We start from the raw sequence: 57671 nt of genomic DNA on the forward strand, positions 1-57671 counted from the left end.
CTTTTGATAATGTTGTCGAATTTGGCTATTTACCAGGAAGCCATTTTTATTGTGATTTGGAATCATCTAGCTATAAGCCTAGGGGTGCTCATAGATGGACGGTAGATATTACGGTTATGATGCATCCTTTTCGCTATGTTAAAGCTGATCCAATTATTTTGACACAAAGCAGTACCATCAAAAATATAGGGACAGTATACTCAGAACCTGTTATTGTTGTCGAAGGGAATGGTCTTGTCACTTTGACAATTGGGGAACAGCTGATGGAATTAACACTTGATACAAAGGCAACTATTGATTGTCGTCATAAAAAACAAAATATCTATGACAAAAGCGGTGCAATTAAAAATACCATTCGCAAGCGTGGTCCGTTTTTTGAAATCCCTGTAGGGACTAGTGGTGTTTCTGTGACAGGAAATGTGTCAAAGGTAATCATTAATGGAAATTGGAGGTATAAAGTGTGATTTACTTAAAAGAGGGGAACCTCCCTCTTAATTTAGCTTTTGATGATGAGATTATCCAAGAAGCTAACAGTACCTATCAACTCTCCTTTAAATTCCCTGTAATTGATAATAAGTGGGAGCTACTCAAAAAAGAAACATTTCTTTTGGCAGATGATTTGCATGGAGAGCAAGAATTTATCATCATAGAAACTAAAAAGAAACATGGTTATATACAGATTTATGCCAACCAAGTGGCAACTCTACTAAACTACTATTCGATTGATACCATTTCGGTATCTCGTGTTGCTGGACAAACTGTAATGTCTAGTTTAGCAGGAAGCATTAAGCGTACAAATCACCCGTTTAGCTTTTTTAGTGACATCATGGATCGCCATACGTTCAATATGTCTGATATATCTGTGATGGATGCCTTGACCAAAGATAAGCATTCGATTGTTGGTCAATGGGGTGGCGATTTAGTTCGTGATAAGTATCAAATCAAATTATTAAAAAATGGAGGCTCAGAAAATGAGTCTCTCTTTATGTATAAAAAGAATTTGAGTGGATATGAAGAGTCAGGAAGTCTTAAGTCGTTAAGAACACGAATCCATTTCAAAAAGGTGGTAAAAGCAACATCAGAAAGTGAAGAGGATAAAGTTTTTGCTGTAACAGTAGATAGTCCTCTTATCAATCAATATAGCCAAATTTACGAAGGAAATATTGAGGTAAATGACCAGGATGTTACTGATCAGGAAAGCTTAGCTGAATATGGTAGACAATATTTTTCTAGAACATTATGTGATGTTGTTGAAGATAGCATCACATTAGATGTTAAGGGGCAGAGCGATGTCCCTGTTAAGATATTCGATGTCGTTTCTGTTTATCACGAACGATTTAACGTGGATATGCGTTTGAAAATATCAAAATACTGTTTTACCCCCATGGCCAAACGATTAAAATCAATAGGTTTTGGGAAAGTAAATCAAAGTTTTGGAGGAGCAATAAATAACGCTATAAACAGCGCTGTTAGCAATCTTAACGATAAGATTCTAGACAATATCGAACTGAAACTTCAAACCGAAATCGAGAACGCTAATCGTCATTTTGACGCAGAGTTTGACAAGCACAAGCAGCAGATTGATGACAACATCGAGAAGGCCAAAGCTGATGCTGAGGTTTATGCGGACACAATCCGTCAAGGCATCTCGCAAGAATTTGACACTTTTGAACGCGAGTATCAAGCTAACAAAGCAGTACAAGAGCAACAAGTCTCTGACATCCGTGCGCAAGCGACAGACGCAAAGACGCTAGCTCAGCAAGCGCAACAAATTGGCACGCAAGCTAAATCGGACGCAGCTAATGCCTTGACTAAAGCTTTGCAGTACAAGTCTGAGGCAATAGCAGAGGCGAAACGCTTAGATATAGCTGAGAGACAGGCGACAGAAGGTAAACTGGCCACAGCTAAAAGTCAAGCAATAGCAGAGGCGAAACGCTTAGATATAGCTGAGAGACAGGCGACAGAAGGTAAACTGGCCACAGCTAAAAGTCAAGCAGTGGCAGAGGCTAACAGGTTAATCGAGTTGACCAAAAGTCTCTTAGCAGGTCAGATTGATGGGGTATCAACAGAGCTTACGCAGACAAAGGAAAACATCAAGCTACTAGCTACAAGGGACACTGTAGACGCTCTGACAGGCCGTGTCTCGTCGGCAGAGGCTAGCCTACAAGTCCAAGCAGGGGAAATTGCAAGTCGTGTCAAAACAAGTGATTTTGACCAAGCAAAACAACGCTTGACGACTGCTGAAAGCTCAATTACTCAGTTAGGTAATCGTATCACGACTGAGATTAGCGAGACAAAAGGCTTAATACCAAAGGAATTTGGTGGAGTTAACTTATTGCTTAATAGCTCGTTTGAGCAGACAGCAACAACTACTGCGTTTGTTGTTGGCGGTCAGGCTTACGATAAAAGCGCAAAAAACTGGAATACATACAATGGTGGTATCTCTAATCCTGCAACAAGCTATCATGCTTATGTTGGAGATGGAGCAGAGCGACAATCTGTAGGAGTTTTCAATGAAAGTAATGGCCAACGAAATTGGAAAGGTTTTTCTCAGAATATAACTAGTCGAATACCTCAAACGACTGATAATTTTATGTTTTCGGTCGATGTTTTTGCAACTGGTGCAGGCACAAAAATCTTCGGTGGATTATACTACTATGACAAATCAGGAACAAGAAAATTCCACGCAGGGCAATTTAATCTAATTGTAGACTCGTTTAACAAATGGCAACGTGTTAATGTTAAAGTACCATTTGATAAATTTACATGCGACTTTGGCAAAAGTGTCCTTTTTTATGTTTATGGATACAATTTCACGACAAACAGTATCTTGTATATTGATAAATTAAAGCTGGAAATAGGAGAGATTGCCACAGCGCACAGCGTAGCGCCAGAAGAGCTACAGGACGAACTGATAAATGCTAAGACGCTCATCACCCAAACCGCTCAAGGTCAAGAGCAATTATCAACACAGCTGACACAGGCTCAAGGTAAAATCACAAAAGCCGAGACTGAGATTAGACAGTTGATTGGTGATGTGTCTAGTAAGGTCTCACAGACTGAGTATGACAGTTTGAGCGGTAGAGTTACAAGCCAACAAACACTGATTGAGCAAAATGCCAGTGAAATTAACAAGCGCTTGACCAGTACACAGGTTGAACAGGCCATTACTGGAAAGGGCTATCAGACTAAAGCTCAGGTTGATAGCAACATCACAGGCCGTGGCTACATTACTAATAGCGCCTTGCAACCTTATGCGACGACTACGACAATGCAAAATCTCGTTAGAGAGACATCAGGCAGTTTCGAGAGGCAAATTACCGAGACCAAGGCATTAATACCGACAGAGATTGGTGGGAGGAACTACTTTTTAAACTCAGACATTGAGATAACATCTGGCTATCACAATGTGAAAATCCATCCAGATTTTGCCGAGCACGTCAAAGGCAAATCGTTTGTCGTCAGCATTGAAGTTGAGGGAACTAACATCACTAGCTCAGATCGTAATCGATGGGGCATTAGTCTTTCAGCCCGCCGTGGAGACACTAACGACAGATCGTGGTTAGAGGTCTGGGAGACCAAACTTGGAGACACTCCTAAAAAGAGAATCTACCAGGCATTTAAACACCAAGCTGATTTCAACGATTACATCGCTAATATGTATATCCAAATCGGTGGTAATGCTAAAGCTGGACGACCTAAGCTGGAGATCAGCACGCTACCAACCGACTGGTCACCAGCACCTGAAGATACAATGTCCGAAATTGAATCAGTCAAGACGACTATCACCCAAACCGCTCAAGGTCAAGAGCAATTATCAACACAGCTGACACAGGCTCAAGGTAAAATCACAAAAGCCGAGACTGAGATTAGACAGTTGATTGGTGATGTGTCTAGTAAGGTCTCACAGACTGAGTATGACAGTTTGAGCGGTAGAGTTACAAGACAACAAACACTGATTGAGCAAAATGCCAGTGAAATTAACAAGCGCTTGACCAGTACACAGGTTGAACAGGCCATTACTGGAAAGGGCTATCAGACTAAAGCTCAGGTTGATAGCAACATCACAGGCCGTGGCTACATTACTAATAGCGCCTTGCAACCTTATGCGACGACTACGACAATGCAAAATCTCGTTAGAGAGACATCAGGCAGTTTCGAGAGGCAAATTACCGAGACCAAGGCATTAATACCGACAGAGATTGGTGGGAGGAACTACTTTTTAAACTCAGACATTGAGATAACATCTGGCTATCACAATGTGAAAATCCATCCAGATTTTGCCGAGCACGTCAAAGGCAAATCGTTTGTCGTCAGCATTGAAGTTGAGGGAACTAACATCACTAGCTCAGATCGTAATCGATGGGGCATTAGTCTTTCAGCCCGCCGTGGAGACACTAACGACAGATCGTGGTTAGAGGTCTGGGAGACCAAACTTGGAGACACTCCTAAAAAGAGAATCTACCAGGCATTTAAACACCAAGCTGATTTCAACGATTACATCGCTAATATGTATATCCAAATCGGTGGTAATGCTAAAGCTGGACGACCTAAGCTGGAGATCAGCACGCTACCAACCGACTGGTCACCAGCACCTGAAGATACAATGTCCGAAATTGAATCAGTCAAGACGACTATCACCCAAACCGCTCAAGGTCAAGAGCAATTATCAACACAGCTGACACAGGCTCAAGGTAAAATCACAAAAGCCGAGACTGAGATTAGACAGTTGATTGGTGATGTGTCTAGTAAGGTCTCACAGACTGAGTATGACAGTTTGAGCGGTAGAGTTACAAGACAACAAACACTGATTGAGCAAAATGCCAGTGAAATTAACAAGCGCTTGACCAGTACACAGGTTGAACAGGCCATTACTGGAAAGGGCTATCAGACTAAAGCTCAGGTTGATAGCAACATCACAGGCCGTGGCTACATTACTAATAGCGCCTTGCAACCTTATGCGACGACTACGACAATGCAAAATCTCGTTAGAGAGACATCAGGCAGTTTCGAGAGGCAAATTACCGAGACCAAGGCATTAATACCGACAGAGATTGGTGGGAGGAACTACTTTTTAAACTCAGACATTGAGATAACATCTGGCTATCACAATGTGAAAATCCATCCAGATTTTGCCGAGCACGTCAAAGGCAAATCGTTTGTCGTCAGCATTGAAGTTGAGGGAACTAACATCACTAGCTCAGATCGTAATCGATGGGGCATTAGTCTTTCAGCCCGCCGTGGAGACACTAACGACAGATCGTGGTTAGAGGTCTGGGAGACCAAACTTGGAGACACTCCTAAAAAGAGAATCTACCAGGCATTTAAACACCAAGCTGATTTCAACGATTACATCGCTAATATGTATATCCAAATCGGTGGTAATGCTAAAGCTGGACGACCTAAGCTGGAGATCAGCACGCTACCAACCGACTGGTCACCAGCACCTGAAGATACAATGTCCGAAATTGAATCAGTCAAGACGACTATCACCCAAACCGCTCAAGGTCAAGAGCAATTATCAACACAGCTGACACAGGCTCAAGGTAAAATCACAAAAGCCGAGACTGAGATTAGACAGTTGATTGGTGATGTGTCTAGTAAGGTCTCACAGACTGAGTATGACAGTTTGAGCGGTAGAGTTACAAGCCAACAAACACTGATTGAGCAAAATGCCAGTGAAATTAACAAGCGCTTGACCAGTACACAGGTTGAACAGGCCATTACTGGAAAGGGCTATCAGACTAAAGCTCAGGTTGATAGCAACATCACAGGCCGTGGCTATATCACATCATCAGCGTTACAGCCTTATGTGACCTCAACAGTGCTTGAAAATAAGGTCACAGAGACAGCAGGCAGTTTTGAGCGCTCTATCACCGAGACAAAAGCACTGATACCAACGTCAACAAGCGTCAATCTCGTAGACGGGACAAAGGATTTTAGCGGGTCTCACTTTTGGATTGATGGCAATTGGCGACTAGACGGTCGTACTGTCGCAGGAGCGGATGTGTTGACTTGGCAAAGTGGTAACAAAGCATCACCGACGTTAACCTGGCAAGTCGAGGCTGGTAAAGAGTACATTTTTAGCGCGTATGTCGCCAAAGAGACAACAGGGACTGTTTACTTTTACCTCTATAATTTTGGTGGTGACGATATCACAAGTACAACTCGTCGTAACCACCATATTGATGATGTTGGTACTGATTTTAAACGGTTTACATTGCATTTTGTACCAACGCGCTCAGGCAAAATCAGAGCGAGATTTGCGATTCTGGCTAGTGACGTCGGAGGTTTTAGCGTTGCAGGTTATCAATTACTTGAGGGTCGTCTTGAGCAACCTTGGAGCCCATCGGTAAAAGAGCTATCGGTAGTCACTGCTTTTAACACAGTCAAAGACACCGTAGATGCTCACAAGCGTGTGATTGGTGATGGGAGTGCGATTTCACAGGCTATTCAGTCGGCTAGTAAGTTTGAGCGGTCGATTGTGGCTGGTGGTGACATTTATCAAGCGATTGAGACGGCCAAAGGCCTTGTAAGTCGTGTATCAAGTCTGTCAGACGGTCAAAATTTAGTTTACGACCCGACAAATTTTTCGAAATATAAAGCTAGAACATCTAATTCAACTCTTGCACTAACAGGTACAAGCAGTTATAAACTCTTGCGTATTACGCAGACAGGTTTGTCTTCGCCAAAATGGAAAGGATTCCAGGTACCGCTACACACCCAAAGCTTTACAGCAGGCGAAAAATTAAGTTATCGAGTTAATCTTTGGGTGGACGTTTTACCAGACGACATCGTGGGAATTGAGATAAAAAACGGTACTGATAAGATTGCAGTTTTTCCTATCAGGTTGACCCAAACAGGGTCATCGCAAATATTTACTGGTACTGTTACTGTCTCTAAAACAACCACAACGACAGACGACTATGGCTTGCACGTTTGGATACGTAAAAACGGGACAGTAGCTATTGGTCAAATATCTATCGTAAGAGGCGACGTGCCACCGACTAGTTTTGTGGACAGCACGTCTGCCATGCAGTTAGCGGCGGAAACCCAAATGAGCCAACTTGCAGGCTCTTGGGCGGTTAAAAATCTGACTAGCGCTGGTACTGTGCTTAATCAGCTAAATCTCAATAAAGATGGCTCAGTCAAGATTGACGGTAAACTAGTGCAAATCACTGGTACGACGTACATACAAGACGGTGTTATCACCTCTGCTAAGATTGCTAGCTTAGATGCTGCTAAGATTACAGCAGGTACGCTTGATGCAAGCAGAGTCAATGTTATCAATCTTAACGCAAGCAAGATTGTCGGTTTAGACGCAAACTTTATTAAAGCAAAAATTGAGACTGCGATGATCGATTGGATGAAAGGTAAAGTGATTACTGCTAAAAACGAAGCGATGCAAATCAATCTTAATGAAGCTAATATAACTTTCAAAGCAAATGCGTCTATCGCTTTTAATTCTGTTTATAATACAATTCATCGTACAAGAGGTGCAAATACTGGATTTTTAAAAATCGAAGACTCTACAGGTGGCGGTGTCAATGTAATAGTAGGTGCGACGTCTGGAAATGCATCGCAAACAATTGATACTGCTAGATTTGCTGGTATAGTTGCTAATCGAGATAATGACATGTCAGATTATGTCGAGATTTATGGAGATTATATCTATTTTAAACACGCAAAAAACTCCAAAAAAATGGTATTCCAAGCAGCTGCTATGACGAGAGATTATAACCTTTTAGGGATACTTGACAAACTTATCCACAACATGAATAAACTGCACAGAGCAGGAGCATTCGGCAGAGAAACTCACTTTACTGATGATGTTTCTGGAGTAGGCTTTTTTGATTAAGGAGACACTATGGACGAACAAATTAAATCAAACTTAGCGCTTGAGATAGCGCAATTAAGCTTGGATAAAGCGACGTTAACAGCGCAACTAGCGCAACAACAGCAAGTCAATCAAGAGCTTGCTCAGAAAGCCGCAGAGTTGGAAGCTCTGCTTGACCAACAAACACAACCAACTGAAACAGAAAAAGGAGAATAATCATGACAAAAGAAATCAAACAAATCGGAACAACTGAAGAAACTCTACTAGACCTCAAAGAAATCACTGAACCTTTTGACTTAGCAACGGCTTTGCAATATATGAAAGAAAATGGCGAGTTTATCCGCTGCAAAAACGCCAACAATGACTTTTACATGTATCGTGATGTGCAGAAACGTCCAGCAGTTGTTAAAGGTAAACGTCAACTGGTGGAAGTTGAAACTGTTTGGGCATTTAATCCTTGGGGCGGTACAACGACTACTATCAACGTGGCAGGCCTCTTTAACGAGGAATTTTACATCATGAAGTTTGACGAAAATGGAAATCCAGATTGGACTGATCCAACCGTAAAAGTACAAGAGTAATGCGAGGTAGATAATGCCACAACAAGTTTTAGACATGGTAGGGGCGCTTGCTCCTACCATTGGTGTTATCGCCACAGGTGCCTTTGGCTATATGGCTTCTCGCTCAAATAACCTCAGTAAGAGTCAGTTCAACGAAATCAAATCTGGATTAGACGAGCAACGTGAGAGTATCAATCAGCTTAATGCAACAGCAGATAGCAATAACGAAGCTCTAAAAAATGTGCAGTCTAAGCTAGACTTGCACGACGAAGCTCATCTATCAACGATGTATCTCAGACTTGAGCGAGACATCAAACACGCCTTAGAACGAGGGAATACATCAGCTGAAGAGTATAAGCTCATCGGTCGAATGCACAAAAATTACAAAGCTCTTGGCGGTAACGGATACATTGATAAGCTCATGGAGAAGTACGAACAATTACAGATGGAGGAATAACATGAAACTAACAAACGGACAGTATGATGTGGCTAAAAAAGTAGTTACAGTTGTGGTACCAGCTGGAATAACACTAATCACAGGGCTAGGTGCATTGTATAAAGTTGATACAACAGCTATCACAGGAACAATTGCACTTTTTGCAACGTTTGCTGGTACCGTACTTGGTATTTCAAGCAAAAATTATCAAGCAGAAAACAAGTAGCAGGAGGTAAGCATGAGAGCAGTGAGTAAATTTATCTTAATGCTGTTTCTTATTCCGTTAGTAATACCGTTTGGATTCATTGCAATCATGCTTGATCCATTTATTGAAATAATCTTAGAGGAGAAGAAAGATGACAACAGCAAATGAAATCGTACAATATACAATTAATCTTGCCAACTCTGGAATGGGAGTTGATAAAGATGGCATGTATGGTACCCAGTGCGCAGATTTGCCATGCTTTATCGCAAAAAACTGGTTTGGCGTAGATTTGTGGGGTAATGCAATTGATTTAATGGCCAGCGCAACAGCGGCAGGCTTTGAAGTGCATTATATGCCGACAGATGCTAACCCACGAGCTGGGGCAATTTTTGTCATGAATGCAGTAGCTTATGACGGCGTAAACTATGGTCACACAGGTGTGGTAATTGCTGATAGTGACGGTTACACTATGCAAACTGTCGAGCAGAATATTGACGGTAATTGGAATGCTTTAGAGGTAGGAGGCCCAGCCCGCTTTAATACCCGTGATTTCTCTGGTATCGTTGGTTGGTTTTATCCACCATATTCGGACAATACCCAGCCGGACATCGCTCTGACTCCAACAAGCGATGAAATTGAACTAATCCCAGAAGATGGAACTTTTACGGTCGGAGAAGCGCCTATTAATGTCCGTCGTGCGCCAAGCTTAAATGGTGAGATTGTGGCAGCGTACGAACCTGGTATGTCTGTCACATACGACAGCAAAGGCTCTGCCAATGGCTACCGCTGGATTTCGTACATCGGAGGCTCTGGTAATCGTAATTATATGGCGATTGGTCAGACAGACGAGGCAGGCAATCGTATCAGTCTTTGGGGAACAATCGAATAAAATAAGAAAGGACACCCTTTCAATAAGACACCAACCCTCAGCATTTGCTGGGGGTTTTTTCGCTAAAAAAGTTAGCTAACTTCTTGACAAGTCGGATATAAGTGTGAAATAATAATAACGAACAAGAACGGTAAAAAAATACCTCCTTTCTATGTTCCGACATTGCTTGTCGTTAAATTCCCAGCCGTTTGGCAATGAGGGGGCGGAGGGACGCGCTCGTTAACAGAAGTATCCCATTGGAAATGCTGTCCTGCCCCTCGCAGGACTTTTTTGTAGGAGTTGTTAGTGAAAAGTAAAAGGTTAAAAATTCAGCAAATCGACCTAACTTTATGTAAGGATTATGATATTGAACAAGCATTGGATTATAACTTTCAAACAAAGAAGCTCATGAACAAAGGTCGTGGGTTTGCTGTGCTTTTGGTAACTATCAAAGGCATTCATTTTGCTATACCTTTTAGAAGTTATATGCCAAATAAATATCAACTCAAATATAAGTTAAGAGCATCAAGTAAAAAGGGATTTGTTGAAGGTCTAGATATAGGAAAAACCTTAATTGTTGAAAACCCAAAATATTTAATTAATAAACCTTTTCGTCTCCGTCAAAAAGACGATGCTATTAAAATTCAAGATAATGAAATTGTTATAATCAATAAATTAATAAAAGCTATAACTGATTACAATAAAGCCGTCAAAAATGCTGATAGTAACAAATTGAACGATCCAATGAGGTTTAAATTTTCAACATTTAAAAATTATACAAAACGGTTGTCTCGAATAACTATATCAGATATGATTGTTTGATAGAATTTACCCTATTCTCAATCGAGCGAGTCACATAGAATTAGCCTCAGCATTTGCTGGGGGCTTTTTTGCTTGCTCTGAGAAAAAAATAAGGGAAGATTGAGAAAAGACAAATCTTTTACGAATAGTTAAGTAGGAGGTAAAAACATGCTACATTATGACGAATTGAAACAAGCAGTAGATGACGGCTATATCACAGGGGACAAGGTCAATGTGGTAAGAAAAGAGGGTAAGCTCTTTGATTTTGTCCTGCCAGGAGAGTTAGTGAGACCTTGGGAGGTGGTAATCTCTGAGAGCGTAGTAGACATATTGGACGAATTAAGACAACAAGAAGACCTCTGATTTTCCAGAGGGCTTTTTTTAATATTCTATTTAATATGAGGGTCTATAAATACCCGTCAAACACCCGTCAACTTGTTTTGGGTTTATGTGTTTTATTGTTGTTTTTGTAATGAAAACTTGTTAATATCAACATATCGGAAATACAAAGGGAGAGAAAAAAAGGCATTTTATCCCCTCCTCTCCTTATATCCCCTTGATTTATCAAGGTTTTGAGGGTGTTTGCCCACCATTTGCCAACGGATTTCAAATTTTATTGAAAATATCTTTGACCTTTAGGTCATTTTTTTGTTTTAATTTTTCAATTTAATGAGCTTATTCCTTGAATCTAGTGATAAGGTTGGGAGCTACTTTTTATACGTCAAAATTGAAGGTTGAAGTAGTTGGTTTATTGCTACACTTAGGATATGTTTTTATGAGACAAGCTCATTTTTCTAGTTGCTATTGATAGATGGCTGCTAATTAAGGTCCAATGGGATGAACAGTCCTTACTGGACGGTTTTGAATCATCTGTTGCATTAAATAGAGAAAATAAAATTGTGTGAGGTTTCGGAAGTCTCCCTGGCCTTATTTTTTTACTCTCATTCGCCACGACAAACGCATGAAATCTTCTATTTCCATTTTGCAAGTGTTGAAAGTTTTTTGCCCTAAAGCAATTGTTTTAAATACTTGTCAAAGGACAGACTTAGGGCATATTTCTTACGACGCAGACTCATCTTCTTTCCAAAATCTAACTGTTTTAATACCGCTAAACAGAATTTATCCATGACATTTAAATTAAATGCGAGTTGTTTATTCAAAGTCTTATTGGCATCTTCACGAAAAACAACATCTAGTAGCCAGTGCATACTCTCTATTTGCCAATGACCTCTCACATAGTCACACAACTCTTTAGCGCTAACCTGACAACTTAAAATAAAGTAGCGGGTTTCTTCGCTCTCTTGACCATTCTTTGTTATCTGAATACGCGCCCGTCCAATGCTTTGGATATGTCCCCAATCAGGATGCTCTTGACGTATCCACTCTGTATCAGTAATGACTTCATACTGTCTCAATTCAATCTGACCGTGCGCTTTCTCAAGCGTTTCATAGCTATCGTCAAAATTCTGAGAGAGTTCAAAATAGGGACGAATATCTTCTAGAAGGCTCTTTTGATTCTCTTTGACTGCTAGACAATAATCTGCTTTCTTCATGATAATCTTATCCGCAATAGCCTTTTGTGTGCCCATGGCGTCAATACTAATCATGCACCCTTTTACTGAAATCATGTCTAATAATCGTGGAATCGCTGTAATCTCATTGCTTTTTTCATCAGTCGCTACCTGGCCATACGAAATCCCTAAATCTGTCGCATAGGCTGAGACAATATGTAGGGCTTTTTGAGTTTGACTGCCATTACCACGGATAGTCTTCCCGTCAATGGCTACTAAACGTTTTGAAAGTTGTGGTAAGGTTTTAGATGATGAGTCACACGCTTCAAGAAGAGAAGTCCATATCTGTGTGAGTTCTACAAGAACTTGTGAATCTAAGGTCGCAAAAACACGTTGTAGAGTGTCATGAGAGGGAATGCCATTTTCTAATTTGAGAACGGTGCGTAAGGATTTCTCATAGGCAATACCAAACTCCTCTATCTCATCCCAGTGTTCTGCGCCTGATAAGCGAGCAAAGAAGATGAGAAGAACGATATCTGACAATAAGTGTTTAATTTTCCATGGGGAACGGTCGTCTCTAACAGTAATCAAGAAATTTAAAAGGTCTTCCATAACAAAATCCTCCACTTTTATTATAGCGAAGGATTTTGAATTCATCCATGAAAGTCTTTTCTGTAAGCCATATTTTCTTCATGCGTTTGTCGTGCTCATTCGCTTGGATTCTTGAATAAATTGCTAATTCATGGTAAAATGACATGATAAGTCTTTCGAAAGGAAACAGAATGGCAAATATGTTACGTACACTTATCGAAAATGATAAGGGTGAATTACGAAAATTAGATAAATTAGCAAAAAAAGTTGAGAGCTACGAAGCAGCAATGGCGGCTCTCTCAGATGAGGAGCTTCAAGCTAAGACTCCTGAATTTAAAGCGCGTTACCAAGCTGGTGAAACACTAGATGATTTGTTACCAGAAGCTTACGCAGTTGTTCGTGAAGGGGCAAAACGTGTTTTGGGGCTATTCCCATACCATGTCCAAATCATGGGGGGAATTGTTCTTCATCATGGTGATGTTCCTGAAATGCGTACTGGTGAAGGTAAAACCTTGACAGCAACGATGCCTGTTTACCTTAATGCTTTATCAGGTGAGGGAGTTCACGTTGTTACCGTCAATGAATACCTTTCTGAACGTGATGCGACAGAGATGGGTGAACTTTATAGTTGGCTCGGTCTTTCTGTTGGTATTAACTTAGCAGCTAAATCTTCAGCAGAAAAACGCGAAGCGTATAACTGTGATATTACTTATACTACCAACTCAGAGGTTGGATTTGACTATTTACGTGATAATATGGTTACTCGTAAAGAGGCTATGGTACAACGTCCGTTGAATTATGCCTTGGTCGATGAGGTAGACTCAGTTCTTATTGATGAAGCACGTACGCCATTGATTATCTCAGGTGCTCAAAGTAATGAGATTAGCAAGTTATATGATTTAGCTGATCACTGTGTTAAAGGGTTAACAGAGGAAGATTACATTATTGATGTACCAACAAAAACAATTGGTCTATCAGATGCAGGTATTGATAAGGTTGAAAGCTATTTCAAACTCGATAACCTTTATGATTTGGAAAATGTTGCTTTGACACACTTTATTGATAATGCTTTGCGTGCTAACTATATCATGACGTTAGATATTGATTATGTGGTTAGTCCAAATCAAGAAATCTTAATTGTAGACCAATTTACAGGTCGTACGATGGAAGGGCGTCGTTTCTCAGATGGTCTTCACCAGGCGATTGAGGCTAAGGAGCATGTGCCAATTCAAGATGAGTCTAAGACAAGCGCAAGTATTACATATCAAAACTTCTTCCGTATGTACAAGAAATTGGCTGGTATGACTGGTACGGCTAAGACTGAGGAAGAGGAATTCCGTGAAGTTTATAACATGCGCGTTATTCCAATTCCAACGAATCGTCCTATTCAACGTATTGACAACTCAGACTTACTTTCCCCTACTCTCCGTGCAAAATTTAAAGCTGTTGTTGAGGATGTTAAACATCGTCATGAAAAGGGGCAACCAGTGCTTGTTGGTACTGTTGCGGTTGAAACGTCAGATTTAATTTCTAAGCTTTTGGTTGAAGCTGGTGTACCGCATGAAGTTTTGAATGCGAAAAACCATGCTAAAGAGGCTCAAATTATCATGAATGCAGGTCAGCGTGGTGCCGTTACAATTGCGACAAACATGGCTGGTCGTGGTACGGATATCAAGTTAGGTGAAGGTGTTCGTGAACTTGGTGGTCTTTGTGTGATTGGTACGGAGCGCCATGAAAGCCGTCGTATTGATAATCAGCTTCGTGGACGTTCTGGACGTCAAGGTGATCCAGGTGAATCTCAATTTTACCTCTCATTTGAAGACGATTTGATGCGCCGTTTTGGTTCTGATCGTATTAAAGCTCTCTTTGAGAAAATGCGTCTAGATGAAGATGATACGGTTATTGAATCTAAGATGTTGACTCGTCAAGTTGAATCAGCTCAAAAACGTGTTGAAGGAAATAACTATGACACACGTAAGCAGGTCCTTCAATATGATGATGTCATGCGTGAGCAGCGTGAAATTATCTATGCTGAACGTTATGATGTTATCACTGCAGAGCGTGACCTTGGTCCTGAAATCAAGGCGATGATAAAACGCACGATTAATCGTACGGTAGACGCCCATGCGCGTGTTAATAATCGTCAAGAAGCTTTGGAGGCAATCCTTAATTTTGCACAGATGAGCCTTTTACCAGAAGAAGAGATTACTTTATCTGACTTAGAAGGTAAAAAAGATGCTGACATCAAAGCTCTGCTATTTGACAAAGCAATGGCACATTATGATAGTCAAATCAGTAAGCTCCGTGATGAAGAAGCTGTCAAAGAGTTCCAAAAAGTGTTGATTTTGATGGTGGTTGATAATCACTGGACTGAGCATATGAATGCCTTGGATCAATTGCGTAGCGCTGTTGGCTTGCGTGGTTATGCTCAGAATAACCCTGTTGTTGAGTACCAATCTGAAGGTTTCAAGATGTTCCAAGATATGATTGGTTCAATTGAGTTTGATGTCACTCGTACCATGATGAAGGCACAAATCCATGAGCAAAGACGCGAAGAAGCTCCAGCAGCTTCACACACATCTGCGACAGCTAATATTGCCGCTCAGACACCAGGTGCTATTGAAGAAGAAGCAACTCTTGATTTTTCTAATCTTGACCGCAACGATAAGTGCCCATGTGGTTCAGGTAAAAAATACAAGAACTGTCACATGCGTTAATGATGGATAATGTAAAAAGGCGTGAAATCCTTGTGATTTCAGCCTTTTTTCTTTCTCTTTTTCGTGGTATAATGAAAGATACTATAATTGATATTTAGGGAGTGGGTCTTATGACATTTTATAACCACAAAGAAATCGAGCCTAAGTGGCAAAAACACTGGGCGGACAACCATACTTTTAAGACAGGGACGGATGCGTCAAAGCCTAAGTTTTATGCGCTTGACATGTTCCCTTACCCATCTGGTGCTGGGCTTCACGTTGGTCACCCAGAAGGTTATACAGCGACTGATATTTTGAGTCGTTTCAAGCGTGCGCAGGGCTACAATGTCCTTCACCCAATGGGTTGGGATGCGTTTGGTCTTCCTGCGGAGCAATACGCGATGGATACTGGTAATGACCCAGCTGAATTTACAGCGGAAAACATTGCCAACTTCAAACGTCAAATCAATGCGCTTGGTTTCTCATACGATTGGGATCGTGAAATCAATACGACGGATCCAAACTACTACAAGTGGACCCAATGGATTTTCACAAAATTGTATGAAAAAGGCTTAGCCTATGAAGCAGAAGTGCCAGTAAACTGGGTAGAAGAGCTTGGTACTGCCATTGCCAATGAAGAAGTGTTGCCTGATGGAACGTCTGAACGTGGTGGCTACCCTGTTGTCCGCAAACCGATGCGTCAATGGATGCTGAAAATCACGGCTTACGCAGAGCGCCTTCTTGAAGATTTGGAAGAAGTCGATTGGCCAGAGTCTATTAAAGACATGCAACGCAACTGGATTGGCAAATCAACAGGTGCGAACGTAACGTTTAACGTTAAAGATACCGACAAAGACTTTACGGTATTTACAACACGTCCTGACACGCTTTTCGGTGCAACTTATGCGGTTTTAGCACCAGAACATGCTTTGGTAGATAGCATTACAACGGCAGAACAGAAAGAAGCAGTTGCTGAGTACAAACGCCAAGCCAGTCTCAAATCAGACCTTGCTCGCACAGACCTTGCCAAAGAAAAAACCGGTGTGTGGACGGGTGCTTATGCAGTTAACCCTGTTAACGGTAAAGAAATGCCAATCTGGATTGCAGACTATGTGCTTGCTAGCTACGGAACGGGTGCTATCATGGCGGTACCTGCTCATGATGAGCGTGACTGGGAGTTTGCAAAACAATTCAATCTTGAGATTATTCCAGTTCTTGAAGGTGGTAATGTTGAAGAAGCAGCTTATACAGAAGATGGCGCTCACATCAATTCAGACTTCCTAGATGGCTTGAACAAGGAAGAAGCTATTGCTAAGATGGTCGCTTGGTTAGAAGAAAATGAAGTGGGTAACGAAAAAGTGACTTACCGTCTTCGTGACTGGCTCTTTAGCCGTCAACGTTATTGGGGTGAGCCAATCCCAATTATTCATTGGGAAGATGGGACGTCAACGGCTGTGCCAGAAAATGAATTGCCACTTGTTCTTCCAGTAACAAAAGATATTCGCCCTTCTGGTACTGGTGAGTCACCGCTTGCTAACTTGACAGACTGGTTGGAAGTTGTTCGTGAGGACGGTGTCAAAGGTCGTCGTGAGACCAACACCATGCCACAATGGGCTGGTTCAAGCTGGTACTACCTTCGCTACATTGACCCGCACAACGATGAGAAATTGGCTGATGAAGAGCTTCTCAAACAATGGTTACCAGTTGACATTTACGTCGGTGGTGCAGAACACGCCGTGCTTCACTTGCTTTATGCACGCTTCTGGCACAAGGTGCTTTATGACCTCGGTGTCGTGCCAACCAAAGAGCCATTCCAAAAACTCTTTAACCAAGGGATGATTTTGGGAACTAGCTACCGTGACCACCGCGGTGCGCTTGTGGCGACTGACAAGGTTGAAAAACGTGATGGTAGCTTCTTCCACATCGAAACAGGTGAAGAGCTCGAACAAGCACCAGCTAAGATGTCTAAATCCCTTAAAAATGTCGTTAACCCAGATGATGTTGTGGAACAATTCGGTGCGGACACCCTTCGTGTCTATGAAATGTTCATGGGACCACTTGATGCCTCAATCGCTTGGAGCGAAGAAGGGCTTGAAGGGTCACGCAAGTTCCTTGACCGCGTTTACCGTTTGATTACGACTAAAGAGATTGTGGCGGAAAATAGCGGAGCGCTTGATAAGGTTTACCATGAGACGGTTAAAGCAGTCACTGAGCAAATTGAAGGCATGAAATTCAATACAGCCATTGCTCAGCTCATGATTTTTGTCAACGCGGCCAACAAAGAAGACAAGCTTTACGCAGAGTATGCCAAAGGCTTTGTGCAGTTGATTGCCCCATTTGCCCCACATTTGGGTGAAGAATTGTGGCAAGTCTTGACCGCAACAGGTGAGTCAATTTCACATGTGGCTTGGCCAACCTATGACGAAAGCAAGTTGGTTGAAAACGATGTGGAAATCGTTGTCCAAATCAAAGGAAAAGTCAAAGCAAAACTCGTGGTTGCTAAAGACCTTTCAAAAGATGAATTGGAAAAAGTAGCACTTTCTAACGACAAAGTTCAAGCTGAAATTGCAGGCAAGGAAGTCGTGAAAGTCATTGCGGTTCCAAACAAACTCGTTAATATTGTTATTAAGTAACTAGTTTTAGAAAATTTTATTATTTAGTAAAAGGTATCGAGTGACGTTTTAAAAATGTCATTCGATGCCTTTTTTCAGATAAGAACGGAGCCTTGATTTTCCCTAGCTTATTGCTTTGTTATGAAAAGAGTAACGAAACGTGTGAGGTGATGCTGTCAATGGTTGCTATTGTTGTGAGTAACATGTTGTGGAGTTGGTGTCAAATGGTAGCTAACTCTTTTATGACCTCATAGATTTTTTTGAGGGAGAAAACTGTGACAGTTTTTGGTGTTGTGGGGAAGGTTAGGGGAGCGAAATATTAAACGAACATTAGTATTCCATTAAGAAAATAACGGTATTAAAAAGCGAATCTTAAGTCTATAAAGATAGGATTAAGATAACCTTTTAATTACCTATAGATTTCAAAAATCCCTTGATTTTCAAATTTGATTTCTCTATAACTGGTTTAGTTTGAAATATAGGCCTTATTTTAAATCATTATTTAAAAAATGGAGGAAATTTTTATGGCTAAAACCAAAACAATGAAATCTTTAGTAGGCGCAGGACTTATGGCAGCAACAACTCCAGTGAGTGTAAAAGCGTCAGAAGAAGGAGCATTTTCAGTTACTTTCAATAGGGGTGATGGTTCTATATTGGATTATGATGTTAGTGGAAATGGGCAAGCGGGAAATTATAGAGTAACTAGACCAGAAACCGAATATTCATGGTGGAATCCTTATTCTTGGTTTGGTTATAAATATGGTGGAACTGTATCAACTGATGAATTAGGAAATGAATACTCATGGTGGAACCCATATTCTTGGAGATATCCTTCATCATGGTGGACTCCGTCATCTTTGTTCAATGGTTGGTTTTAATAATTTTTCCAACTAAAAACTAGATTTATTTCTTTTTAACCGACCGACTTAAATAACATTATTCAAAGATATTTTCTATTTTTTAGTGATAAACATTAATTTTGGCATAAGATTATTAAATGGTAATTAGGTTTATAAATTGATTGTTAAGATAACCTTTTAATTACCTATGGATTTCAAAAGTCTCTTGATTTTACAAGATTATTTCTCTATAATTGGTGATAATTCCAAATACTTAAAGTTTATTTTGAGTCGTTATTTCAAAAAAATGGAGAGGATTGTTATGACTAAAATGAAAACACTAAAAACGTTGTTGTGTGCTGGGGTTATGGTTACGATGCTTGGAGCGCCAGTAGTCACAAGATTCAGTTGAAGGCCTTGGTTCAGTAGGGGGCGATTATTTGATACTTGACATCAAATCATCTCAACCAGAAAAATCATGGTGGGATACTGTTTGGTTTGTCTTAGATTGGATTAAAGATACGATAGCGGATCCAATACTAGGCTTGATTTTGGGTTAACGATACCAACTACAATCTTAAATCTTTTGCATCAACCGACTTAAATTAGCATTATTAAACGAAAAGACTAATAGATATTTCTATTCATACTGACCATGATAACCTGCCTCCTATCTCCACGGGAGGCAGGTTGTTTTTTCAGGAAAGGCGTTGTTGAAGATATTTCTATTTAGCACACAAAGATGCAAAGAAATGGGTCTATTCTCCCAAAATTAAGGAACTTTCAAAAAGTTAGCATGAAATTTGCTGTCCAAGCTCTTATCTGATGATTGTAATAAGAAGCCTCAGCGGTTGCTGATGGGGAGAAAATTTCAACTAAATCCTTAACAGGTTCGTTAACTTTATGAAACAATATTTATTGAAGATACACGCTTATTCGTGTTATCTTGTTTAACTTTGGCAGTCTATGATGACAGAGACATGTATTCTGCATGCGACGTTGTGACTGTTATATCAATAGATGATTACTAAACAGAAATAGAGGATGTGTTATGTATCAGCATTACAAGAAACCAGAATATTTTAAATCTGTTATTTTAGGCATGACTTCTATGATTTTTCCGACGTTTTTTCAAGTTCAAGATATACCGAAAATCAATTTAGAAAAATTAACCTCAGGACAAAAGGTTCGGCTAGATTATTCTAAATCTGTAAAAGAGATTAAGAAAGAGGCTGTCGCATTTAGAAAAGCAAAATAATGACGTTCAAGAACTTGATATAGATGTGCTTGTTGATAGTGTTGAGAAATTACCAAAAGAAGAGAGACAAGTTGTTTTAGAGAGACTTGAAATATACCAAGGGGATTTACCTCATCCAGATTTTCTAAAAGGATATAATACTTTATATCCAAATGCAGCAAAATGAATAATAGAAAATGGAATTGCTGAATCAGAACATAAACGCAACATGGAGGAGCGGTATTTAAAAGGAAATGCCTTTTCTCACTATTTGGGACAAGTCTTAGGATTTATCGTAGCGTTAGTGATTATAACCAGTGGAACATTCTTGATTTATAGCGGGCACACGATTGCTGGTTCCCTGTTAGCTGGAACCACAGTATCGGTGTTATTGGATTATTCACAGGACAAAACAATAAAAACGGTGACTAAAAACCTCAAGCCCCCAGCATTGCTGGGGGTGTTGTTTTGATTGGGAAAAAGACACAAAAACTGAAAAATGGCTTAGGATACATCATCAAGAAGCGGTGATTTTAAGAGAACTATTATCTGGTTCCAATATAGCAATCTGATAGCATAATATCAAAAGAGGCTGATTGATTTCAACCTCTTTTTTGTTATGTGTGGGGGATAGTTTATCTACTATTTATTTTTTGTCAAATAATATGTGTTAAAGGGAATTCACCCCTAACTCTGCATGGTCGATTTTAATACAACGATTCATGACAATATGATGACGTCCTGCTGATCGCAGGAGGGTTTCGGCTTCTTGGTTTTCTAAGCCTAATTGTGCCCAGAAGATATCGGCGTCGGTGTTAAGAAAATCTTTGGCAACGTCAGGAAGAAACTCGCTACGTCTGAAAACGTCTACGATGTCGATGTGGACTGGGACGTCTTGTAGCGATGCGTACGCTTTTTCTCCTAAAACTGTTGCTCCTGCTAATTTGGGGTTGACTGGGATGATGGTATAGCCCGCCTTTTTGAGGTAGGCAGCAACGCGGTAGGCGGCGGTTTCTTCACGGTTAGAAAGGCCAACGATGGCAATGGTTTTGCTGTTTTTGAGATAGGTTTTGATGGTTGCATTGTCAGGGTTTTGAAATGAATAAGTCATAAGAACCTCCTTTTTGTCTAGTATATCATAAATTGAAAGAGGTTTCATGTGTGAGAAATCGACCTGATAGCATACTCAGTGCTGTTGATTTTTTGAGTGCTACTGAGCTGAGAGGAATATCAGAGAATGAGTTATAGTTTCAATTATTTAGATAACATTAAGTTTGTAAAGATAATGTTAAGACAATCTTAGGATTACCTATTGATTTAAAACGTCTATTGATTTTTAAATGCTATCTCCTTATAATAAGTTTGTTTGAAACACTTATGCTTTATTCAAATATTATTTAGGAAACATGGAGGAAAGATTATGACTAAAACAAGAACAGTTAAATGGTTAGTAGGGGCAGGGCTTATAGCTGCAATGCTTTTCGTAGCAACACATTCAGTGAGTGCGGATGCTGTTGTTGGCTTTGGTCCCGGAGCTGGTTTTTGGGACACTATGTTAGGTTATCTTTTTGCAGGTATGGAGTGGATTACAACTGAAATAAGATTATGGTTTTAATGGTATAATTTTTAACTTTTATGTTTACTGACTTGACTAATGTCATATAATAAGCTAGAGAGTGCTGAATATAATGGCACTATGATTTTGGTATCACTTAAGATTAGAATCGTACTGCGCAATAACATTAAAAAAGTAAATTAACAAAATAAGTGAAGCAACCTGATTCCTATATTAAAGAGGAGTCGGGTTGCTTTGTTTTCTAATGTTATAGAAAAAACAGGCTGACAAGGTCAACCTGCTCAAGGAGATTAATATGAAAAAGAAAATTATTTAGGATAAGTACATTATAGACCATGATTCTTAAGATAACATTAAGGCAACATTAAAAATTGGTGAATTTTCAAGCCTTATTTTGCTTCATACCAAGTTTGTCCGTAGCTGCCATCAACTAAGAGGGGAACTGTCATCTCAACAGCAGTTTCCATGGTTGTTTGGACCAATTTTTGGACGGCTTCGAGTTCTGTTTCAGGAACTTCAAGAACAATCTCATCGTGCACTTGGAGAAGCATTTTCGCCTTGAATTGTCCTTCTATGAGTGCTTTATCCAAGTTGATCATAGCGATTTTGAGAATATCAGCGGCGGACCCTTGGATTGGGGAGTTGATGGCGGTACGTTCTGCGAAGTTACGGACGTTGAAATTGCGGGAATTGATATCTGGAAGTTCACGGCGGCGTTTGAATAGCGTTTCCACGTAGCCTTTGTCTCTAGCTTCACGGACAACGGTTTCCATGTAATTTTTGATGCCAGGGTAGCGTTCAAAGTAGGTGTCAATATATTCTTTGGCTTTTTTGCGCGTGATGCCTAGGTTATTTGAGAGCCCAAAGTCTGAAATACCATAGACGATACCAAAGTTAACGGCCTTGGCGTTTCTACGATCATTTGCAGTAACATCTTCTGGTTTCTCGATACCAAAGACACGCATTGCCGTTGAGGTGTGAATGTCTGCGCCGTCTTTAAAGGCTGCGATGAGGTGCTCGTCTTGTGAAATGTGGGCTAGGACACGTAGCTCGATTTGAGAATAGTCTGAGCTGAGGAGCACTGCATTTTCCATAGATGGGACAAAGGCACGGCGGATGAGGCGCCCTTGCTCGAGTCGAACAGGGATATTTTGCAGGTTAGGGTCAGAAGAAGATAGGCGCCCGGTCTGTGTTAAGTCTTGAACGTAGCGCGTGTGGATTTTGCCATCTTCGAGGATGTAATCTTGAAGGCCAATCAGGTAGGTTGACTGCAACTTAGTGATTTGGCGGTAATCAAGAATTTTGGCTACAATCGGTGCAATTGGTGCAAGGCGTTCAAGGACATCCACAGCGGTTGAGTAACCCGTTTTGGTTTTCTTCGTCATTTCAACTGGCAATCCCATTTTCTCAAAGAGAATTTCACCCAGCTGTTTCGGTGAATTGATATTAAATGTTTCGCCAGCCATCTCGTAGATATCTTCGGTGAGTCGGTCGATGACCAGCTGATTTTCGATTGCCATTTCTGCAAGGGTTCCGCTTTTCACGGTGATACCTGCGATTTCCATTTTAGCAAGGACATTAGCTAGTGGCAATTCCATGTCAAAGAGGAGTTGTGACTGGTCGTGCTCAGCTAATTTTTCCAGCATGATTGGTTTAGAGTCTATTAAGACTTTTATTTTTTTGGCTAAATGGCTGAGCAGGGTATCTTTTTCTGGGATGGCACGCTTGGCTCCCTTGCCATAGACAGCTTCATCTGTTTCTAGGGGCAGAGCTGTGTAAAGACGGGCGATGGTTGACAGTTCATTGTCTTCAACGGTTGATAGCAAATATTTAGCTAGGCGACTATCAAAGCTAGTCTCTGCTAAGTCAGTGCCTAAGTGGCTGAGTAAGACTTTAGCACGTTTGAAATCATAGGTCTGGATAGGTTGAAGCAAACGCTCTTTAAAGAGAGGCGTAGTCAACAGGTTGGTATCCGTTGAGGCATAGACAGCTTTGCTATTGCCCCAAGCAAAACCGATAAGTGGTTCCACATGGTAGTTATCGTTGAGGATTTCAAAGTAGAAGAAGTCTTCGTCGGTAAACAGGTCTTCAGTGATTGCTGTCGGCTCGGTGTAGGAAACCTCGAAGGTTGGTACCTCTTGGCCAGAGAGACTATTTTTGAACTGAATAAAGCCCATCTCGTCGTAGAACTTAGCTAGGGTTTCAATGTTTGGGCCTTGGAAGCGCGTTTCTTCTAAGCTGACAGTAATTGGAGATTGAGTATTGATGGTAGCGAGGGTTTTAGACAGGAAGGCTTGCTCTTTATCGTTGATGAGGTTTTCTTTCATCTTAGAGGCCTTCATGCTGTCAATATTCTCGTAAATGCCTTCTAGGCCACCGTATTCATGAAGGAGCTTGAGACCTGTTTTTTCACCGATTTTAGTGACCCCGGGGATATTATCAGAATTATCTCCCATGAGGGCTTTGAGGTCGATGAATTGAGCAGGGGTGATTCCCATTTTTTCCATGAGGTAAGCAGGGGTAAAGGCTTCGAATTCAGCAACCCCTTTTTTAGAAATTTCAACGACGGTATTGTCATCTGCCAGTTGGATTAAATCTTTATCTCCTGAAACAACAGTAATATCAAAGGGCTGACTGTCCTGCTCTGCCATTTTTGCCAAAGTCCCAATGATATCGTCAGCTTCGTACTGTGCTAGGTCATAAAAGGCAATGCCACGTGCTGCCAGCATCTCACGGATATAAGGGAACTGCTCACGGAATTCCTCAGGCGTTTTAGCACGACCAGCCTTGTAGTCGGCGAACATTTCCGTACGGAAGGTGGTTTTGCCAGCATCAAATGCCACGAGGATGTGGGTCGGTTGCACGCGCTCAATCAGATGATCCAGCATGAGGTGGAAGCCGTAGATAGCGTTGGTGTGAAGACCGCTGGCATTTTTGAAGCGGTCAATCTGATTATAGAGGGCAAAAAAGGCTCTAAAGGCCACAGAAGAGCCGTCAATAAGTAATAAGTTATTCTTGTTTTCCATAGGAATATTATAGCATAACTTGGGCGAGTTGCCTTGGGATTTGGTGTGGGATATAACTAGTTTGTTGCACTTAATTTTGCTATAATAAGGATATGAACATTTTCGATACGCATACCCACTTGAACGTGGACAATTTTACCGATACCGTAGCAGAGGAATTGGCTCTAGCTAAAGAAATGGGCGTGACGGTTCACAATGTGGTTGGTTTTGACCACAAGACCATTGACCGTGCCATTGAGCTGGCAGATGCCCATCAAGAGATTTACCTGACACTTGGTTGGCACCCGACAGAGGCAGGTTCTTATGATAACGAAGTGGAGGCCTACCTCCTTGAAAAGCTCAAACACCCTAAAGTGATTGCCCTTGGTGAGATTGGGCTTGATTATTACTGGATGGAGGATCCAAAAGAGGTTCAGATTGCGGTTTTCAAACGCCAGATTGAGCTCGCTAAACAGCTGGATTTGCCCATTGTGATTCACACGCGTGATGCCATAGAAGACACCTATGCTGTCTTGGCAGAGGTTGGTGTAGGGCCGCGTGGTGGCATCATGCATTCTTTCTCTGGCTCTTTGGAAATGGCAGAGCGTTTTATGGCGCTTGGTATGATGATTTCATTTTCAGGAGTGGTAACCTTTAAGAAAGCTACTGATATCCAGAAAGCAGCGCAGCAATTGCCCCTAGACAAAATTCTCGTAGAGACGGATGCACCATATCTAGCGCCAGTCCCAAAACGGGGCAAGGAAAACAAAACCGCCTACACCCGCTACGTTGTCGAGAAAATCGCTGAATTACGCCATATGACCGTAGAAGAAGTCGCAGCAGCAACAACAGCAAATGCTAAGAAGTTATTTAGATTAGAGGAGTAGAGGCGAGCGAAGTGAGCCTATTCCGAACAGCTACATCGTGGTTATAAGACTAATAGCCTAGCTATTAGTCGGGGGGATTGGCGAGACTTTAGGCTCGACAATTAGGTATGAGACAGCTTGCTGGCTGCTACCGACCAAACCACCTAAGTAGCTGTTCAAAAAGAAAAAATAATATGACAGAAAAACTAAAAATACAAGAAGTCATCGTCGTCGAAGGCAAGGACGACACAGCCAATCTCCGCCGATTTTACGATGTGGATACCTATGAAACACGAGGCTCTGCTATCACAGATGAAGATTTGGAACGGATTGAGCGCCTCCATGAGCTTCGAGGTGTCATCGTCTTTACTGACCCAGACTATAATGGCGAGCGTATTCGTCGGATCATCGTGAATGCTATTCCAAATGTTCGTCATGCCTTTCTGAACCGTGATGAAGCAGCTCCCAAGTCCAAGACTAAGGGACGCTCACTCGGTGTGGAGCATGCAAGCTTTGAAGATTTGCAAAAAGCGCTAGCAACCGTCACCCAACAGTTTGACGACGATAACCAATTCGACATCACCAAATCTGACCTCATGCGTCTTGGTCTCCTTATGGGTGGTGACAGCCGCAAACGCCGTGAATACCTGGGCGAAAAATTGAGAATCGGCTACAGCAATGGCAAACAACTCCTCAAACGGTTGGAATTGTTTGGCATCACCTTGGCAGAAGTTGAAGAAGTGATGGGGGAGTATAAATGAAACGTGTAGCCCTCCTTCGTGGTGTTACTCCCGTTGGGCAGAATCGCATTCCTAAAATGGCTTATCTCGTTGAGATTTTGGAAGCGGTGGGACTGGAGAAAGTTAAAACCTATATTCAAAGTGGGAACATTTGTTGCGAGTCAAAATTGTCGGATACTGAGCTAAGTCAACGGATTCACGATACTATTAAAGACAAGATTGGTGCGGATTTGTCGGTGATTGTCAAAAATCCTGAACAGCTGGCAACGGCTGCGCAGGAAAATCCTTTTGATGAGACCTATGATTTTTCACGTATTCACCTTGTTTTCACCAACGATACTTTTTCTTTGGAGAAAATAGCAGAGCTTCTGAACCAAGATTTTGGCGATGAAGAACTTTATGCAGGTAGTCAATGCCTTTACATGTATTTACCACGTGATGCCAAGAAGAAAAAACTAAATACGAACTTTTTAGAAAAGAAGCTGGGCATTGTAGCGACCATGAGAAAGCTAAGTGTGGTGACTCATTTGAGTGAGATGTAAAGCTACTGCGAAACTGATAGGATTTGACAAAGACGGTTAATTATCATATACTGAAAACAGAAAAGGAGTTGAGCGCCAACTCAACTTCCCTCTGTAGGACCGTTTTAAAGACGGGACGGATGAAGAACAGTAAAAACCGCTACTTCGGTGTCAAAGTTGTGAAGAGCGGTTTTACTGTTTTATTTTTTCTTACTAATATAAGTCAATAACCCAAGTAAAAGAATGCCAGAGTTTATCATCAGCGATAACGCCTCATAAACTGACATGACGGTTACCTTTCCAAGGAAGTATGTGTCATAGGCACCACCTCCTAAAATAGATTTTAGAAGATGGAAAGCTTCGATTTCTTTATTTCCAAGCTCAAATAGTCACTTCCCTGACTATTTGAGCTTGAAGAACTTTTCTATCTTAATATTCGTGGAAAATAATTAATTACAATATAACTAGATAAAAAATAGTATCTGTGATACAATACTACTGCGTATGATTAGATTTTTGACTTGTGTGATCGCAAGTATTAACATTAATGTTAGCTGAAAGTTAGCTCACTCCAGTATATTCTTTGAGAGAATTAAAGTTATCTGCTGAGTGAAAATCGAAGTGAAATGACTGGTTAAGGAAAGCTAAGTAATTTGGTAATATTCTATACTGTCGTTCGCGTAAGAGTTATCATACGCTTTTTTTTATTTGCAATGGAGTAAATATGAGTGATTATGTGAATTTAAAAACGAAAGATGACTTAGCAAAAAACTTGGGTTATAGAGATTCTCGGTACCTCAATTATTTGCTATATAAGGTAGGTGTAGATAATTTATATCGTACTTTTTCCATTCCTAAGAAGAACGGTGACGAAAGAATTATAAACGCTCCATTAAAAGAACTAAAGATAGTACAAAGAAAATTAGCTAACTTACTATGGAATAGATACTTAGAAATTTTAGAAACTAAATCTAGGGATAGGGGGATAAAAATTCCTTCTATCTCCCATGGATTTGAGAAAAATAAAAATATTATTACGAATGCTCAGCAACATAGAAATAAAAAATATATTATCAATGTAGATTTAGAAAGTTATTTTGATTGTTTTAATTTTGGTCGTGTAAGAGGCTTTTTTATTAAAGATAGGGATTTCAAAGTTAGTTCTGATGTTGCGACAGTGATGGCGCAGATTGCTTGCTATCAAGGGAAGTTGCCACAAGGAGCACCATCGTCTCCAATCATTACTAATTTGATAGCTCGAATACTTGATTATAGGATTGTGAAGCTCGCGAAAAAATATCGGTTTACTTACACAAGGTATGCTGATGATTTAACTTTTTCTACTAATCGTAATTTATTATCGAATAAATTGCGTGCGGAAAAAGAATTTAATGAGTTTCTAGTTGAATTAGAAAAAATTATTACCACTTCTGGATTTAATATTAATCCATCTAAAACACGAATCAGCAATAGTTATCAGAGGCAAGAAGTAACAGGGATAGTTGTTAATAAAAAAATAAATGTAAAACGTGATTATTTTAAAAATACTAAAGCGATGGCATATAAATTATATAAGGATGGAGAGTTTGAAATTGATGGTAAGTCAGGAACGTTAGAACAACTTAGCGGTCGTTTTTCATTTATTTTTCAAGCTACGCAATACAATAACTATCTTTTCTATAAAAAATCTTTGATTGACAATAACTTAGAATATCAAAAAAATTTATTAGGTCAGGGGACGAATAAAAAGTCGGAATCTAAGTTTTATTGGAAATATATAATTTATAATAGGGATTTGAGGAGAGAGTTATTCTATAATGAGAAACATAAAACATATAATCTTCCAGACGAATTTTATGCTATTAGCAAAGAAGAAAAGAAAAATTATATGGCTTTATTTGATTCCAAAGAAAAGGAATATAAAAAGTTTCTTTTCTACAAAAATTTTTACGGAAATGATAAACCTATTATAGTAACAGAAGGAAAAACAGATCCAAGATATATAAAAGCTGCACTAAAAAAACTTTATTTGTACTACCCTGAATTGATTGAAAAGGTTGATAATAGGTTTGTTTTTAAAATAGATTTTTTAAAGCATAGTAATATAATAGAGTACTTATTTAATGTTCCGGAGGGTGGTTCTGGTTTTATGTTTTGGTATAATTACTTTTCGAATAAAGAAAAATTTCATTTGTCAAATGAGGAGCAGCTTTTATACCCTAATTATATAGATTTTTTTCGAAAGTTTACATCAGAAAAAGCTAATAATCCAACGATATTTTTATTTGACAATGAACCTTTTGGGAATCCCCTGTATCAATTTGTGAATTATGCTAAAGATTTGCAAATTGATACAAATAATTTGAATACTGTGAGGGGCCCCTCTTTTAATCGCATTAGTAAAAAAGAAAGTCTTTATCTAATGGCTACTCCATTGGTAAGTAATTTAAATAATGGAAATTCCTCAGATGTTGAAGATTTATTAATATCCACAAACAAGCTAGCAATACAAACTTTTTTTAATATAAAGAAAATAAACTACAAAAGATTAGAAGATGTAAAAAATCATAAAGAAATCTTTTCTAAGTATGTTTTGAAAAATTATGAACAGTTTGATTTTACAGAGTACATACCTTTGTTAGACGGAATAAGAAATAATATTTTAGACTATAGGAAATAGAATCACACATGAGAATTGCAGATTATAGCGTGACCAAGGCTGTCCTTGAGCGTCACGGGTTTACATTTAAAAAGTCGTTTGGTCAGAACTTTTTGACGGACACGAATATTTTACAGAAGATTGTTGATACGGCTGAGATTGACAAAAACGTCAATGTTATTGAAATTGGGCCTGGTATCGGCGCTTTGACCGAGTTTTTGGCGGAGAATGCCGCTGAGGTCATGGCTTTTGAGATTGATGACCGCCTCATTCCGATTTTGGCGGACACTCTGCGTGATTTTGACAATGTGCAGGTTATCAATCAGGACATTTTGAAGTCGGATTTGCAGACGCAGATTCAAAACTTCAAAAATCCTGACCTGCCAATCAAGGTGGTCGCAAATCTTCCTTATTACATCACGACACCGATTTTGATGCACTTGATTGAGAGCAAGATTCCTTTCCAAGAGTTTGTGGTCATGATGCAAAAAGAGGTAGCAGACCGCATTTCAGCGGATCCAAACACCAAGGCATACGGCAGCTTGTCCATTGCGGTGCAGTATTACATGACGGCGAAAGTGGCCTTTATCGTGCCTCGAACGGTCTTTGTGCCAGCACCGAATGTGGATAGCGCCATCCTGAAAATGGTACGCCGTGACCAGCCTCTGGTAGAGGTTCAAGACGAGGATTTCCTTTTCGATGTGGCCAAAGCCAGCTTTGTGCACCGACGCAAAACCCTGTGGAACAACTTGACCAACCGCTTTGGCAAGTCTGAAGATGTCAAACCAAAACTCGAGCAGGCTTTGGAAATGGCAGGGCTGACACCAAGTGTCCGAGGAGAAGCCTTGACCATTGCAGACTTTGCCAAACTTGCAGACGCATTGAGAGAACAAGGTCTGTAAGAGCAGTCAATATTTCTAAAAATGATTGAAGGATTAGCTAGCGATACTAATCCTTTTTGTCATGAAGAAGACCTGTGCCTTCTTTTTCAGGATATCATTTGCCTCCTATCTTTCTTTTTGTTACTATAAAAGAAAAGGCTTTCAAAGGAGTTTGACATGAAGAAATCCATCTATCTCTTAGCAGCTGTGCTTTTTCTAACCGCATGTAGCAACAAATCTGGTACAGAAGCGAAACCGGCATCTTATGATGATTTAGTGAGCCAGTATGAAAAGGCTGCTAAGGCTGATGCTTTTAACGAAAAAGATTACCCACTTGTGGATAAACAAATTGTTGACCTAATCAACCGCTTCTCTGGTGGTGAGGCAGATGTTTCCCATAAGACAATTGATTTAGATAAGAATGGAACAGATGAACTCCTGCTTGGTACCAAGGTTCAGGCTGGTACTGAGACCTTAACCCTCTATCTCGGTGCCTTTAGAGACCAAGATGGGAAACTGGTTGATTTGCTTAAAGACGTTAGGGGTGCGGACGCTGATCTCTTTTTCCAGTTCTATGATAATAACCGATTGGTTGTGGATAAAGCAACTGAAGGTGAAGTGGCAACCATTGTCTATGAATTGACAGATAAAGGGTACCAAGAGTTGCTGTATCAAGGTGCTGATGTATCAGGTGACTTGACCGACGATGGGCAACTCGTCACGAAAGACCGTGAGGGTAACGCTTATGCTTCCTTCGAAGAGCAAGAAAACAAGCTCAAGGAAGTGTTAGGGCATGACCGGACGGAGCAAATTATTGAGTAATGAAATAGATAAAACAGTAGTGGGATGGCTGTCTCACTACTGTTTTACGATATGAAAGTGGCTAAGAACGATGAGCTTCAGAGCGCCGTGGTGTCTTGCAGCAACAGTAAAGCAACACTAGGGCAATCATCCCTCCGCTAATCAGAAAGGCGGTTTGGTAGGAAAAAGCGTCCATGAGAAAACCAAGTGCTGGATAGAGCAGTAGGGATAGCCCACCAACGAGGCTGCTATAAACTGATAAAATGGTTGAGCGGACAGTATTGTCACTGTTATGGTTAATGGCAGAGCTGATATATGGGAAAGCTAGGTCTATCAAGAGATTTCGCTAGGATGAAGCCCAAAACCATTAGGACGGCTTGGTGCCCAGAAAAGAGAAGGACAGCGGTAGTAAAAATGCCTGTTACAATGCCAAAAAAGAGTCGAGGTGATAGTTGGTCGAAATATCGAGCAAGGTAGGCGCCTAAGATGCCACAAAAAGTTACCCCACCGATAATACTGGCAATCACACGTTCAGAGAGTCCTTGGCTTGCCAAGGCTCCTTGTCCAAAAGTGACAAGGGCATTGACATAGACTTCGATAACTGTCATTGTAAGAATGAGCAAGCAGATGAGCTGGTGATTTTTAAGAGTGTGAAGGGTTAGGTGGATTTGAGAACTGACCGTCATAGAAGGTTTAGCCGATTTCGGTTGTGTCGAGATAGGAGACTTAAACTTCGACATTGCTATCCCTGATAGGGTGTAACAAAGCGCCTGCAAGGCAAAAACATGAGCATAAATCTGCTGAAATAGACTACCGCCAAGAGCAGTTGCACAGGCAAGGACAATCAATGCTATGGTTTGGAGATTGCTCATGAGACGAAGATAGGACTTATCATGGTGGGGAGAGGTCACGTCTTCAAATAGCAGCGCTTGGTCAGCACCGCTAGCAAACACACTGGCAAGGGCATCTAGCATAAAGAGTAGTGCCAATACCAGAAGTCTATTGTTAGATGGGCTATAAGCAGTCAGCCAGAGTCCGAATGATGAAATGGCATTTAAAGATGCCCCTAAAGCAAGAATGTTTTTCTTGTCAAAACGGTCAGCAATCAGCCCAGTTGGTACCTCGGCTAGCATGCGCGTGAGGTTATATAGGGATTGTAGAAAGCCAAATTCGCCACGACAAACGCATGAAATCTTCTATTTCCATTTTGCAAGTGTTGAAAGTTTTTTGCCCTAAAGCAATTGTTTTAAATACTTGTCAAAGGACAGACTTAGGGCATATTTCTTACGACGCAGACTCATCTTCTTTCCAAAATCTAACTGTTTTAATACCGCTAAACAGAATTTATCCATGACATTTAAATTAAATGCGAGTTGTTTATTCAAAGTCTTATTGGCATCTTCACGAAAAACAACATCTAGTAGCCAGTGCATACTCTCTATTTGCCAATGACCTCTCACATAGTCACACAACTCTTTAGCGCTAACCTGACAACTTAAAATAAAGTAGCGGGTTTCTTCGCTCTCTTGACCATTCTTTGTTATCTGAATACGCGCCCGTCCAATGCTTTGGATATGTCCCCAATCAGGATGCTCTTGACGTATCCACTCTGTATCAGTAATGACTTCATACTGTCTCAATTCAATCTGACCGTGCGCTTTCTCAAGCGTTTCATAGCTATCGTCAAAATTCTGAGAGAGTTCAAAATAGGGACGAATATCTTCTAGAAGGCTCTTTTGATTCTCTTTGACTGCTAGACAATAATCTGCTTTCTTCATGATAATCTTATCCGCAATAGCCTTTTGTGTGCCCATGGCGTCAATACTAATCATGCACCCTTTTACTGAAATCATGTCTAATAATCGTGGAATCGCTGTAATCTCATTGCTTTTTTCATCAGTCGCTACCTGGCCATACGAAATCCCTAAATCTGTCGCATAGGCTGAGACAATATGTAGGGCTTTTTGAGTTTGACTGCCATTACCACGGATAGTCTTCCCGTCAATGGCTACTAAACGTTTTGAAAGTTGTGGTAAGGTTTTAGATGATGAGTCACACGCTTCAAGAAGAGAAGTCCATATCTGTGTGAGTTCTACAAGAACTTGTGAATCTAAGGTCGCAAAAACACGTTGTAGAGTGTCATGAGAGGGAATGCCATTTTCTAATTTGAGAACGGTGCGTAAGGATTTCTCATAGGCAATACCAAACTCCTCTATCTCATCCCAGTGTTCTGCGCCTGATAAGCGAGCAAAGAAGATGAGAAGAACGATATCTGACAATAAGTGTTTAATTTTCCATGGGGAACGGTCGTCTCTAACAGTAATCAAGAAATTTAAAAGGTCTTCCATAACAAAATCCTCCACTTTTATTATAGCGAAGGATTTTGAATTCATCCATGAAAGTCTTTTCTGTAAGCCATATTTTCTTCATGCGTTTGTCGTGCAAATTCGAGGGCGGTTACACCTAAACTGAGGCTATAAAGCATGAGAACCCCTCGACCGAATCGGCCATTCATAAAGATGGTATAGAGGTAAAAAATAGAAAGATTAGACATGAATTTCCTCTTTTAATAGATTTCTCGTTGGTTTCATGCTATCATGTTTTTAAGAAAACGTTGCATTTTTTGCATAAGAGGGAAAATCATGTTTGGAAAAATGGTCCGTCAATTAAGACGGGATAAAGGAATAACCTTAGAAGCGTTATCAGATGGCATATTATCAACGTCACAATTGTCGCGCTTTGAACGTGATGAATCTGAGGTAACGATTCGTCTCTTTCATCAGCTCTTGCAGCGCTTAGGATTAGACTATGACGAGTTGATGGCTTTCTCATCGGAGATCTCCCTGACAAAGCGTCAGCAATTTTTCCGAAAAATGGACCAGCTCTATCATCACAAGGAGTTAGAGGCGCTAATGGCTTTACAAGAGGAGATAGAGGAAGCAAGGGAAGTTGATGCCTATTTTTTAACCATGTACCGCTGTGTCTTGGCGTCTTTGGAGCCATCGCTTGGCCCCTCTAAGGATGCGATTGAGGCTTTGTCGGACTATCTTTTTGGTTTGGATTACTGGGGACAGTACGAAATCACGCTTCTTGGAAACTGTGTTGATCAACTTGGTTACGATGCGGTCTTTCTTTTGACCAAGGAATTGCTCACTAAAAAAGCGACTTACCAATCTTTAGATAAAAATCGCCGTTTGGCTGCTCAGCTATCCTTAAATGTCATGCGACGCTCGACGGACATGGGACGATTTGACGAAGCGACGTATTTGTCGGGAAAAATAGCAGAGCTGCTATGCTATGAGGATGAGTTTTACGAGAAGACCATCTATCGTTATGAAGACAGTTACCTGTCGTATCAGCTGAAAAAAGGAAATCAACAAGGCATGACAGAAGCCTTAGCAGTGCTACAGATTTTGTCACCAGATAGCCTGTATCCTGCCTATCAGGCACATTTTAACCAGAACGTAATCAAAAAACAAACCCTATGAGTCCTCTGAGGGAGGAGTCACAGTGGCTTGTCACTCGGTGGTTTTAAATCAACTCTCCCAAGACCTGTCCAATGCCATAAGCTACACCAGCAGCTAGTAATCCCACAATGAGTGTTCGAGTGATTTCGATTTTTAGGGATTGTCTGGTAATAGTGGCTTTGACCCAGCCTAGGGCTGCTAGAGCTAGTGAAACAATGGTACCTGCTGCGATTAAAGTCCAATGAGTTGGCATATGGGTCAATTGTTCAAGAAGCAGATAGGCAAAAAGAGGTACCAGCCCAAAAATGTTAAAGGCTAAAAAGGTAGCAATGGCGTTTTTGAGGGCGTGACTTGGTTCATCATGTTCCTCAGTGGTAGAGCTGAGGTAGTCGCCAGCTGCCATGGAAAAGCCATCGGCAAGGAGATTTGAAAAGCCTAAAATAACGATAGCAGTTGTACCAAGGTTTCCTCCAGTAGCACCAGCGACAACTGCAAAAGTAGTAATAATACCATCTAAACCTCCATATGTGATAGATTTAGCATGGTCTTGAAGATTGAAATGCCAACTGTTTTTAAAAGATACTTTAGAAAGTTTTGTTATACTTGTCATAAGAGAGTCCTCACTTGTCAAAAATACTATTCTTCTTTACAATAGCATTATGTCATTTATAACATAAGAATGGTAGAAACAAAAGAAAGGAATTGTCTGAAACCGAACAGTTTGGACAAATTGTACAAAAAATGGATCTTCGTACACAGAAAACACGAGAAGCAATCTTTGACGCCTTTTTTGACTTGCTCAATGAGTACCATTTTCATCAGATTAGTGTGGCTAAACTTATTGACAAAGCTAGAATTGGGCGTAGCACCTTTTACAGCCATTTTGCAAGTAAGGATGACCTTCTAACTGCTGTGACCGAGCAGCTGTTTCAGCATGTTTTTGAATCCTCTTCTTATAGTGAGCACATGAGGAATATTCAAAATGGTGAGGATGACTCGCTTCTTGACCTTCTCACCCATCTCTTTCAGCATTTTAAGGAAAACGAAGCCAAAATCACGACTTTATTTAAATTGGAAGATGCCTATTTTTCTCGAAGTCTCACCACTCAACTTTATAAATACCTCGTACCGCTTGTTCAGCCCCTTTATTTTGACAATAGCGGAGCGATGTTACCAGAAAGCCTGATTCATCAGCACATTGCAGGGACTTTTACGACTTGTTTAAATTGGTGGCTGACGCAGAAAAATGATATTACAGCCCGCGCGATAAGCTTTTACTATTTACAATTATTGGATTGAGAGCAAAAGCTCTCTTTTTTCGATCATTAGTCCAATATTCATCAAACAAATAAAAGATTTCAAGACTATCAGATTATAAAATGTTACATCAAGATAGCTACTGATAAAACCAGTGATAAGCCTATCAAACCTAACATAATTGAAATGAGTAAATGCATAAAATACGAATAAATACATGAAAATTTTCAGAAAAAAGAATTTAAAACATCTAAAATCGAACGTTGGTGTCAAATCTTTTTAGTAAAATAAAGAAAACATATTGAAATTCAGTGTTAAAAACGTTATGATAGGAATGTCGGAAACGAACAGAATTTTTTAAGGGAGGCCTAATTTTATGGCTAAAAAGAAAAGAATTATCCTAAAAAGTAGTATCTTAGCAGTGGTTGCTGGATTGAGTGTTGCGGCATCACAAACCACTTTTGCTGATGATGTTGCGGTTCAAATTATGGGAGTTAATGATTTCCATGGTGCCCTTGATGCAACAGGAACAGCTCGTCTTGAAGGTGAGACTGTCCGCAACGCAGGTACTGCTGCGCAGCTTGACGCTTACATGGATGACTCACAAGCTGAATTTGAAGCAGAAGCAACAAATGTTGATGCTAAAGAATCTATTCGTGTCCAAGCAGGAGACATGGTAGGGGCAAGTCCGTCAAACTCAGGACTTCTTCAAGATGAACCAACTGTTAAAGTTTTTAACGAAATGGATTTTGACTACGGAACACTTGGAAATCATGAATTCGATGAAGGCTTGGAAGAATATAACCGTATCATGACAGGAACAGCTCCTAAAAAAGGACAATTTAACGAAATCGTCGATAACTACACACGCGAAGCAAGTAAGCAAGAAATCGTTATAGCTAACGTTGTTGATAAAGCGACAGGTGAAATCCCATTTAATTGGAAACCATATGCGATTAAGGAAATCCCAGTTAATGACAAAGTTGCTCAAATTGGTTTTATCGGTGTTGTGACGACTGAAATTCCAAACCTTGTCTTGAAGAAAAATTATGAACAATACACGTTCATTAATGAAGCAGAAGCTATTGCGAAATATTCTCGTGAATTGAATGAAAAAGGTGTACATGCAATTGTTGTTTTAGCCCATGTTCCTTCAACAAGTAAAGACGGTATCGCAGAAGGTGATTCTGCTGCGATGATGGCAAAAGTTAATGAACTTTATCCTGAAAACTCAGTTGATATTATCTTTGCAGGCCACAACCACGTTTATACAAACGGAACAGTCGCTGGTAAAACATTGATTGTCCAGTCAACCTCACAAGGTAAAGCCTACTCTGATGTCCGTGCGGTTTATGACACTGATATTGCAGATTTTAAAGCAGTACCAACAGCTAAAATCATTGCTGTAGCCCCAGACAAAAAAGAGCCAAGTGCTAAGATTAAAGCTATCGTTGACGAAGCTAATGAAATTGTTAAGAAAGTCACAGAGCAAAAAATTGGTACAGCAGCAGAAGCAACTGATATTTCTCGTGAAGTTAACGATTTTAAAGAAAGCCCAGTAGGAAACCTTGTGACAACTGCACAATTGGCAATTGCTAGAAAATCTGGTCATGCTGTTGATTTTGCGATGACAAACAATGGTGGTATCCGTGCCGATTTGAAAGTTCAACCTGACGGAACAGTTACTTGGGGAGCAGCACAGGCAGTTCAGCCGTTTGGTAACATCCTTCAAGTAGTTGAAATGACTGGTGAGCAAATTTACGCAGCGCTTAATCAACAGTACGATGAAGATGAAAAGTACTTCCTTCAAATGTCTGGTTTGAAATACATCTACACTAAAGCTGACGACACAACGCCAGGTCAAACTTATAAAGTAGCGAAAGCCTTCAAAGATGATGGTACAGAAATTGATCGTGCAGCAACTTACAAAGTGCTTATTAACGATTTCTTATACGGCGGTGGAGATGGCTTCTCTGTGTTCAAAGGGACACCTCTTGTCGGCGCAATCGACCCAGATACAGAAGTTTTCGTGAAGTATTTGAGTGATTTGGAAAAAGCAGGGCAAAAAATTCAAGCAGGCATTAAAGATACAAAAGTTTTCGTTGAAAATTATGTTGAAGCACCAAAAACTGAAAATAAACCAGAAGATGGAGCGCAAACCCCTGATAAGCAACCAGAAGTAAAACCAGAGACTGGCAACCAAACACCAGAACAACAGCCAGAAGTGAAACCACTAGCTGACAATAAAACATCAGTTGTTAAATCAGAAAACAAAACAGTCGCTGAGCAAGCAAAAGTGACAGAAACAAAAGCACTCCCTAAAACTGGTGACGATTCACTTCACACACTTCTCTTTAGCATGAGTGGACTAGCAGCATTTAGCTTGGCAGGTTACCTCAAACGTAAAGAAGAACGTGACTAATAAACTTGTCTAGCCGATAAAAAAAACATTCCTTCTTGATTGAGAGGGAATGTTTTTTAACGTTGAATATGAAGTAGTGTAGAATGCTTTTTAAAATCTTATCAAGTTTATCTGAGTTCAGACCTTCTGTACCATGTTCTTCAAGATGTGAGAAATAGGTAAGTTGTCTTTATTAGTGATTTTTTTTCAGCTTTGATAAGGTTAGTAGTAAGTAATGCTAATATAATGTTATTGGTTATTGCGCTGTTGCAATGTGCTTGCTAACTCGTCAATAACAGCTTTAACACCGTGTTCATTAGATGCTTTGCGTGCTTCACGAAGATAAAAATAGTAGTATCCTTTATATTCAGCAGGGTCTGTAACGTTATGTGTTTTTAAGAGATTTCGGATCTCTAATTGTGCAGCTTGTTTGACTTCTCTAAGCGATTGTGTGCCATCTTGTTTAAGTATCGGATTAGTGTAATGTTGATAAGCACTTGCAGAGTGACTTGATAAAGCTGCGGTAGCAGTAAGTGCCACTGCAGCAGCACTTAATAATAGTGTTTTTTTTCATAGAAAAACCTTTCTTTTAGTTATATTTTATCATTTTATGACTTGTTAAAGATATCGTCAAAGTCTTTGTTGAAGTCCTTTTTACGGTATGTAAACTCGAATTTTGATATTTTTATCTAAAGTTGAATGTGAAATAAAGTGGAATGCTTTTCAAAATGTTAGCAATTTTCTCTGAGTTCAAGCCTTCTGAACCACGGTCTCCAGGAAGTGCGAAGTTAACAAAGTTTTCTGTAGTAACGTCTTCTATCTCAAAGCGACATGGGTCAGAAGTTTTAGGAGTTTGTGCTTCTTCATAGATATAAGTAATTTCATTAGCATTGACAAGATTAGTAGTAAACAATGGTAATGCTAGTGATGCAAGTGTAGCGAATGCTGTAAGTTTGCATTTTGACATGTTAGTGTCCTCCTTAAAAAATTTTACTACACTGCAAGTATAACGGGTGATGTTTACCGAGTAAATACTGTTTCAGCAACCTTAATGTAATCTTTGTGCTCTCTTTAGGTTGTCTTGATTTCGCCAATGTTGACTTAAGAAACGTAAGGTATTTTTTAGAAAGGGGGTGATAATGAAATGGGTATGTGGGAAGAAAAAACTGCGGTATCGTTTGATATCGCAGTTATGTTTTTAATAATGTAAACTACCAGCCACCCAGCCTGAGCAGAGGGCAGAGGTGATGTTAAAGCCTCCAGTGTGGGCGTTAATATCTAGTACCTCACCTGCAAAGTGAAGGCCTGGAATTTTTTTACTTTCGAGCGTTTTGGGATTGATTTCCTTGAGGTCGACCCCGCCTTTAGTGACAAAGGATTTAGCTAGGCTCATTTTTCCAGTAACAGAGATGGGAAGGCTCTTTAATTTTTGACTGAGTTCGTCCACGTCACTGTGTGAGAGCTGCTTGATTTTCTCAGCGTAGCCTTGTGCCAAAAAGTCAGCGACACGTTCGGGAACTAAGAGTTTCAGCGCATTTTTGACGGATTTTTCACGATTTTCTTGGAAAAAGCGGAACAAGTCATTAAGTGGCGTTTGAGGGATAAAATCAAGGTGAAGTAATTCACCGCCTTTGACAAAGGATGACATCCGTAAGGCAGCTGGTCCAGATAAACCAAAGTGGGTAAAGAGCAAATCGTGTGTGATGATGTGTTTGTTGTAGCTGAGCGTTACTTCATCAAGTGAAATGCCCTGAAGCGCTTTGTGAGGAAAATCTGTGAGAAGAGGGCTTTCGGCAGCTTCAAGCTCTGTTACTGCTAATTTAAAATGTCTGGCAATATCGTGTCCAAAACCGGTTGATCCTGTTGAGGGATAAGATTTTCCACCTGTCGTAACAATGAGTTGATCACAGGTTAATTCTTGATCAGCTGATTTGACATGAAAAAGATTGTCGATTTTTTTGACAGAAATCACTTCAAATTGTGTTTTAATCTGTCCACCGAGCTCACGAATCTTCTTTTCAAGAGTATCGATAATCGTCTTAGATTTATCGGTCACAGGAAACATGCGTCCGTGGTCTTCAACCTTTAGAGCACAGCCATTTTCTTCAAAAAAACGAACGATGTCATGGTTATCAAACTGAGAAAACACACTATACAAAAAACGACCGTTACCTGGGATACCCTCGAGGAGATCATCCAAGGTACCGTTGTTTGTCACGTTGCAGCGCCCACCACCGGTTCCGGCTAATTTTTTACCGAGGCGACGATTTTTTTCGAGTAGCAGTGTCTTTTTACCGTAGTAGCTTGAGGAGATGGTTGCCATCATACCAGCAGGCCCACCGCCAATCACAATTGTATCAAAATGTATCATAATTCTATTTTAGCATAAATTGACATTAAAGGCTTGATATGATAACATTTATTAAGTATAAGAAGTTTTGGTTCAATGCTTGCAAAAGAGCGGGATATTTAGTTGGACAAAATGAGTAAGCGTGTTGAAGGAAGTAGAAATGCAGATTGAAAAAACGGTCAGCGAATTAGCTGAGATTTTAGGAGTAAGTCGTCAGGCGGTCAATAATCGTGTGAAAACTTTGCCAGCCGAAGACCTTGAAAAAAACGATAAGGGCGTTACTGTAGTTAAGCGTAGCGGTCTGATCAAACTTGAAAAAATTTATAAAAAAACGATTTTTGAAGACGAACCAGTGAGTGAGGAAGCCAAACATCGTGAGCTTTTAGAGATTTTGGTCGATGAAAAAAATTCTGAAATCACGCGTCTTTTTGAGCAATTGAAAGCTAAGGATGAGCAGTTGGCAGCTAAAGACGAGCAACTTCGTGTTAAAGATGTTCAGATTGCAGAAAAAGATAAGCAATTAGACCAACAACAACAGTTGACCTTGACTGCTATGCAAGATAAGGAACAACTGAAGTTAGAGTTGGATCAAGTCTTAGAAGAAGCAAAGACTGAAGAAGTGAAAAAAGGGTTCTTTGCGCGTCTATTTGGTAAAAAATAAGAACTAATAGCCCGTAAGGGCTTTTTAGCTATCAGATAACTTATGGAAAGGAATACTCAGTTTTAACTGAGAAGGGGAAGGTGTCTAGACAAGATGAGAAAACACTTATACAGTTGTTTTCATGCTCTCCCCTAACCAGCTTAGCACGATGAAAAATTTACAAGATTATATTGCCTTTGACCTTGAATTTAATACCGTTGATGAGGTCAGTCACATGATTCAACTCTCAGCGGTTAAATTTAGTGACCACAAAGAGATTGAAACCTTCGACACATATGTTTATACAGATGTACCCCTGCAGTCTTTTATCAATGGACTGACAGGGATTACGGCGGAAAAAATTGCTGGCGCACCAAAAGTTGATGAAGTTATCGCTAATTTTGCAACTTTTGTGGGAGAGTTACCGCTTGTTGGTTATAATGCTGGCAAATCTGATTTACCAATTCTAGCTGAAAATGGTCTTGATTTAACAGAGCAGTATCAAGTGGACCTCTATGATGAAGCTTTTGAGCGTCGCAGTAGTGACCTTAATGGGATTATCAATCTTAAGTTGACCAGCGTGGCAGATTTCTTAGGCATCAAAGGGCGTGGGCATAATAGTTTAGAAGATGCTCGCATGACGGCTCTTGTTTATGAAAAATTTCTAGAATTGGATGAGAATAAGAGGTATCTGACACAACAGGAAGAAACACACGGTGATAATCCCTTTGCTGCCTTGGGGGGATTCTTTGATTGACAGCCCTGTCAACTTTTCAAAAAAATGCTAAAAAAGAAAAAATCCCCTAGCGTTAGGACTTGCTTGTAACGTTGGGTCATAGGTTAAGATTGAGCATGAACAAGGGATAATCCTTGTATCTCATAAAAAAGGAGGTGAAAGACATGTCTCAATATTCCACTGGTGAATTAGCCAAAGTCGTCGGTGTTTCTGTCAGAACGGTGCAATACTATGATCAACGCGGGATCCTTATTCCATCAGAGGTTTCAGATGGTGGTCGTAGAATTTATAATGACGAGGATTTGCAGAAACTTCAGGTAATTTGCTTTTTGCGGGAGTTAGATTTCTCCATTGAACACATCAAAAAAGTGCTTTCGGAAGAAAATGCTGACGCTGTTCTAGAACTTCTGTTAGAAGATCATGTTAAAGAACTTAAAGAGCAAGTCGCAGAACAACGAACAAAACTTGACAAAGCTGTCAACTTACTTGATCAAGTCAAAAAAGATAAGGACTATTCACTTGCGAAATTAAAAGACATTTCGATCACTATGAAAAATCAAAACTTATGGCGGCGTTTATGGTTCAACATGATTTTAGGGATTATCCTCATTTCAGTTGTCTATGTTGGGGTTATTATATTGGGCACAACTGTCCTCAAATCAAAAGTGATAACTTTTGGAGCCATGCCGATATTCTTTATTGGCCTGAATCTGTGGATACAACATTATCTTAGTAAAATTGAGTATCTTTGTCCTAACTGTCATCAAACTTTTGATGCCAATTTTAAACAAGTAGCTGTTGCTAGCCACACCCCACGCACGCGCAAGCTAACCTGTCCACATTGTCATGAAAAATCTTATTGCCTCGAATTGGCGAAAGAAAGATAAGAAAATCTCCGTTGGAAGTCCAGCGGAGATTATTTTGATTAGAATGGTAATTTACCAGCGAAAGCACCAAGTGATTTTTTAGTTGCTTCATCGATTTGGTTTAAAGCATCATTGATAGCTTGGATAGTCATATCTTGCAGTGTTTCGATATCTTCTGGATCAACAACAGCTTCCGCAAAGTTGAGTGAAACCACTTTTTTGTCACCAGTCAATTCAGCAACAACTAAGTCTTGAGCTGATTTTCCAGTAAAAGTTGTGCTCGCAAGTTCATTTTGCTTAGCTTCCATTTGCTTTTGCATTTTTTGTGCCTGTTTCATCAGGTTTTGCATATTCATCATAAGATTTTTAAGATTCCTTTCGTATCAAGGGGTTAGGCCCTCTTGTTAAAATGTTTTTGTCTAAATTTGCCTTATTGTTAAACATCTTTAAAGGCAGAGGTGGTTTTAAAGAGACTATCAGATGTGTGATACCTCCATGTATTCTATATTATATCATTTTGAGGGTAGAACTTAAAGTCTCATAATTATCTTATCAAACTAGGGGGATGTTCCAAAGTAAGTTTCCCCCTCACTTTTTAAAGTGGAAGTGAGTCTGGGACTTTATTGTGTAGTTAGGAAATAAGGATTTTACAAAAACTTTACAAAATCTAGGTAATAGATTTGATGTTTGATTTTTATAATAAGTAGTGTAAAGAAACTTAAGGAGTTTATCATGAAAAAAATGAAATTTTTGTCGAATGCTTACTATTATGGGAGCTACATTTGCAGGACTTGCTGCTTGTGGTAATTCTGAGGGTGGTTCTTCATCTAACTCAGAAACCATTAACGTTGTTTCTCGTGAGGAAGGTTCTGGGACTCGCGGAGCATTCATTGAACTATTTGGTGTTGAAGAAAAAAATGATGCAGGTGAAAAAGTTGATTTGACAACTGATAAAGCAATTGTTACCAACTCAACATCTGTCATGCTAACAACAGTAGCAGGTGATCAATCAGCTGTCGGCTATGCTTCACTTGGTTCATTGAACGATACGGTTAAAGTTCTTAAAATTGATGGTGCTGAAGCTACTGTGGATAAGATCAAGTCTGGTGACTATAAAATTTCACGTCCATTCAATATCGTTACTAAAGATAACATTAACGAAGCAGCACAAGATTTTATCACCTTTATTCTAAGTAGCGATGGTCAAGCTGTTGTTCAAAAGAGTGGTTATATTCCACTTGATGATACGACTGCTTATCAATCATCTGTAGATTCAGGTAAAGTTGTTATTTCAGGTTCAAGTTCTGTAACACCTGTCATGGAAAAACTAAAAGAAGCTTACGGCAAAGTAAATGCGAAAGTAGAAATTGAGATTCAACAAAGTGACTCTTCTACAGGTATTGCCAATACTATTGATGGTACTTCTGATATCGGAATGGCTTCACGTGAATTAAAAGATGAAGAAACGTCTAAGGGTATTAGCTCAACTGTTATTGCCATGGATGGTATTGCTGTAATTGTTAATAAAGACAATAAAACTGATGAATTGACTAGCGACCAAATTAAGGCAATCTTTACAGGAGAAATCAGTGGCTGGGACAAATTGTCAAACTAAGGTGTTGTGAATGAATCATACAAAAGAAAAAATGATGCAAGCGGTATTCTTTTTTACCGCCTGTATTTCTATTCTGTCGGTGTTACTAATCTGTGTCTTTCTATTTTCTAGTGGTATTCCTGCGATTAGTAAAATTGGTCTTGGAAATTTTCTTTTCGGGACTGTTTGGAGACCTGCTAATAATCTTTTTGGTATTTTCCCGATGATAGTCGGGTCTCTCTATGTGACAGCTGGTGCCTTAATCGTTGGTGTTCCCGTAGGAGTTTTAACAGCAGTCTTTATGGCTTCCTTTTGTCCTAAGGCTATTTATAGACCTTTAAAGGCAGCGATTAACTTGATGGCTGGTATTCCATCAGTTGTTTATGGTTTCTTCGGATTAGTTGTTTTGGTCCCTTTTGTCCGTGATCATGTTGGGGGATTTGGGATGGGAGTTTTAACAGCTTCAATTTTGTTGGGGGTGATGATTTTACCAACTATTATTAGTGTCTCGGAGGCAGCTATTAGAGCAGTACCGAATTCATATTATGAGGGCGGACTTGCTCTAGGGGCTTCGCATGAGCGCAGTGTTTTCTTTGCAGTTCTTCCAGCAGCTAAACGAGGCATTTTAGCAGCGATTATTTTAGGTATTGGTCGTGCTATTGGTGAGACTATGGCGGTAATTATGGTTGCGGGGAATCAGGCGATTTTACCAGATTCGTTGACATCTGGTGTCAGAACCATGACGACAAATATTGTTATGGAAATGGGATATTCTAGTGGTTTGCACAGAGAAGCTCTCATCGGAACAGCCGTAGTGCTTTTTGTCTTTGTGCTGATGATTAATATCAGTTTCTCATTATTAAATAAAGAGGAGTAAACATGGAAAACATTAATCAACGTAGCTTGAAGCAAAATTGGAGGTCACGGCAAAAAGATCCAGTCTCTCTTGTCTTGTTTTTATTGGTTTATGGCTCTGCTTTAGCAACCTTTTTAGGAATCATCTTTGTGGTTGGATATATCTTGGTGAGAGGTATTCCACATTTGACGCCTAGCCTATTTGCCTTAACTTATAATAGTGAAAATGTTTCGTTATTACCAGCTCTTATCAACACCGTCTTTATGACGATTCTAGCATTGCTTGTAGCCGTTCCGATTGGAATTGGGGCTTCTATCTATTTAACAGAGTATGCTCGTCGTGACAATCCTTTTGTCAGTGTCATTCGAATTGCAACAGAGACCCTATCTGGTATTCCGTCCATTATTTACGGATTGTTTGGGGCGCTATTCTTTGTCAAATATGCTCATATGGGACTCTCATTACTATCTGGAGCGGTTACCTTGAGTATTATGATTTTACCCTTAATTATCCGAACAACGGAAGAAGCTCTGTTATCCGTACCAGATGCCTACCGTGAGGGAGCTTTTGCTCTAGGAGCAGGGAAACTACGGACGATTTTTAAAATTGTCCTTCCAAGTGCCATGCCCGGTATCTTTTCAGGTATCATTCTAGCTATTGGGCGGATTGTGGGAGAATCAGCAGCGCTTATTTTCACAGCTGGAACAGTAGCAGAAGTTGCCAAGAGTCTCTTTAGTTCTTCCAGAACCTTAGCTGTGCATATGTACGCTATTTCAGGTGAAGGACTTTATATCAATCAAACCTATGCAACTGCGGTGGTGTTATTGGTTTTAGTCATTGTTATCAATCTTTTGTCTGGATTAGTTGCTAGACGATTAGGAAGTGAATCAAATCATGAATAAATTAGTTATCAATCATCTCGATCTCTATTATGGCGATTTTCATGCCCTTAAAAATATCAACTTAGAGATTGCACAAAATGAGATTACTGCTTTTATCGGCCCATCAGGATGTGGGAAATCAACCTTATTGAAAAGCCTCAATCGAATGAACGACTTGGTGAAAAATTGTCGGATTACAGGGGAGGTTAAACTAGATGGTCAAGATGCTTATAGAGAATTAGATATTAACATTCTCCGTAAGAAAGTTGGCATGGTATTTCAAAAACCAAATCCATTTCCAATGAGTATCTATGATAATATTGCATTTGGCCCAAGAACTCATGGTATCCATAATAAGGTCCAATTAGATGAAATTGTTGAACGTTCTCTTAAGCAAGCAGCTATCTGGGATGAGGTCAAAGACCGTCTTAATAAATCTGCTTTAGGTATGTCGGGTGGTCAACAACAGAGGCTTTGCATTGCTAGAGCTCTTGCCATTGAACCAGATGTCTTATTGATGGACGAGCCAACCAGTGCTTTAGACCCAATTTCCACGGCTAAGATTGAAGAACTTGTTATGGAGTTAAAGCAAAAATATACTATTGTGATGGTAACTCACAACATGCAACAGGCTGTACGAATTTCAGATAAGACAGCATTTTTCCTAATGGGGGAAATTGTGGAGTATAACAAAACCAGTCAGCTATTTTCATTACCTCAAGATGAACGAACTGAAAATTATATTACAGGGAGATTTGGCTAATGCGTTCAATTTTTGAAAATCAACTTCATGTATTGAATACAAACTTAATTTTAATGGGATCACTTTGTGAAGACATTATTTCCAGTTCACTTGTTCCGATTAGTGAAAATAATCAAAGTGTTGTGAATGGTGCTAGGAAAACTTATCAACAAATTGAACAAATGGAGCATGATATCGAAGCGCAGTGCTTAAAATTACTCCTTCGTCAGCAACCTGTTGCCAAGGATTTGCGCCGCATTTCTGCTGCCTTAAAAATGGTTTACGATATGAAACGTATCGGTGCCCAGTCAGCTGAAGTCGCAGCTATTTTTAGTCAGGGTCATGTTCATGATGGTACAGAGTTTGCCCAGCTGAAACAAATGGTTGAGCAAGTAAGTGCTATGGTAACGGATAGTGTGGATGCTTTTGTCCATGATGACGAAAGTTTAGCCTTAAAAGTTATTCAAAATGATGCCTCAGTTGACCAAGAATTTGATACAATTAAGACAAGCTTAATTACCCATATTTCAGAACTTAGTCATGACGGTGACTATGTCATTGATGTCTTGATGATTGCCAAGTATCTTGAACGTATCGGGGATCATACGGTAAATATTGCAAGATGGGTGATTTTCTCAATCACTGGTGAACTAAATGGAGAAGAGACATGATTTACTGCGTTGAAGACGATGATGACATTCGTGAATTAATGCTTTATACCCTACGAACCACAGGTTTTGACGCAAAAGGTTTTCCTAGCTCAAGACCTTTTTGGGAGAGCATTCACCAAGAATTACCGAGCTTAATTTTATTGGACATCATGTTGCCCGAAGATGATGGGTTAACGATTTTACAAAAGCTGCGCTCAAAATCAATGACTAAAGAAATTCCAGTCATTATGACGACAGCTAAAGGAACAGAGTTTGATAAGGTCAAAGGACTCGATTTGGGAGCAGATGATTATCTCGTGAAGCCTTTTGGCATGATGGAGATGATTTCACGAATCAAAGCGGTGTTGAGACGAACATCTAGTCACAGTAAAGAGCATAAACTAACAATAGCTAATCTTTCACTTGATTCCAGTAATTATACGGTCAAAAAAGATGGTAAAAAGATTGAATTGACCTTAAAAGAATTTGAGTTACTATCGCTTTTTATGTTAAGTCCTAACCGTGTGTTTACCAGACAAGAATTGTTGGATAAGGTTTGGGGAGAACACTTTATTGGAGAAACGAGAACAGTCGATGTCCACATTGGAACTTTGCGCATGAAACTTGGAGATGTGAGTCACTTTATCAAAACGGTTCGAGGAGTAGGCTATTGTTTGGAGGTAACAGATGATTAAAAAAATCTTTCGATCAACATTTGGAGCTACCGTAGGTGTTCTTGTTATCTCTTTGGCACTGGTAATAGGTGTTCTTTATAATCATTTTACTCAGGTGCAACAAGAGCAACTTCAGACAGAAACAGTTCTCGCAGCCCAAGGCGTTTCTTTGGAAGGGCAAGATTATTTTGCAGACCTTAAGATGTCCAATATTAGGATTACTTGGGTGGATAATGAAGGTAAGGTCTTGTATGATAATCAATCAGATGCAACGTTGATGGATAATCATGCCAATCGCGAGGAAATCAAAGAAGCTATCGTAGATGGCTATGGTGAGAGTGTTAGGTATTCTAATACCTTAACAACTCAGTCTCTTTACTCTGCACAACGTTTGAATAATGGAACAATCTTACGTCTGTCAGTGACCCAACATAGTATTTTATTGTTGTTGTTAAGAATGTTTCAACCTCTAGCACTTGTTCTCTTGTTGGCATTCTTCTTGTCACTGTGGCTATCACGCTATATTGCTAAAGGTGTGGTTTTACCGTTGAATCAGCTAAATTTAGATAAACCACTTGATAATGATTCCTATGAAGAGATTTCTCCTCTTTTAAGACGCATTGCGAAACATCAGCAAGAAGTCACAGAGCGTGAAATCCTCATTGAACAACGTCAAACCGAGTTTAATACCATTATCTCGAAAATCAAAGAAGGGATGATTTTATTGGACAGTCATTGTCGAATCCTTAGCATCAACAATGCGGCTAAGGAGATTCTAAATACAGATGACAACGGGATTGGTAAAGATTTACTGCAAATCTTTAGGAATTTATCGTTAAATGCCTGGCTGAAAAATGGATTACAGGGTCACAAACAAGAGGGGATGCTGGAAATCGGGCATACCCATTATAAGGTACTGGTTCGTCCTATTGTTTCGGACAGTGAGGTGACAGGTGTAGCTGTTCTCTTCTTTGATGTGACTGAGCAATTACAGGTAGAGCAGTTGCGTCGTGAATTTACTGCCAATGTCTCTCATGAATTAAAAACCCCTTTGCATGTGATTTCAGGCTATTCTGAAATGCTGGCAAGCAATGTGGTAGATCAAAGGGATATTTCTACATTTGCGAAGAAGATTCACAATGAATCCCAACGTATGATACAATTAGTAGAAGATGTGATCAATCTTTCGCACCTTGATGAGATATCTGAATTAACTATGGAGCGTGTCAACCTTTATCAAGTCGCTCAAGATGTGATGGAAAATCTTTCGATTAAGGCCAATGAGCGTCATATTGATTTGGAGCTAGAAGGACAGCATACCTACCTAATTGGTAATCGTGCCTTACTTCATTCAATGGTTTACAATCTCTGTGATAATGCTATTAATTACAATCACGAAAATGGCAAAGTGACGATTGGTGTGACTACTGTCGATAATACAATTCAATTGACTGTCAAAGATACAGGCGTCGGTATTCCTAAGGAAGAGCAGGAACGTATTTTCGAACGTTTCTACCGTGTTGATAAAAGTCGTTCGAAGAAGAATGGCGGAACAGGATTGGGACTTGCTATTGTTAAACATTCCCTTGTTCAACATCATGCTACGATTAAAGTAGATAGTCAGCTGGGTGTAGGAACTACGATGACAGTTACATTTGAAGGGACTAAATAATATAAAAACTCCGCTTGATGTTCACAATCAGGCGGAGTTTTAAGGTTATGGTACCACATCAGTAATGGTTTACATTGTCACAGGAAGTTCTAGCTGAGCCTTGTTCCAATCAAGTACCAATTCATAGTCACTGTTATCACGGATAGTGTGTTCGAAGTCAGTGGTGTAAAGGACGATACGAAGGGTTGCTCCCTCTTCTAAGGCATAGATGGTTGGTTGCAGTTCCAAAGTTACTTGCATCCAGTCATCTGGTTTGATGTCCTTAATATTTAGTACCCCCTCACGATTTTGAAGGTTGATATGGCCTTTTGTAATCACACGATAAGCTGCTTCACGTTGAGGGAGTTCCACCAAGTGTTCTTTTTCAAAGTGACGACCATTGTCCACCGATTTAGGGGAAACAACTGCTGGAATGTCTTGAAGGTATTTTTTATGACCGTGTTCCAATAGCTGAGCTGAGAGCAGACCTTTATTGGTTGAAGATTTGACAGACAGTGTTAGCTTGACACGTCCATTTAGCAGCAGCACTTTTTCAACAGGAATATCAATGGTAATGGCGTTAGCTTTTTCGGTAAACAAATCAGCTTTGAAGCTATTGAAATCCTTGCCATATTTAGCGAAGCAATCGTCGTCATAGTGGTTAGAAATGGTGTGAGTGTCACTTGATAAGTCAAAGACTTCGTAGTTTTGAGAACCGAAAGTTTCAAGAGGTTGCCAAGTTTGAACGTCACGATTGTCCTGCCAGATGACTTGAGGTAGGCTGTAAAGGTTGTCTTGCCCTAAGATTTTCTGTGAGAGAAGCGTGTTCATGCTTTCACGGAAGTCGATAGATTGCCAGTTATTCATGTAGACGTGGGCACCATGGTGAAGGAAGAGGTGTTTATCAATAGCCTGTGGTAGGGCGTTAAACATGTTGAAGACATTGATTGGTTTAACATTCCAGTCTTGTGTACCGTGGGTAAAGACAACGGTAGCTTTGACCTTATCGGCATTTTTGACGTAGTTACGGTTGTGCCAAAATTGGTTATAGTCCCCAGTGTCACGACGGCTATCTTGTCCCTGTTGTTTTAAAAACTCTTGATATTGTGCATTGTGGCGGAGATAGTCACCTGCCAAGAGATTTCGGGAATAAGTAAACTCGGTTAAACTGTCCAAATCTTCACCAGGATAACCACCAGGGCTTACGACAAGACCATTTTCACGGTAGTAGTCGTACCAAGAAGAAATTCCAGCTTCTGCGATGATGACTTCCACCCCATCCACGCCTGTTGTGGCTAGAGCATTTGACATGGTACCGAGATAAGATAGGCCAGAAGTGACCACTTTACCAGTTGCCCAAGTAGCTTCAATACGACGTTCTCTGGTATTGCTTGTAAAGGCAAGAGCTCTGCCATTTAACCAGTCAATAACAGCCTTATAAGCCTCCACCTGCTGGTAGTCGCCGGTAGTCATAAAGCCATCGGAATTAAGGGTACCAATGCCTGATACGTAGATGTTGGCAAAACCACGTGCTAACATGTAGTCATTGAGGGTGTAGCTAGGACGAGGGAGACTTGTGAAGCTCTCCTCAGTTTCTGTCACAAGAGTAGCTTGACTTTGACTTTCGAGTGTCTTTATTTTTTCTTCTTTTAGGGAAATAGCTGACGCTGGTTTGACAAGAAGATCGCCTTCCATTTTGTGAGTCAGTGCATCGGAAGCAGGGCCATTCACTCCTTGCTGATAAGGAGAAGCAGTCATGATAACTGGGAGTTTATGGTTTGTTTTAGGGCGTATGATATTGACCTTGATGAGGTCAGTCTGTCCGTCATTGTCAGTATCTACAGGTGCTTCTACATAAACCACTTCACGAATGACATCGGTGGTGTCAAAGGTTGCTAAAGATTTACCATTGAAAAAGGCATAGTCATTTGTGTTAGGAATCAAGCCTTCTGACACCAAACGGTCTATCAAGGTATTCCCAGATGGGCAACGTGTTGCAAGTAATTGATGAAGATTACCAAGACTAGCATCAAAGGTGATTGGGAAATTGAGTTTTTCAATAAATTCGGCCGTGTCCTTGAAGTCTACATTTGGAATAAAACCAAGAACTTGTAAGGTTATAGTATTGAAAATATCAGCCGTGACTTCTTTGTCGGATTGGAAGAAAGAGAGGAGATCTGTTTTAGCATCTGCAATCCACATTGAAAGAGCGTAGTCCGTATCTTGGTAATGAAGTGATAGTACTTTTCGGATAAAGCCTTCTAAGTTTAATTTGAAAGCCTTGTCCGAATGGACATCAAATCCCAAAGAGCGAAGTTCCTGCTCTGCTATGGTTTCAGAAACAGCAACATAAGAAAATTGATTGTATTTCATAAGAATCCTTTCATCTATAAGAAGTCGTTATTCTAGAGAGTGGCATATTTTAAAATAAAAAAGTAAACGTTTTTATTTTAAGATATAACTTTACTTTGTTTATTATACTTGATAGAATGGTTATTGTCTAAAAAAATTCGTATTTTGAAAGGAAATTAAGACAAATGGATGTTACATGGACAGTGAAATACATCACTGAATTCTTAGCGACTGCTCTCCTTATCATTATCGGTAATGGTACAGTTGCTAACGTTGACCTTAAAGGGACAAAAGGAAACAACTCTGGTTGGATTCTAATTGCTATTGGATATGGTTTGGCAGTTATGATGCCAGCCCTTATGTTTGGTAACGTATCTGGTAACCACATCAACCCAGCCTTCACACTAGGTCTTGCAGTATCTGGACTTTTCCCGTGGAAACACGTTCCAGTTTACATTATTGCTCAACTTTTGGGGGCAATGTTTGGTCAATTGATGATTGTCATGGTTTACCGCCCATACTTCTTGAAAACGGAAAATCCAAATCATATTTTGGGGTCATTCTCAACCATCAATGCTCTTGACAACGGTACTAAAGAAAGCCGTAAAGCAGCAACTATCAATGGTTTCTTGAATGAGTTTCTTGGATCATTTGTTCTCTTCTTTGGCGCACTTGGTTTGACTAAAAACTTCTTTGGTGCTGAACTTGGTTCATTGATTAAAGAAACATTGACGTCACAAGCCGCAGCTTATGGTCAAAAATTATCAGAATCAGATATCGCTGATGCAGCTAAAGCACAATTAGCTCAAATGACAAATGGTAGCCAAGCAGTTGCCCACATCGCACTAGGTTTCCTTGTTATGGCGCTTGTAGCCGCAGTTGGTGGTCCAACAGGTCCTGGTCTAAACCCAGCACGTGACCTTGGTCCACGTATCCTTCACGCACTTCTTCCAAAATCAATTCTTGGTGAAAATAAAGCAGATTCTAAATGGTGGTACGCTTGGGTAGGTGTTTGTGCGCCAATCCTTGCTTCAATCGCAGCAGTAGCACTTTTCAAATACCTTTACCTATAAGAAGATTTAGTAAGTTATCATTTAGCATAAATAGAAAAAAGAGGTTGGGAATCCCAACCTCTTAAATTTTAGTGTATAGATAATTTGGCGCAGTGGGTGATTGGAAGTCCGCAACTGGACACTTCTTCATTTTCAAGAGTTCACCTAAAACCTCCATTGGACAGTTTCAGTCTGAGTATTAAAATAAGAGAGCGAGGAAAATCAAAATCGTCATTTTTTTGATGATTTAACGATTTTTCCCACTCTCTTTTTAACATATTATCTTGTTTTTCTGAGTGCCCTAATCAGTAGGTAGAGCTCTCCCGTATACTTATTTCTTTTGGACAACGATTTCCCAAGAAGCTGTTCCGACTTGTTCAAATCGTGTGACTGGGTAGCCAGCCTCAGCTGCCCAGTTAGGGATGCTTTCGGTGCCTTGGGTACAATCAAATTTGATTAAGAGTTCATCACCAGGTGATAATTGTTTCATTTTTTCCTTTGCATCAATTAAAGGAAATGGGCAAACCAAGCCCCCAGTTTCAAGTTCTACTAATGCCATATTAAATTCTCTCCTATTTTTTTAATGGTTTTACAAAAATAAAATACGATACGGTCCAAACACCTAAAATGCTGAACAACAGTGCAAGCCATCCTTTGCTGGACATCACTGCTGTAGCAGTTAATCCATTACCGATTGTACAACCGCCTGCCCAGGCAGCTCCGATTCCCATCAAAATTCCTCCAATGGTACTTTTTCCAAGCGTAGCGATATCAGGAAGACGCCATCTAAATTCATTTGCTCCTTTGGCGGCAATGTAGGAACCAATTAGAATGCCGAGAACCATATAAACGCCCCAGTTCAATAATTTGGAATCTCCAGTAACGATATATGAAATGATATGGGCAGACGGTGTTGTGATACCTAGACCACCGACACGACCTGTCCACTCGCTTGCAGGCCATGCTGCTAGAGCGATTAAACCAATCACAAAACCAGCCCAATATTTGTGATACGTTTTTTCAAAAAGATAATGCCTTATGCCACTGTACTTAGGTGGAAGACTTGCTGCTTTAGCTTGTGGCTTTTTCAAATCTCTCACAACAAGAACAGTCGTTACAAGTACCAATAAAGCAACTAATAGCCAGACAGAGATTCCTAGTTGACTAGCAAGGTCATCATTGATAACCCAATACTGTGATAATCCCTCATTCAGCGGTTTTAAGACCCCGAATTTCATAGCTGCCGCAGATAACATGTAAAAGAATAAGGCAATCCAGCTTCCAATCAAGCCCTCACCAGCTCGATACCATGTTCCAGTCGCGCATCCTCCGGCTAAAACAATACCGATACCAAACACGTATGAACCGATGATCGTTCCTAAAACGGAATAATCCTCATAAGGATTGGAGACAATTCCGAAATGAATTAACCCCAACACCCCGACGCTTTGAACAGCAATGGCAATCAAAAAGGCATAAAATAACCGATTGTTTTTAGCGACATACATATCTCGAAAACCACCAGTCATACAAAACCGAGTGCGTTGTAGCACAAACCCAAATATAATGCCAATAAGTCCACCTGAAATGACTTGTTGTATCATATCCTAACCCCCTATCTAAAAGTTGATATTAGATTATCACACAACATTAACTTTTTCTAATACCGTTTTCTTATCACCGTATTAAGAAATAATTATAACCCTGAATTGTATAAATTACTTGTGATGGGGTTGGCAGTTCTTGAGTAGCCGATAAGTACAGTCGAATCTCTACTGCGAAAAGTCAGTTCAAAAACTATCAATGCCATTTCGAAAAGCATAAAAAGTCATTTTTGACGTTGGTTAAGTCCCACATTCCAGTTTTTTCATTTTAAAACGCTAAATTCCCAAACTAACTTCCACCGTCTGTTAAAGTGGAAGTTAATCTGATAAAACCTCTAACAACCAGTGGAAATCCGTGTCAGGGTAAGTTCCACTGGTTTTTATAATGGTTGATTTTATTGCATTTTTAGGCGAATTTAGGTGAAAAAAGGGTACACAAAATCCCCTCATCTGAAAGCGTTTCAGATTAAGTTCCGTTATGGTGGAAGTTAGTGTGAGACGTTTGAGTGGCTTATATTTAGATTAGTTTTTAGAATTTATGTTGGAGTAATTTTGGGGACTGACAGACGTCTTCTGCGGGAATTAAGGAAATGCCAAGAAGTTTAGCCAGTTCTTCGTCATAGGTAAAGGTAAAGAGCTCATAAGCTGATTTCCCATTCAAAGCAGCGCGTTTCACGCTATTGACATGAGAACAGACTAGGTTGATATCGTCCTGAGTTAAGTTATCAAAAGAAGTTCCCTTTGGTAGAATATCGCGAATAAGGGAGTGATTTTTCTCAATTTTTCCTTTCTGGTCAGAGCGATTAGGGTCACAAAAGAATAGTTTAATCTCACCTCTGATATCCATCTCGATGTCATCAACTCTGGCAAATTCTCCGCCATTATCTGTAAGAATGATAGGGAAAACATCGAAGAAATTTCTATCAGCCTCATAAAGTGTGTTCTTGATGACATAGAAGTGTTTAGCGACCTCAAGAGCGGTTTTATTGTCCAGAAGTCTAGCGAAGATAAAGTTACAGAAAGACAAATTGAAGGTGAGTAATACTTTTCCGCCAACCCGTCCAATAACGGTGTCCATTTCAAGCCAAGAGGTCAGTTGTCTATGTGTCAGGTAGTTTTGGAAGTCCTCATAAGAACGCCCTTTTTTAGCTTCTTTAGGGATAGAAGGCAGGATAGATTTGCGCCTTTCTTTGAATTTTACAGCTCTAGCCAGATCAATAGGAGCGATAGAAAGGTATCCTTTACGGATGTGTCGATAGACGGTTGAGGAACTGACATCAAGGTTATGCGTTTTAAGGATGTGATAGATGTGTTGTCCCTTTTTCACACCATCAGAAATGACTTTATCCATATCCCAGAACGTTTGAGAGTTGAGAGGTGTTCCTTCTCGAGCCTCAACGAGGGTTTGTTCGTATTGTTTTTGAGCCTGTTTAGCGAGGTAGAAGATTTTCTTGTAGCCACAATTTTGTCTTCTCTTAGGACATCCGTTACAGACAAATGGGGATTTATCAATGAGAGGGCAAGGAAGCCCATCACTGGTAGAGGTTCTGACCTGTCTGTTACGTTTGACCTCTTTGGAAACGGTAGTAGGATCTTTTAGGATAGTTTGTCCAATGGCTTTGAAGGTTTCTCCACGTTCTAAGCCAAGTTGGATGTCATTGCGGTCTGAGAGGGTAAGGTGTTTATATTTTGTCATAGTAAGGACTCATTTCTAACACAAACGTCTCAGACTTAATTCCACCATAAAAATCCGTTTTAGACTAATTTCCACTTCGAAAGCTAAAGTGGAAATTACTTTGGGAAATTACCTTCATTTTAAAACCATTCTTAAGTTTTTAATTTTCTTGCTAAAATTTCAACTTTATTTTACAATAGAAAGGATTGGAGAATGATATGACATTAGTAACGAAAGTAACTTTCAAAACGCCTGTTGTTAGGGTGTTTGATAAGGATGCTAACATTTCTTTTTACCAAGACACTCTAGGGTTTAAATTGGTTTCTGAAGAAAATGCCATTGCTATTTTTTCTGGTTATGATAATTCTGAACGGACTTTTATCATTGAAGAGTCACCAACCTATCGAACACGTGCGGTGAATGGTAAAACGAAGCATAATAAGACGATTATTAAGGCGAAAAAGGCTTCTGATATTGAATCGCTTTTAGCAAGTGGTATGACAGTTGATGCTATCTTTCGTGGAGAAAATGGTTATGCCTTTGAAACGACATCGCCTCAAGGTTATACCTATTTATTACATGCTGAAACCAACCGCTCAAGCCTTTCTGTCGTGACGGATGCTGAGTTTACAGCAACTCCTGATTTTAAGGGCTTGTCAGATTTTGAGATTGAAGAAATTGTTCTTAATGTACCAGATGTTGAGATAGCGCAAGCTTTTTACCAAACCTTAGAACTGCCATTGCGCGTCAATTTTGTAGCGGCACAAGGGGAGGATTTACAAGCAGACCCTGACAGTGTTTGGGATTTAGAGTATTTGGAATTTACATTGCCAGCTGAGGCGGATTTACTAGCATTTCGAGAAACTCTTGAGAGCCTAGGATGTTTAATTGCTTATGCTGACAAGAAACTTGTGGTCATCAAAGACACTAGCAATATTGAAATTTGGTTTAGTAAATAAATGGAACGTATTCTAACGAAAA

50 protein-coding genes and 1 pseudogene (2 of these 51 only partly in view) are annotated in these 57671 nt (G+C 40.0%); 36 read left to right on the forward strand and 15 right to left on the reverse strand.

Annotated features, from left to right (window positions below):
• From AB6M99_RS02060 to AB6M99_RS02100, 9 genes and pseudogenes are all read left to right on the forward strand, one after another.
• On the forward strand, positions 1-464 hold the 3' portion of the coding sequence (locus tag AB6M99_RS02060) for a phage tail protein (RefSeq protein ID WP_369351189.1). 223 nt of this gene lie to the left of the window's left edge; 464 of the gene's 687 nt are visible here — the last part of the coding sequence; the start codon falls outside the window, past its left edge; it ends in the stop codon at positions 462-464.
• Entirely contained in the window at positions 461-7858 is a 7398-nt protein-coding gene (locus tag AB6M99_RS02065; RefSeq protein WP_369351043.1) for a phage tail spike protein, read from the forward strand. The genes AB6M99_RS02060 and AB6M99_RS02065 overlap by 4 nt, the downstream gene beginning before the upstream one ends.
• Positions 7859-7867: 9 nt before the next feature.
• Positions 7868-8053: a hypothetical protein gene (locus AB6M99_RS02070; protein WP_369351044.1), complete on the forward strand. Its 186-nt coding sequence runs from the start codon at positions 7868-7870 to the stop codon at positions 8051-8053.
• A 2-nt stretch (positions 8054-8055) separates the two neighbouring features.
• Entirely contained in the window at positions 8056-8418 is a 363-nt protein-coding gene (locus tag AB6M99_RS02075; protein WP_369351045.1) for a hypothetical protein, read from the forward strand.
• 13 nt (positions 8419-8431) lie between these two features.
• Complete coding sequence (locus AB6M99_RS02080; protein ID WP_369351046.1) at positions 8432-8854, forward strand: hypothetical protein; 423 nt, start codon at positions 8432-8434, stop codon at positions 8852-8854.
• A gap of 1 nt (position 8855) precedes the next feature.
• Positions 8856-9059 carry a phage holin gene (locus AB6M99_RS02085; RefSeq protein WP_369351047.1) on the forward strand — a complete coding sequence of 68 codons (204 nt, stop codon included), beginning with the start codon at positions 8856-8858 and terminating at the stop codon, positions 9057-9059.
• Positions 9060-9189: 130 nt separating this feature from the next.
• Positions 9190-9927: pseudogene (locus tag AB6M99_RS02090) on the forward strand (CHAP domain-containing protein); the annotation flags it as partial.
• Positions 9928-10212: 285 nt separating this feature from the next.
• Positions 10213-10728, forward strand: coding sequence for a hypothetical protein (locus AB6M99_RS02095; RefSeq protein WP_369350535.1), 516 nt, complete (start codon positions 10213-10215; stop codon positions 10726-10728).
• Positions 10729-10875: 147 nt separating this feature from the next.
• A complete protein-coding gene (locus AB6M99_RS02100) occupies positions 10876-11070 on the forward strand; it encodes a Paratox (RefSeq protein ID WP_369351048.1) in 195 nt (64 codons plus the stop codon).
• A 644-nt stretch (positions 11071-11714) separates the two neighbouring features.
• Here the strand turns inward: AB6M99_RS02100 and AB6M99_RS02105 are convergent.
• A complete protein-coding gene (locus AB6M99_RS02105; protein WP_121836465.1) occupies positions 11715-12875 on the reverse strand; it encodes an ISAs1 family transposase in 1161 nt (386 codons plus the stop codon).
• A gap of 125 nt (positions 12876-13000) precedes the next feature.
• Between AB6M99_RS02105 and secA the strand changes: the two genes are divergently transcribed.
• From secA to AB6M99_RS02125, 4 genes are all read left to right on the forward strand, one after another.
• Positions 13001-15526, forward strand: a complete 2526-nt coding sequence (gene secA / locus AB6M99_RS02110) for a preprotein translocase subunit SecA (protein ID WP_369351049.1) — start codon at positions 13001-13003, stop codon at positions 15524-15526.
• A gap of 110 nt (positions 15527-15636) precedes the next feature.
• The gene (gene leuS / locus AB6M99_RS02115) at positions 15637-18138 is read left to right on the forward strand and encodes a leucine--tRNA ligase (protein WP_121836342.1); all 2502 of its coding nucleotides are present in this window, start codon (positions 15637-15639) and stop codon (positions 18136-18138) included.
• Between the two features lie 503 nt (positions 18139-18641).
• A complete protein-coding gene (locus AB6M99_RS02120) occupies positions 18642-18995 on the forward strand; it encodes a hypothetical protein (RefSeq protein ID WP_369351050.1) in 354 nt (117 codons plus the stop codon).
• Between the two features lie 1012 nt (positions 18996-20007).
• Positions 20008-20214: a hypothetical protein gene (locus AB6M99_RS02125; RefSeq protein ID WP_121836344.1), complete on the forward strand. Its 207-nt coding sequence runs from the start codon at positions 20008-20010 to the stop codon at positions 20212-20214.
• A 649-nt stretch (positions 20215-20863) separates the two neighbouring features.
• On the opposite strand, the gene AB6M99_RS02130 is transcribed toward AB6M99_RS02125, so the two are convergent.
• Positions 20864-21304 (reverse strand): CoA-binding protein, encoded by a 441-nt coding sequence (locus AB6M99_RS02130; RefSeq protein ID WP_369351052.1) that lies wholly within the window; start codon positions 21302-21304, stop codon positions 20864-20866.
• 309 nt (positions 21305-21613) lie between these two features.
• Here AB6M99_RS02130 and AB6M99_RS02135 point away from each other — a divergent pair, with 309 nt between their 5' ends.
• Positions 21614-21808: a hypothetical protein gene (locus AB6M99_RS02135; RefSeq protein ID WP_121836346.1), complete on the forward strand. Its 195-nt coding sequence runs from the start codon at positions 21614-21616 to the stop codon at positions 21806-21808.
• A 350-nt stretch (positions 21809-22158) separates the two neighbouring features.
• On the opposite strand, the gene polA is transcribed toward AB6M99_RS02135, so the two are convergent.
• Positions 22159-24795, reverse strand: a complete 2637-nt coding sequence (gene polA / locus AB6M99_RS02140; protein WP_369351053.1) for a DNA polymerase I — start codon at positions 24793-24795, stop codon at positions 22159-22161.
• 92 nt (positions 24796-24887) lie between these two features.
• Between polA and AB6M99_RS02145 the strand changes: the two genes are divergently transcribed.
• From AB6M99_RS02145 to AB6M99_RS02155, 3 genes are all read left to right on the forward strand, one after another.
• Entirely contained in the window at positions 24888-25661 is a 774-nt protein-coding gene (locus tag AB6M99_RS02145; protein WP_121836348.1) for a TatD family hydrolase, read from the forward strand.
• A gap of 173 nt (positions 25662-25834) precedes the next feature.
• Positions 25835-26401 carry a ribonuclease M5 gene (rnmV, locus tag AB6M99_RS02150; RefSeq protein WP_121836349.1) on the forward strand — a complete coding sequence of 189 codons (567 nt, stop codon included), beginning with the start codon at positions 25835-25837 and terminating at the stop codon, positions 26399-26401.
• Positions 26398-26922, forward strand: coding sequence for a DUF1697 domain-containing protein (locus AB6M99_RS02155; protein WP_121836350.1), 525 nt, complete (start codon positions 26398-26400; stop codon positions 26920-26922). Before rnmV ends, AB6M99_RS02155 begins: the two co-directional genes overlap by 4 nt.
• A gap of 179 nt (positions 26923-27101) precedes the next feature.
• Here the strand turns inward: AB6M99_RS02155 and AB6M99_RS02160 are convergent, their stop codons facing one another.
• Positions 27102-27188 (reverse strand): putative holin-like toxin, encoded by an 87-nt coding sequence (locus AB6M99_RS02160; protein ID WP_220702234.1) that lies wholly within the window; start codon positions 27186-27188, stop codon positions 27102-27104.
• Positions 27189-27625: 437 nt separating this feature from the next.
• Here AB6M99_RS02160 and AB6M99_RS02165 point away from each other — a divergent pair, with 437 nt between their 5' ends.
• The 3 genes from AB6M99_RS02165 to AB6M99_RS02175 all read left to right on the forward strand — a co-directional run bounded on the left by AB6M99_RS02165 (position 27626) and on the right by AB6M99_RS02175 (position 31263).
• Positions 27626-29581, forward strand: coding sequence for a retron Ec67 family RNA-directed DNA polymerase/endonuclease (locus tag AB6M99_RS02165; RefSeq protein WP_121836351.1), 1956 nt, complete (start codon positions 27626-27628; stop codon positions 29579-29581).
• A gap of 8 nt (positions 29582-29589) precedes the next feature.
• Positions 29590-30462, forward strand: a complete 873-nt coding sequence (rsmA, locus tag AB6M99_RS02170) for a 16S rRNA (adenine(1518)-N(6)/adenine(1519)-N(6))-dimethyltransferase RsmA (protein WP_369351054.1) — start codon at positions 29590-29592, stop codon at positions 30460-30462.
• A gap of 156 nt (positions 30463-30618) precedes the next feature.
• Positions 30619-31263 (forward strand): lipoprotein, encoded by a 645-nt coding sequence (locus tag AB6M99_RS02175; protein WP_121836353.1) that lies wholly within the window; start codon positions 30619-30621, stop codon positions 31261-31263.
• Between the two features lie 275 nt (positions 31264-31538).
• Here AB6M99_RS02175 and AB6M99_RS02180 read toward each other — a convergent pair whose 3' ends face one another.
• Together AB6M99_RS02180 and AB6M99_RS02185 are read right to left on the reverse strand one after the other, a co-directional pair.
• A complete protein-coding gene (locus tag AB6M99_RS02180) occupies positions 31539-32435 on the reverse strand; it encodes an MFS transporter (protein WP_369351190.1) in 897 nt (298 codons plus the stop codon).
• A gap of 39 nt (positions 32436-32474) precedes the next feature.
• Positions 32475-33635 (reverse strand): ISAs1 family transposase, encoded by a 1161-nt coding sequence (locus tag AB6M99_RS02185; RefSeq protein WP_121836465.1) that lies wholly within the window; start codon positions 33633-33635, stop codon positions 32475-32477.
• Positions 33636-33884: 249 nt separating this feature from the next.
• Between AB6M99_RS02185 and AB6M99_RS02190 the strand changes: the two genes are divergently transcribed.
• Positions 33885-34730, forward strand: coding sequence for a helix-turn-helix domain-containing protein (locus AB6M99_RS02190; protein ID WP_183121692.1), 846 nt, complete (start codon positions 33885-33887; stop codon positions 34728-34730).
• A 43-nt stretch (positions 34731-34773) separates the two neighbouring features.
• Here AB6M99_RS02190 and AB6M99_RS02195 read toward each other — a convergent pair whose 3' ends face one another.
• The gene (locus AB6M99_RS02195; RefSeq protein WP_121836296.1) at positions 34774-35319 is read right to left on the reverse strand and encodes a VIT1/CCC1 transporter family protein; all 546 of its coding nucleotides are present in this window, start codon (positions 35317-35319) and stop codon (positions 34774-34776) included.
• Between the two features lie 92 nt (positions 35320-35411).
• On the opposite strand from AB6M99_RS02195, the gene AB6M99_RS02200 reads away from it, so the two are divergent.
• Together AB6M99_RS02200 and AB6M99_RS02205 are read left to right on the forward strand one after the other, a co-directional pair.
• Positions 35412-36008: a TetR/AcrR family transcriptional regulator gene (locus AB6M99_RS02200; protein ID WP_245962723.1), complete on the forward strand. Its 597-nt coding sequence runs from the start codon at positions 35412-35414 to the stop codon at positions 36006-36008.
• Between the two features lie 334 nt (positions 36009-36342).
• Positions 36343-38388 (forward strand): bifunctional UDP-sugar hydrolase/5'-nucleotidase, encoded by a 2046-nt coding sequence (locus tag AB6M99_RS02205; protein ID WP_121836294.1) that lies wholly within the window; start codon positions 36343-36345, stop codon positions 38386-38388.
• A 228-nt stretch (positions 38389-38616) separates the two neighbouring features.
• On the opposite strand, the gene AB6M99_RS02210 is transcribed toward AB6M99_RS02205, so the two are convergent.
• The 3 genes from AB6M99_RS02210 to AB6M99_RS02220 form a co-directional block, all read right to left on the reverse strand.
• Positions 38617-38907, reverse strand: coding sequence for a hypothetical protein (locus AB6M99_RS02210; protein WP_121836293.1), 291 nt, complete (start codon positions 38905-38907; stop codon positions 38617-38619).
• Between the two features lie 145 nt (positions 38908-39052).
• Positions 39053-39334, reverse strand: coding sequence for a hypothetical protein (locus AB6M99_RS02215; RefSeq protein WP_121836292.1), 282 nt, complete (start codon positions 39332-39334; stop codon positions 39053-39055).
• 231 nt (positions 39335-39565) lie between these two features.
• Positions 39566-40738 carry an NAD(P)/FAD-dependent oxidoreductase gene (locus AB6M99_RS02220; RefSeq protein WP_121836291.1) on the reverse strand — a complete coding sequence of 391 codons (1173 nt, stop codon included), beginning with the start codon at positions 40736-40738 and terminating at the stop codon, positions 39566-39568.
• 139 nt (positions 40739-40877) lie between these two features.
• On the opposite strand from AB6M99_RS02220, the gene AB6M99_RS02225 reads away from it, so the two are divergent.
• From AB6M99_RS02225 to AB6M99_RS02235, 3 genes are all read left to right on the forward strand, one after another.
• Positions 40878-41378 carry a DUF536 domain-containing protein gene (locus tag AB6M99_RS02225; RefSeq protein ID WP_121836290.1) on the forward strand — a complete coding sequence of 167 codons (501 nt, stop codon included), beginning with the start codon at positions 40878-40880 and terminating at the stop codon, positions 41376-41378.
• A 148-nt stretch (positions 41379-41526) separates the two neighbouring features.
• Positions 41527-42114: a 3'-5' exonuclease gene (locus tag AB6M99_RS02230; RefSeq protein WP_121836289.1), complete on the forward strand. Its 588-nt coding sequence runs from the start codon at positions 41527-41529 to the stop codon at positions 42112-42114.
• 143 nt (positions 42115-42257) lie between these two features.
• The gene (locus tag AB6M99_RS02235) at positions 42258-42980 is read left to right on the forward strand and encodes a MerR family transcriptional regulator (RefSeq protein ID WP_121836288.1); all 723 of its coding nucleotides are present in this window, start codon (positions 42258-42260) and stop codon (positions 42978-42980) included.
• 38 nt (positions 42981-43018) lie between these two features.
• On the opposite strand, the gene AB6M99_RS02240 is transcribed toward AB6M99_RS02235, so the two are convergent.
• Positions 43019-43318, reverse strand: coding sequence for a YbaB/EbfC family nucleoid-associated protein (locus AB6M99_RS02240; RefSeq protein ID WP_121836287.1), 300 nt, complete (start codon positions 43316-43318; stop codon positions 43019-43021).
• Positions 43319-43728: 410 nt separating this feature from the next.
• Between AB6M99_RS02240 and AB6M99_RS02245 the strand changes: the two genes are divergently transcribed.
• Genes AB6M99_RS02245 through AB6M99_RS02275 form a run of 7 tightly spaced genes read left to right on the forward strand, consistent with a single transcriptional unit; the run spans position 43729 to position 50028 of the window.
• Positions 43729-44574, forward strand: a complete 846-nt coding sequence (locus AB6M99_RS02245; RefSeq protein WP_369351269.1) for a substrate-binding domain-containing protein — start codon at positions 43729-43731, stop codon at positions 44572-44574.
• A gap of 10 nt (positions 44575-44584) precedes the next feature.
• The gene (gene pstC, locus AB6M99_RS02250; RefSeq protein WP_121836285.1) at positions 44585-45430 is read left to right on the forward strand and encodes a phosphate ABC transporter permease subunit PstC; all 846 of its coding nucleotides are present in this window, start codon (positions 44585-44587) and stop codon (positions 45428-45430) included.
• Positions 45431-45432: 2 nt separating this feature from the next.
• On the forward strand, positions 45433-46311 hold the full coding sequence (pstA, locus tag AB6M99_RS02255) for a phosphate ABC transporter permease PstA (RefSeq protein WP_121836284.1): 879 nt from the start codon (positions 45433-45435) through the stop codon (positions 46309-46311).
• Positions 46304-47053: a phosphate ABC transporter ATP-binding protein PstB gene (gene pstB, locus AB6M99_RS02260; protein WP_121836283.1), complete on the forward strand. Its 750-nt coding sequence runs from the start codon at positions 46304-46306 to the stop codon at positions 47051-47053. Before pstA ends, pstB begins: the two co-directional genes overlap by 8 nt.
• Positions 47053-47703, forward strand: coding sequence for a phosphate signaling complex protein PhoU (phoU, locus tag AB6M99_RS02265; protein WP_121836282.1), 651 nt, complete (start codon positions 47053-47055; stop codon positions 47701-47703). The genes pstB and phoU overlap by 1 nt, the downstream gene beginning before the upstream one ends.
• Positions 47700-48377, forward strand: coding sequence for a winged helix-turn-helix domain-containing protein (locus tag AB6M99_RS02270; protein ID WP_121836281.1), 678 nt, complete (start codon positions 47700-47702; stop codon positions 48375-48377). The genes phoU and AB6M99_RS02270 overlap by 4 nt, the downstream gene beginning before the upstream one ends.
• On the forward strand, positions 48370-50028 hold the full coding sequence (locus AB6M99_RS02275) for an ATP-binding protein (protein ID WP_121836280.1): 1659 nt from the start codon (positions 48370-48372) through the stop codon (positions 50026-50028). The genes AB6M99_RS02270 and AB6M99_RS02275 overlap by 8 nt, the downstream gene beginning before the upstream one ends.
• 69 nt (positions 50029-50097) lie before the next feature.
• Here the strand turns inward: AB6M99_RS02275 and AB6M99_RS02280 are convergent, their stop codons facing one another.
• On the reverse strand, positions 50098-52380 hold the full coding sequence (locus AB6M99_RS02280; RefSeq protein ID WP_369351055.1) for a Xaa-Pro dipeptidyl-peptidase: 2283 nt from the start codon (positions 52378-52380) through the stop codon (positions 50098-50100).
• A gap of 164 nt (positions 52381-52544) precedes the next feature.
• Here AB6M99_RS02280 and gla point away from each other — a divergent pair, with 164 nt between their 5' ends.
• A complete protein-coding gene (gene gla, locus AB6M99_RS02285; protein ID WP_369351056.1) occupies positions 52545-53432 on the forward strand; it encodes an aquaglyceroporin Gla in 888 nt (295 codons plus the stop codon).
• Positions 53433-53742: 310 nt separating this feature from the next.
• On the opposite strand, the gene AB6M99_RS02290 is transcribed toward gla, so the two are convergent.
• From AB6M99_RS02290 to AB6M99_RS02300, 3 genes are all read right to left on the reverse strand, one after another.
• Positions 53743-53970: a sulfurtransferase TusA family protein gene (locus AB6M99_RS02290; RefSeq protein ID WP_121836277.1), complete on the reverse strand. Its 228-nt coding sequence runs from the start codon at positions 53968-53970 to the stop codon at positions 53743-53745.
• A gap of 13 nt (positions 53971-53983) precedes the next feature.
• Positions 53984-55015 carry a YeeE/YedE family protein gene (locus tag AB6M99_RS02295; protein WP_121836276.1) on the reverse strand — a complete coding sequence of 344 codons (1032 nt, stop codon included), beginning with the start codon at positions 55013-55015 and terminating at the stop codon, positions 53984-53986.
• A 529-nt stretch (positions 55016-55544) separates the two neighbouring features.
• Positions 55545-56711: an IS30 family transposase gene (locus AB6M99_RS02300; RefSeq protein ID WP_369350352.1), complete on the reverse strand. Its 1167-nt coding sequence runs from the start codon at positions 56709-56711 to the stop codon at positions 55545-55547.
• Between the two features lie 197 nt (positions 56712-56908).
• Here AB6M99_RS02300 and AB6M99_RS02305 point away from each other — a divergent pair, with 197 nt between their 5' ends.
• Together AB6M99_RS02305 and AB6M99_RS02310 are read left to right on the forward strand one after the other, a co-directional pair.
• On the forward strand, positions 56909-57649 hold the full coding sequence (locus AB6M99_RS02305) for a CppA N-terminal domain-containing protein (RefSeq protein ID WP_121835951.1): 741 nt from the start codon (positions 56909-56911) through the stop codon (positions 57647-57649).
• Positions 57650-57671, forward strand: partial view of a serine hydrolase domain-containing protein gene (locus tag AB6M99_RS02310; RefSeq protein ID WP_121835950.1) — the beginning only. The gene runs 905 nt beyond the window's last position; the window shows 22 of its 927 coding nt (coding positions 1-22); its start codon is at positions 57650-57652; its stop codon lies off the right edge, out of view.

The organism is Streptococcus hillyeri, from assembly GCF_041081565.1.
Lineage (GTDB): Bacteria > Bacillota > Bacilli > Lactobacillales > Streptococcaceae > Streptococcus > Streptococcus hillyeri.

Coding starts and splice junctions, on each gene's coding strand:
- AB6M99_RS02070 (WP_369351044.1), top strand. CDS start 7,868: ATGGACGAACAAATTAAATCAAACTTAGCGCTTGAGATAGCGCAATTA.
- AB6M99_RS02075 (WP_369351045.1), top strand. CDS start 8,056: ATGACAAAAGAAATCAAACAAATCGGAACAACTGAAGAAACTCTACTA.
- AB6M99_RS02080 (WP_369351046.1), top strand. CDS start 8,432: ATGCCACAACAAGTTTTAGACATGGTAGGGGCGCTTGCTCCTACCATT.
- AB6M99_RS02085 (WP_369351047.1), top strand. CDS start 8,856: ATGAAACTAACAAACGGACAGTATGATGTGGCTAAAAAAGTAGTTACA.
- AB6M99_RS02100 (WP_369351048.1), top strand. CDS start 10,876: ATGCTACATTATGACGAATTGAAACAAGCAGTAGATGACGGCTATATC.
- AB6M99_RS02105 (WP_121836465.1), bottom strand. CDS start 12,875: ATGAATTCAAAATCCTTCGCTATAATAAAAGTGGAGGATTTTGTTATG.
- secA (WP_369351049.1), top strand. CDS start 13,001: ATGGCAAATATGTTACGTACACTTATCGAAAATGATAAGGGTGAATTA.
- leuS (WP_121836342.1), top strand. CDS start 15,637: ATGACATTTTATAACCACAAAGAAATCGAGCCTAAGTGGCAAAAACAC.
- AB6M99_RS02120 (WP_369351050.1), top strand. CDS start 18,642: ATGGCTAAAACCAAAACAATGAAATCTTTAGTAGGCGCAGGACTTATG.
- AB6M99_RS02125 (WP_121836344.1), top strand. CDS start 20,008: ATGTATCAGCATTACAAGAAACCAGAATATTTTAAATCTGTTATTTTA.
- AB6M99_RS02130 (WP_369351052.1), bottom strand. CDS start 21,304: ATGACTTATTCATTTCAAAACCCTGACAATGCAACCATCAAAACCTAT.
- AB6M99_RS02135 (WP_121836346.1), top strand. CDS start 21,614: ATGACTAAAACAAGAACAGTTAAATGGTTAGTAGGGGCAGGGCTTATA.
- polA (WP_369351053.1), bottom strand. CDS start 24,795: ATGGAAAACAAGAATAACTTATTACTTATTGACGGCTCTTCTGTGGCC.
- AB6M99_RS02145 (WP_121836348.1), top strand. CDS start 24,888: ATGAACATTTTCGATACGCATACCCACTTGAACGTGGACAATTTTACC.
- rnmV (WP_121836349.1), top strand. CDS start 25,835: ATGACAGAAAAACTAAAAATACAAGAAGTCATCGTCGTCGAAGGCAAG.
- AB6M99_RS02155 (WP_121836350.1), top strand. CDS start 26,398: ATGAAACGTGTAGCCCTCCTTCGTGGTGTTACTCCCGTTGGGCAGAAT.
- AB6M99_RS02160 (WP_220702234.1), bottom strand. CDS start 27,188: ATGTCAGTTTATGAGGCGTTATCGCTGATGATAAACTCTGGCATTCTT.
- AB6M99_RS02165 (WP_121836351.1), top strand. CDS start 27,626: ATGAGTGATTATGTGAATTTAAAAACGAAAGATGACTTAGCAAAAAAC.
- rsmA (WP_369351054.1), top strand. CDS start 29,590: ATGAGAATTGCAGATTATAGCGTGACCAAGGCTGTCCTTGAGCGTCAC.
- AB6M99_RS02175 (WP_121836353.1), top strand. CDS start 30,619: ATGAAGAAATCCATCTATCTCTTAGCAGCTGTGCTTTTTCTAACCGCA.
- AB6M99_RS02185 (WP_121836465.1), bottom strand. CDS start 33,635: ATGAATTCAAAATCCTTCGCTATAATAAAAGTGGAGGATTTTGTTATG.
- AB6M99_RS02190 (WP_183121692.1), top strand. CDS start 33,885: ATGTTTGGAAAAATGGTCCGTCAATTAAGACGGGATAAAGGAATAACC.
- AB6M99_RS02195 (WP_121836296.1), bottom strand. CDS start 35,319: ATGACAAGTATAACAAAACTTTCTAAAGTATCTTTTAAAAACAGTTGG.
- AB6M99_RS02205 (WP_121836294.1), top strand. CDS start 36,343: ATGGCTAAAAAGAAAAGAATTATCCTAAAAAGTAGTATCTTAGCAGTG.
- AB6M99_RS02215 (WP_121836292.1), bottom strand. CDS start 39,334: ATGTCAAAATGCAAACTTACAGCATTCGCTACACTTGCATCACTAGCA.
- AB6M99_RS02220 (WP_121836291.1), bottom strand. CDS start 40,738: ATGATACATTTTGATACAATTGTGATTGGCGGTGGGCCTGCTGGTATG.
- AB6M99_RS02225 (WP_121836290.1), top strand. CDS start 40,878: ATGCAGATTGAAAAAACGGTCAGCGAATTAGCTGAGATTTTAGGAGTA.
- AB6M99_RS02230 (WP_121836289.1), top strand. CDS start 41,527: ATGAAAAATTTACAAGATTATATTGCCTTTGACCTTGAATTTAATACC.
- AB6M99_RS02235 (WP_121836288.1), top strand. CDS start 42,258: ATGTCTCAATATTCCACTGGTGAATTAGCCAAAGTCGTCGGTGTTTCT.
- AB6M99_RS02240 (WP_121836287.1), bottom strand. CDS start 43,318: ATGATGAATATGCAAAACCTGATGAAACAGGCACAAAAAATGCAAAAG.
- AB6M99_RS02245 (WP_369351269.1), top strand. CDS start 43,729: ATGGGAGCTACATTTGCAGGACTTGCTGCTTGTGGTAATTCTGAGGGT.
- pstC (WP_121836285.1), top strand. CDS start 44,585: ATGAATCATACAAAAGAAAAAATGATGCAAGCGGTATTCTTTTTTACC.
- pstA (WP_121836284.1), top strand. CDS start 45,433: ATGGAAAACATTAATCAACGTAGCTTGAAGCAAAATTGGAGGTCACGG.
- pstB (WP_121836283.1), top strand. CDS start 46,304: ATGAATAAATTAGTTATCAATCATCTCGATCTCTATTATGGCGATTTT.
- phoU (WP_121836282.1), top strand. CDS start 47,053: ATGCGTTCAATTTTTGAAAATCAACTTCATGTATTGAATACAAACTTA.
- AB6M99_RS02270 (WP_121836281.1), top strand. CDS start 47,700: ATGATTTACTGCGTTGAAGACGATGATGACATTCGTGAATTAATGCTT.
- AB6M99_RS02275 (WP_121836280.1), top strand. CDS start 48,370: ATGATTAAAAAAATCTTTCGATCAACATTTGGAGCTACCGTAGGTGTT.
- AB6M99_RS02280 (WP_369351055.1), bottom strand. CDS start 52,380: ATGAAATACAATCAATTTTCTTATGTTGCTGTTTCTGAAACCATAGCA.
- gla (WP_369351056.1), top strand. CDS start 52,545: ATGGATGTTACATGGACAGTGAAATACATCACTGAATTCTTAGCGACT.
- AB6M99_RS02290 (WP_121836277.1), bottom strand. CDS start 53,970: ATGGCATTAGTAGAACTTGAAACTGGGGGCTTGGTTTGCCCATTTCCT.
- AB6M99_RS02295 (WP_121836276.1), bottom strand. CDS start 55,015: ATGATACAACAAGTCATTTCAGGTGGACTTATTGGCATTATATTTGGG.
- AB6M99_RS02300 (WP_369350352.1), bottom strand. CDS start 56,711: ATGACAAAATATAAACACCTTACCCTCTCAGACCGCAATGACATCCAA.
- AB6M99_RS02305 (WP_121835951.1), top strand. CDS start 56,909: ATGACATTAGTAACGAAAGTAACTTTCAAAACGCCTGTTGTTAGGGTG.